This is a genomic window from Photobacterium sp. Hal280 (assembly GCF_037162255.1).
Classification (GTDB): Bacteria; Pseudomonadota; Gammaproteobacteria; order Enterobacterales; family Vibrionaceae; genus Photobacterium.
In genome coordinates, this window is sequence record NZ_JARLUO010000002.1 from 1 (window position 1) to 57,671 (window position 57,671).

Sequence of the window (57,671 nt, forward strand, 5' to 3'; positions counted from 1 at the left end):
GTTGGCTTGTCGTGGACAGGGCGGCCATTCTAACGAATCAAACAAAGTAGTCAAACAATTTTTTATTTGCTTTCTTTGTGCCGCCTTTCATCAAAACCGAACTGATGTTTTCATCCGTTCCCGTCTTGGTGAGGCGGCATTATAGAGACTTGGAAAAGACTGACAACCCTTTTCTTAATAAAAAATGTTTAACCGGTCATAATTTCAGCTAATGTAAAAATATGCGCCTTAAGTCAACATTATACGATCAATACATTCACTTTCTGGTAATCGTAAAACTATGCACGTACTATTATTGTGATTAATTTGTTAAATAAATCGCCTTCTAACTTTTCAATCGATGACACTGTAGCTTGCCTATGAAATTTTCCAACTCACACACTATGATCATTGCGCTGATAACTCTTATTGGTGCCATCATATTTAGCTTCATTTCTTCTACCGCTGCGATAGCCTTCGCACTGGGCGCCGTCTTATCCGGATTTGCCAATCATTACCTGAACACGAATCAGGATGAAAATATGATGGGCGATGAAAATCAGAGCAGCAAAACGCTCTATGTCGGAAACCTTCCCTATCGTGCGAACGAAAGTGAAGTCAAAGATTTATTCTCAGAGTACGGTGAGGTCTTTGCTGTTCGCCTGATGAAAGATAAGCGAACAGGTAAAAGGCGTGGTTTCGGCTTTGTGGTCATGAGCAGTAAAGATGCTGACTACGCCGTCAGCAAACTGAATGAGAAAGAATTTGGTCAGCGTACATTAAAAGTACGTGAAGCCAACGATCCTAAGAATGAGGATAGTTCAGACTGATCACCTGACTCAGGTTCATGGCCCGTAAGCTGTGATTTAATGTCATAACATTGGTGCTCGCGCCAGAATGGTAGGTCAAGTTCTGCCGTTGCGGTGACCTTTGATTGGCCATGCCTCCTAACAGTGAATTGACCCGGCTAGCGATCGCGCTACCGGAGTCAATCACATTCGTGGCCTGGACAAACACCTGACTAATTTCATCTTTGATTAGCGGAAAGTGAGTACATCCGAGTACAACCGTATCGATTGCTGTGTGGAACCAAGGCTGCAATATCCCGGTCAATTCGTCCAGATCGACCTGAGCTCCCCGTAATTTCATCTCAGCCATTTCAACCAAACGCGTGTTGCCCAGCAAATGGACCTCGCAATCTGAGGCAAACTCCTGAATCAACGCCTGAGTATACTGGCGTTTAACCGTCGCCGGTGTCGCTAACACGCCCAGGCATTTCGTTTGACTCAGTAATGCTGCGGGCTTGATAGCAGGTACAACCCCGACCACAGGCAAACTCAGTGCAGCCCGCAGAGGTGGCAAGACAATCGTGCTGGCGGTATTGCAAGCTATCACCACCAGATCCGCGTGATGCTTTGTGGCCAGAGACGACACAATGTGCAGGGTCCGCTCGACCAATACCGACTCGTCCAGTTCGCCATAAGGAAATGCCGCATCATCAAAGGCGTAGATGTATTGATACTGCGGCAACTGGCGGTATATCTCCTGATAGACGGACAGACCGCCCACACCAGAATCAAAAATAAGGATGGTTTTCACAACGTCTTTCTGACTGCTCCAAGATAGAAGCTCTCATCATACTGGCTGACAGGCAAAAGCCAACTATCGCACATCAGTTTACTGTCAGTCTGGTACTGAGATCCGATAGCGAAGATGATGAAACCGGCCTTGAGTGTCTATATGCAACGGTTCAATCGCCAACGGCCCTGAAAAACATGGGGCATCAACCACCAGAGTATGAAATTCGCCGTCTTCCCCGCAAGGGTCCACCTCGTCAGGCAATCGTGCGAGTAATGAGTGATTAAACCATTGACCACAGAACTCACCACTGAGCTGAGTGGTATCCACTGTGGTCAAAACCGTTTTTATCCCCCGTTGCAGCATTTCCTCGGCCAGCAGCTGGCTGTCCTCACCCAGCAAAGGCAAGACACATTGCCAGCCGGCCGGCTCGATATAACTGCGACGATAAGCTTCAATACCATTGCAGAACATATCGCCAAATGCCACGGCTTCAACGGCCAATCCGCTATTGCGAATGGCTGCCACCACCAGCGACTGGTACACGTCATTCGGAGGAAACACGTCAGGCAGCGGTATCTCAACCAAGGGGAGCCCTGTCAGCCGGGCCTGTGCCCGTACCACAGCGATTGGTGTTGCCTGAAACGGCACCTCGGTCCCCACGTAGGTGGTAAACAGCCCCACGACGTCATAGTCCGGGCTTTCTAATAAACGTAATAGTGTCAGGGTTGAGTCTTTACCGGATGACCAACTGACGATGACTTTCTTCGGTTTCATTGCCACCTCACGAAAAAGCCGCCCGGAGGCGGCTGAGGGAGAAGCTTAGGCTCAAAGCTGGTAGCTTACAGTTAAGTAATATGCACGTTCTGCTGATGGGTAACCAAGTGACGTTTCATATTCTTCATCAAATAAATTTGCTACACGGGCACTTACTGTGACTGATTCGTTAGCATAATAATTAAGCGCTGTGTCGAATAGTGAATATGCCGAAAGATTGATATCACTCGCAGGCCAGGTTCCATAATCAACATCTGGACGCTTTCCAACATAGAGGTAACTTAATGACCAGTCAATTTGCTCAAAACTGATTAAAGCATTCCACTTGTACATCTCTTTTGCACGACGCTGAAGTTGGTTGCCGTCAGCATCTTCAGGATCTTTAAAATCAGCACTGATTTGATGTTGCACAAAGCCAGTATCGAATTCAGACACCAATTCAATACCTTGAATATGTGTCTTCCCGTCTATGTTCTGATAAGCATTAGTCACCAGATGATAATCAATTAAGTTATTAATTTTATAATCGTAGCCAGTAAGAGACCAGAACACATCACTTACAACACCACTGAAACTGACTTCCCAGCTCTCTGATTCTTCGGGTTTAAGATCTTTAGTTCCGTATGCTGGGTCATACTGCTGATAAAGGTTTGGAGCTTTAAATGCTGTTCCGTAAGAGGCTCTTACACCAAACTCGGGAAGGAATTGATATCCACCTGCAAGACTATATGTAAACTCACTACCAAACTCTTCGTTATCATCCACCCGAGAACTTGCTTCAAGACTCAATGCTTCAAATTGCGCAATCGCTGAACCAAAAGCTGCGCCATTAGTTCTATCAAAAGTTTTATTCGCGACTCTGTCAGCATAAGATTCCTTTCGCCAATCGAGCCCCCTGACACAGTGAATACATCATTAAGCATATAGCTATTTATCCACTGCAGATTTTGTTGCTCGAGTTTGTCTTGGGTCCCACCATCTTTTCCTTGGGATTGCTCATAATCCCAAGCTTTTTGTTGTTGCACATTTAATTGTAACTCTGACATCAGGATTTGAGACTGATACTTAGCTCCTACGGTTGCTGAAATATCGTCTTTCTCCGACTCAAAATATCCACGAACGTCATAACTACGATCATATTGATAAACGTTCTCATACGCTCGCAGATTCCCAAAAGCAGACCACTGCTGATTAAAATCATACACATACCCCAAGAGTGCATTGTTACTTTTGAACCCATGGCGATCACCGTCATTAATCCCTGAGACTGGACGAACGTTGTAGCCTTTATCGCTTTCCACCCCTAACGCCAAATTAACCTGACCTTTACCACCTACACTGAAACCAGATGCAACACTAAGCTCTTGATAATCAAGGCTACCCAAACCGCCTTGCGCTTTTGTGTCCTCTTCTCTGGAACGAGCAATAGTAATGATATTAATCACACCTCCAATTGCTTCTGAACCATAAAGTGAAGCACGAGGACCGCGAACGTACTCAATGCGCTGAACATAAGTTAAAGGGATCTGATTAAAATCAACAGCCCCTTTGGCTGCGCGGGAAAAACGAACACCATCAACCAAAACCAGCACTTGATCAGAGTTAGTTCCCCGTACAAATAATGATGCAAGCTGTCCTCGACCACCGTTCTGGTTAATCTGTATCCCAGTTAAACGACGTAATACATCCGGTAAAGACTTTGCCTGCATTTGATCCATATCTTTTCGGGTAACAACCTCCACATCAGCAAGTGTGTTTTTGTCACTCTGCTCAAAACGGTTGGCGGTCACCACCATGGTCTCATCGGTGGTGCTCTGGGCGGAAACGAGCGAGGATTGCAGACACAAAGGTGCCAACGCCACGGCTAAAAGCGTTTTTTTCATTGTCATGGATACCTTAAATCGCGTTGAAATCTGGGCAGTCTCCATACTGCCTGTCTCGCTGGTCGGTCTTCGGACTTGAGAGCATGGTTGAACAACCGCCTAGGACAACGACTTCCCATTTCATCTGGCAGGCATTGCGCTTGCCGATTGAAACAGTGTCTGGCTATCTGCCTTGTGTCTTTCGTTCTCTCTTACCGCTGCGCGTCAGTTACGGATTCTCACCGTATTCCCCCGCCTGCGAACAGGCAAACCAGCGCAGCAGAATGCTAGTTTTACCGGTCGGGATTGTCTAGTTTAGTTTGCTATTAGTCATGACAAATCTATCTGGCCGGCATTTTTCTCCCCCTTTCACTGGACATCAGTCAACAATGCAATAAAATCTGCGCTCTTATTTTGAGCAGTTTTGAGGCAACACCATGGCAGCAACCCCTATCAACCCCGCCACCTACCAAGCACAACTGGACGAAAAGGCCGAGCGTATGCAAGCGCTGTTTGCTGACGTAGACACCCCGGAGTTGGAGGTGTTTGCTTCTCCTGCTCAGCACTACCGCATGCGCGCTGAGTTCCGTGTCTGGCATGAAGGGGAAGACCTGTATTACATCATGTTCAATCAGGAAACCCGCGAGAAATACCGTGTCGATCAGTTCCCGCAAGCCAGCCGTCTGATCAATGATTTGATGCCGTTGTTGGTTGATGCCATGAAGCCAAACCGTGCACTGCGCCATAAGCTGTTTCAGGTCGATTTCCTGTCTACACTGAGCGGAGAAATTCTGGTTTCCCTGCTGTATCACCGTCAACTGAATGAAGAGTGGGTCGCAGAAGCCAAAGCCCTGAAGCAAAGACTGAATGATGAAGGATTTAACCTCAACCTGATTGGCCGCGCCCGGAAACAAAAAATCGTGCTGGATCAGGACTATGTGATTGAGAAGCTGACGGTTCACGATCAAACACTGACCTATCAGCAGGTCGAAAACAGTTTTACCCAGCCAAACGGTGAAGTGGCGCAAAAGATGCTGGAGTGGGCGGTCGACTGTACCCAGGACAGCGAAGGTGATCTGCTGGAGCTGTATTGCGGCAACGGCAACTTCTCGCTGGCACTGGCAAAGAATTTTGACCGTGTGCTGGCCACCGAACTGGCCAAGCCGTCGGTGGAGTCGGCACAGTACAACATTGCGGCGAATAAGATCGATAACGTGCAGATCATCCGTATGTCTGCTGAAGAGTTTACTCAGGCGATGGAAGGACAACGTGAGTTCCGACGCCTGAAAGACAACAACATTGATCTCAGCAGCTACAACTGCAACACCATTTTTGTTGACCCGCCCCGCTCAGGCATGGACGAGGGTACCTGCCGCATGGTTCAGGGCTATGAGCGGATTGTCTATATCTCCTGTAACCCGGACACCTTAAAAGCCAACCTGGAGATTCTGGGTCACACCCATCGCATTACCCGGTTTGCACTGTTTGATCAGTTTCCTTACACCCACCACATGGAAGCAGGGGTGATGCTGGAGCGCAAATAATCCCGTGCGAAAGCGGCAAAAACGAAAAAGGCGCCTGAGGCGCCTTTTCTGTCTTTCATGCTGAGAGATTATGCATCATCCTGAGATTTCGATTTCGGCTTCATCACACCCATGCGGTAAGCAACCCACAGCAGCAGCGCCAAACAGATCATCAACGGCAGGAAGTTAGAGCCCATATCCGGCGCCTGCGCACGCAGAAAAGCAGAATAACCAAAGGCGCCGACCAGAAACAGCGCAAAGGCAATGACTGGGGTCCCTTCCGCCATCGGGCGGGTCAGGTAGTCCTGATACATACAATACACAGTCATCACAAAAGCAATCACCGGAAAAATAGAAAAAGCGACGGCACTGGAGGTAAATACTGCCAGCGTGGCGTTACCGCACAGTCCGGCTAACAGTGACAGGATTAAGGTCTTGCGTTCTGCTTTAACTTGTTGCTTGTCCATATCTTCACCAACATACTCAATTAAGGTTTATGCGCCAGCGTGTTGCGCTCACGCTCTTTACGATACCAGTAAGCTCCCTTGGCTATCATTCGCAGTTGCATGATTAAGCGCTCTGCATGTTCTGCCCGCGACTGACTGTCCAGATCCAGAGCATCGGCTCCAGAGCTGAATACCAAAGTCACTAATGCTTCAGCCTGAATATAAGCTTCTTCGTGCCGGCTCCCGCCTTTGGCTTCCAGATACTCAGTCAGTTCCGCCACGAAGTGCTGAATTTCTCTCGCCACAGCAGCCCGGAATGCCGGCGAGGTGCCGGAGCGTTCCCGTAACAGCAAACGGAATACGTTCGGGCTGCTTTCAATAAATTCCATAAAAGTTTCAACAGACGTGCGAATCACACTGCCTTCTTCGGCAATTCGCTGGCGAGCCTGACGCATCAGCTGGCGAAGCAGTAAGCCACCTTCATCAACCAATGTTAGTCCAAGTTCATCCATATCTTTGAAGTGACGATAAAAAGATGTGGGCGCGATACCAGCTTCGCGCGCAACTTCGCGCAAACTGAGATTGGAAAAACTGCGCTCAGCACTGAGCTGGTTAAAGGCTGCGTTAATCAGTGAACGCCGGGTTTTTTCTTTTTGTTGGGCCCTGATCCCCATGGGTTCCTGCTTCTGTTCAGTTGCCAGTTTGAGTCTCACTATACCCGCTTTCAGCCACTTGATCAGCGTCAATCCACACTTAGCCGGTGGGAATACTAACGGCCCTGTACAGTGGAAGCAAAATCACAAATGTCATTTTCCCTGTCGGCTCACAAACTGCTGCCTGTCAGAGATAAAAATGGGGGTTTCTGCTGCCACAACGTGATCCTACGCGCTCTATCGGGGAGTCGAGATTTTCCCTTCGTTAGGAAAACGTTACACTCCGCACCACAGAAACAATCGGATAAATTAAGGCGGCCCATGAGCACTCAACACCCCACGACTCCTTCTCACTTTGATGTGATTATTATCGGCAGCGGACCCGGAGGCGAAGGGGCCGCCATGGGACTGACCAAAGCGGGTTTCAGCGTCGCTATCATTGAACGCGAAAGCCGTGTCGGCGGCGGCTGTACCCATTGGGGCACGATTCCGTCGAAAGCACTGCGCCATGCGGTCAGCCGGATTATCGAATTCAATAAAAACCCGCTCTACAGCAAGAACACCACCACACTGCACAGCACCTTCAGCCAGATTCTTGGACACGCGCAGACCGTGGTCAGTAAGCAAACGAGAATGCGTCAGGGCTTTTACGATCGCAACAGTTGCCCCATCATTGCCGGTGAAGCCAGTTTTGTCGATAAACACACCATACGTGTTCGTAATCACGACGGCAGCCATGACACCTATACCGCCGACAAGTTCGTGATTGCCACCGGCTCACGCCCTTACCAGCCCAAAGATGTCGACTTCACCCACCAGCGCATCTACGACAGTGACTCCGTTCTGCGTCTGCAGCACGACCCGCGCCACATTATTATTTATGGGGCCGGGGTGATCGGCAGTGAATATGCCTCTATCTTCCGCGGTCTGGGGGTCAAAGTTGACCTCATCAACACCCGCCAGCGCCTGCTGGAATTTCTTGATAACGAGATCTCCGACTCGCTGTCGTACCACCTGTGGAACAACGGCGTCCTGATCCGCAACGGTGAGACCTACAGCAAGATTGAAGGCACAGAAGACGGCGTGATCCTGCATCTGGAATCCGGCAAGAAAATGAAAGCCGACTGCCTGCTGTACGCCAACGGCCGGACAGGGAACACAGATCGCCTCAATCTGGAGGTGGTTGGGCTGACACCGGACTCACGCGGCCAGCTCTCCGTGGACCAGAACTACTGTACCGAGGCTGACAACATTTATGCGGTCGGAGATGTGATTGGCTACCCGAGCCTGGCGAGCGCCGCCTATGACCAGGGCCGCTTTGTGGCGCAGGCCATTGCAACCGGACAGGCGCAGGGCCAACTGATCGATCATATCCCAACCGGTATCTACACCATTCCGGAAATCAGCTCTGTGGGTAAAACCGAGCAACAGCTGACCGCGGAAAAGGTCCCTTATGAGGTGGGACGGGCGCAGTTCAAACACCTGGCCCGGGCACAAATCGCCGGTACCGATGTCGGCAGCCTGAAGATACTGTTCCACCGTGAAAGCAAAGAGATCTTAGGGATCCACTGCTTCGGTGAACGGGCGTCAGAGATCATTCATATCGGTCAGGCGATCATGGAGCAGAAAAACGGCGGTAACAGCATCGATTACTTCGTCAATACCACCTTTAACTACCCGACCATGGCTGAAGCCTACCGGGTGGCAGCACTGAATGGACTGAACCGTCTGTTTTGAAAGCACCACTCCACGGCCGATGCTGTGGAGCGCTACACCCCTAAAGAAAACGGCGCTCTCGGCGCCGTTTTTACGATTGGGACTTTTGCGAACAGGACTTTGCTTAGCGGCGGTTCCCGCGATACGCCGGCGATGGATTGAGTACCATGTGACGGTTGATATCTTTAAACAGCAGGTAACGGAAACGACCCGGACCACCGGCATAACACGCCTGCGGGCAGAAGGCGCGCAGCCACATATAATCACCGGCTTCCACTTCCACCCAGTCCTGATTTAAATGATAAACCGCTTTACCTTCCAGTACGTACAGACCATGTTCCATCACATGCGTCTCATCAAACGGAATGATCCCACCGGGTTGGAAAGTCACGATGTTCACTTGCATGTCGTGACGCATATCTGCCGAATCAACAAAGCGGGTTGTGGCCCAGGCATCGTTGGTGTCGGGCATCGGCGTTGGTTCGATGTCATTCTCGTTGGTGACAAAGGCGTCAGGCACCTCAATGCCCTCAACAAATTCATAGGCCTTGCGGATCCAGTGAAAACGGACCGGCGCGTCGCCATTGTTCTTGAGACTCCACTGGGCTGATGGCGGCAGATAGGCGTAACCGCCGGTTTCCATCTGATATTGTTCGCCTTCGAGCGTCAGGGTCATCTCGCCTTCGACCACAAACAGCACGCCTTCCGCACCCGCATCCAGTTCGGGTTTGTCGCTACCGCCCTGAGGGGAGACTTCCATGATGTAGTGAGAAAAAGTTTCAGAAAAACCACTCATGGGCCGGGCAATCACCCACAGCCGGGTATTGTCCCAGAACGGCAGGAAACTGGTGACGATATCGCTCATCACACCCTTTGGGATGATGGCATAGGCTTCGGTAAACACCGCGCGGTCAGAGAGAATCTGGGTTTGCGGTGGCAGACCACCGGTGGGGGCATAATAAGTATTCCTGGCCATTACAGATGTCCTTTCATGTATCGCAGTCTGACTGCGCCAATGGATAAGCAGCGTCTTGACGAGGCTGCTGTTTCAATTCTGAATTGAGTTGATTGTAGATCAGGGCAATTTGATTTATAAATTAAATAACTCAATGCCAAGTAGTGGAATACCCACTGACAACAGATTATGAATCACAACAAGACCTTAGATCCTGTCCTGCTGCGCAGCTTTGTCGCCGTGGTCGACTCCGGCAGCTTTACCCGGGCCGCCGACAGTACTCACCTCACTCAGTCGACGGTCAGCCAGCAGGTCCGCAAACTGGAGTCCCAGCTCGGCTGCGAACTGCTGCACCGCAAAGGCCGCTACGTCACGGCCACGCTGGAAGGCGAGCGGGTCCTCAATTATGCCCGCCGCATTCTGCAATTAATGAGCGAAGCGGTTGTGCAGACCAGTGTCAGCGCCGAACAGCAAAAAATCCGGCTGGGTGTACCGGAGGACTTCGCGACCCACGCCATTATGCCCACGCTGCATGCGTTCTCGACCGAGTTTCCGGGTATCCGGCTGGAAGTGAAAAGTGGTTTATGCAGCGACATCTGGCGAAAATTTCAGAGTAACGAGCTGGACCTGGCACTGGTCAAACAACGCCAGGGCAGTCTGCCGGGTTTAGCCAGCTGGCCGGAACCCTTATGCTGGATTGATAGCTTACACAGCAACAACCTCGACAGGCAGCCGGTGCCTCTGGTGTCTTTTCCGATTGGCGGTCTGTATCGCAATGAAATGGCCCACACCTTTGACAGTCTGGGCAGAAGCTGGCGTTTGGCCTACGTCAGTACCAGCCTGTCGGGTGTGTGCTGTGCCGTCGAGGCCGGTCTGGGGATTTCGCTGCTGCCCAGAAGGCTGGTGACCGAGCATCACAGAATTCTGGATGAAAATGACGGGCTGCCGCCGGTGCAGGATATGGAAGTGACTCTGCATACCCAGGAGAAGCTGTCGGCACTGAGTAAAACGCTGGCAGAGCGACTCATCAACACCTGCGATCGCATCTTTGAACATGACGTCTGATGCCGGATTTGACCAGGCGGCTGGAAACGCACCCTGGCCTCTGTCTGAAAAGAGGCCAGCGCAATGTATTAACGGGCTTCCATCATCCGGTTGTCCGGGGTCAGGATCTCTGCCCAGGGCAGGCTTTCATCACCCAGCGTAATAAAATTCGGGTTCTCCAGCGTATGACGCTCATTGTATGACAGGGGAGTCAGGTGAGTATTGAGAATGCGTCCGCCCGCCTCTTCCACAATGCACTGTGTCGCCGCTGTGTCCCACTCGCCAGTCGGCCCCAAACGCAGGTAACAATCGACCGCCCCTTCCGCAACCAGGCAGGATTTCAGAGCTGCTGACCCCAACGGGACTAAGTCGTAATTCAGTGCCGGATCCAGCCGGTTGGTAATCGCCCGGATATCCTGGCGGCGGCTGATAGCCACCGCTATCGATCGAGTCGGCCCTTCGTGCTTGTGGGTCGAGATAGAAACCGTTTCGCCGTCAGGGGTAATTTTCCAGGCCCCCTGCTGGCGGCTGGCATAGTAAACAACGCCTGACACTGGCGCATACACCACGCCCATCACAGGGTGATTGTTCTCAACCAGGGCGATGATTGTGGCAAAATCGCCACTGCCGGCGATGAACTCTTGCGTCCCGTCGAGCGGATCGACCAACCAGTAACGATCCCACTGCTGGCGCTCTTCCAGCGGAATGGCGGCATCTTCTTCAGACAACACAGGAATATCCGGTGTCAGTTCGGTTAATCTTTCCAGTACCAGCTTATGCGCGGCCAGATCCGCACTGGTCACGGGCGTATTGTCAGTCTTAATCTGTTTTTCAAACTGACCGCGCTGATAAATATCAAGGATCACCTGCCCCGATTCCCGGGCAATTTCTATCACGGATGGAATTAGCGTCGACAGCTCCATCTCACACTCCTGCTAAGATAAGTACTTCAAGGCCAGGAACAAAGCGGTGATGCTTCTGGCTTCAGCAAAATCAAGATGGCTCAATAATTCTTCGGCCTGCGACAATGGCCAGCGCACAATATCCAGCGGCTCAGGTTCATCGCCGATCAGTTTTTCGGGAAATAAATCCTGCGCGAGAAACAGCGTCATCCTGCTGGAAAAATAAGAAGGCGCCAGTACGACCTCTTTCAGTGGCACTAACTGCCTGGCACCAAAACCAATTTCTTCTTTCATTTCCCGGTTGGCCGCCTGGTCGGGCGTTTCACCATGGTCGATCAAGCCTTTGGGAAAGCCGAGTTCATAGCGATCCGTACCCGCCGAGTACTCACGCACCAGCAAAAGATCACCCTCGGCCGTCACAGGCACCACCATCACAGCATGACGCCCGCTGGGTTTCATACGCTCATAGGTGCGGGTCTCACCGTTACTGAAACGGAGATCAAGAGACTCGATTTTAAACAGGCGGGATTGCGCCACCACCTCAGTTGCCAGAATTGTTGGTTTCTTATTCTCCGCCATCGTATTTCCCTGTCACTTGCTCTGTCTGCTATTAAATGGCATGGCGGTCATGAAATAAAGGAAAAATGCGCATTCAGACAGATTTGATTTTCCTCAACCCGCCAGTCCATGCGTCGCTGCACAGCCACAGACTTACAAGCGACCTGTATATCGAATCGGATAACGGCCATTCGCATCCGGGTTGCCCAGCCATTTCAGCTGTTCCTGTAACCCGGATGGCAGCTCGGCCCCCGGCTTAAACCAGCCGTTCAGATTATAGCGCTGATCTGTCGTTAAGCCCGCTTGCCATTCGCTGCTGACCTGGGCCGAGCTCTGATTGGCATTCGCCGCCAGTTGCCCGTCATTACAGCTCACTTCCGCCAGGACCTGACCGGGATCGACCTCACCCAGCGGGGTGCCTATGCGGGCTCCGCTCCACACCAGTGCGCCGTCCAGCGACTGGCAGTATGGCACCGCAAACCGGTAGTCACGCACCGTGAGTTCCAAGTTACCTCCCAGATTCAATGGTACCGGCAGACGCGCATACTGAATGGCCTGCTGGGCAGGCAGAGACAGCAGCAAGTTCTGCGCATACGGGCCGCTGAGATCTGCGCCCACCAAACCTCGCCCTCTCAGCCCCAGATCACTGCCCTGACCGAGTCGCACCGCAAATTCGGCATTGGCACTCAGCAGCTTCCACGGACTGAGCTCCCAGTAAACCTGACCCAAATTCCACTGCTGCCACCGTACCTGGATCGCTGTCCCCTGCCAGGGGGTGCCGCTGATACCGGTCACCGACAGACCGGGCACCTTAGGCACGTACTGCCACACCCAGCTTGCCGGCAAATGCACCACCAGGCTGACCATCAGGGCCAGCGCGAAACTCAGCCCTAAAAAGATTTTGTACCTCACGCTTAGCCTCGTCCCAGCTGTAAACGGTTCACTTCGACCAGCCCCGCCTGATTGGTTTTTGATACATCCAGAAACTGTGCCTCAATGCCGTGTTCCTCTCGCAGAAAAGCCAGCCAGTTCACTAACGTGTTAAACGGCAAAGGTTGTACCCACACTTGAACGGCGTCTTCACGGGGCTGCATTCGGATCAGTTCAATCCGAAAGCGGCGCGTGGTTTCATTGACGACCTGATTCAGCCCCTGCGGGCTGACACTGCCGGTGGCACCGGTTTTCGCCCGCAAAGCGGTAATATCGTCGGCCTTCTCGCTGACCCAGCTCAATAGCTGACGCTCGGTCTGCAGATTTTGCTCGGCCGATGCCGCCCGTTGTGCCATCGGCTGCCAGATCCCCCAGTAGAGCACAGCAATCACCAAGGCGATTGCGCCACCGATCACCAGGCGCTGCTCACGCGCGCTTAATGCTTTAAACCACTGATTCACGAACGTCTCCTCAGCACCAGCGCACCACTGACCTGTTGTCCGTCACGGTTCAACTGGCCCTGCTCCACTTCAAACCCTTCCACCAGCAAAACCCTGAGCTGTTCGAAATGCTGGAATTCACCCGCCACCGCCTGCAACCTCAGTTCATGGCGGTTGTGGTCGTATTTCAGATTCTGCACTGAGATCTGCGGCACTTTCAGTAACGCCGGACGCAGCTCAATCAGCCAGGGCAATACCCCCTGACCTGATTCCGCGCCACCCAGACGGGACAACTCCTGATTCATCTGGCGTTTCAGGTAACTGCTGGTGGGAATATTATTAAATTGCGGCAGGACCTGACGAAAAATACGCTCACTCTCTGTTTTATAGGCCAGTGCCTGATTTTCCATGCCCTGCACACGCACCACATATTCTGCCACCAAAACACCCAGCACCAGTACAGCGGCAATCCCCACTTTCCGCCAGGGCTTCAGCGCCTTATGCCAGGTCGGTTGCAGTTTATAGGGGCCAGACAGCAAATTGACTTTGGTATCATCAGCCCCTTTCGCCAGCAAAGCCATCACCAGCTCTGGCGCTTCGGCCTGCCAGTGTCCCGGCATGCCGGATGGCGCTGGGGTGAAATGACGAATTCGGTGCTGACTGACCGAGTCTTCCGCGTCATCCGTCAACGCCTCGGCAGCCGTTTGCGCATCGGCGCTCTGCGCTTCAGGGGATTCCTCTTCCATGACCTGACTGATTAATGGCACCTGCTGTGCCATCATCCAGCTCGCCAGCCATTCGGTGTCGGCGCAAATTCCCTGAGTCGCCGACTGGCGCAACAGCCACTGACCATCAATTTCGGCGGCGCTGTAGCTATTGTCAAAAGCGGGCAAACAGAGACAGTCAGGAATGATTTTTCGTACGGCCAGCCCGGCATCGTCACATAACGACAACCAGTGCTGCATCCGCTGGTGTCCAACAACAGCAACATCCGCCTTATCGGCTTCCCGCTTCAGCAAATGAATGTGCAGGTCATCAACATCCTGAGCCAGCTCTTCTTCCAGCAGATACGGCAGTACCTGTGCCAGTTGACGCCCGGACCCTGATGGAATCGATACCTGGCTCAACAGCACATCGCTGCCTGATACCAGCAGATACACAGGCCGGTTTTCCCCGTATGCCGCCAGATCGCCCAGCTGACCCGTGTCAGCCAGATCACCCGAGGCAATCACTTCCTGTTGCTGTGGCGACCAGACCAGCCAATGTACCGGCCCGTCAGGACGGCTACTCAGCCTTATCGTCAGAAACTCGCTCACTCATTCCTCCATAACGGCGACGTACCACAGTCACCTTGTTCTCCCCGTCTCGTTTGAGCAGGGCTAATATTCGCAATCGCGCGCGATCCACTGTTACTTCTGCATCGAGCTCAAAAAAATCACTTTTTACGGCCAGGTAAGATTTCGCCTGCTTGCGCGCCGCTTCAGTCAGCCGGTTAACGGCCCCTTCGGCCAAAAAGGCATCCACATCCTGCCAGCCATCATAAGGGCGGTTTTCGATCAGCTGACGGGCATCCTCCAGACTCAATTCCGGGCTAAACACGCCGACCAGCAGGGCCGCCTGAGCGGGCTGGATCGTATTGACATTGATCAGCAGATCGGTCGACGGCAACGCACAGAGCAACGGACGCGCCTGCTGGTACATGGTGGCACTCACGCCATTCACCGCGCGGAACTCGGTCACATCGGCCATCAGGTTTCTGGGGGCAGGTACGCCGGTGAAAAACCCTCATAGCTGCTGTCACCTGCACCGTAGGCGCTGTACACCGCTTCGTCGGGATCGACATACTCCCACACTGAATCAGCCGCCACTTCCGCTTCATAGCTTTCCGCGCCCGCTTCCTCCAGCAGGGCCTGCAGAAAACGGACCCGGAACGGCTTCTGACTGCGATCCTGCTCAGGCGCCTGACCCGACAAGGCATTCAGGTTATAGCACGCCTGCAGATCATAAATATTTCCCTGTACTTCGCCATTATCCAGCGGATAGCTCTGGCCTTCGGTTGCCCAGACCTGGCTTAAATTCACCGTATCGCTGTCTGCCAGGCTCTGTTCTATCGCCACTTTCGCCAGCTGCTCCATCCCCTGGCTGTACCAGTAGGCCTGCTGGTTAAAAACCTGATTCTCAACCCGATAAAAATTCAGCTGCAGCCGATCTGTCATCTGAACCGCCAGCAAGGTCATCATGGCTAGCAGCAGCAGGGCGACAATCAGGGCCACCCCTTGCTGTTTGGCGGGGGACTGTCTCATGAGGCGGTGTCCTCATCCTGCTTTTCTGTGTTGGGTAACACCGATTCCGGCAGCATATACACACGCTCTATCTTGCCCAGATCATCCAGTGTCAGGGTGACTGCAATGCCCTTGGGCAATCGCGTGTTATCTGACCAGGCATCCTGCCAGCCTTGCTCGCCGTAGTAACGGAATGACAAAGCCGTCACCCCCTCCAGCACCTGACGCACCAGAGGCTCAGTCCCCACCACAGTGTCGGGGTAGCGAAACCACACCCGCTCCAGTGTATCGTCAATAATGCGGTAGCCCACCCGGAGGATCTCACTGCGGGGAAACATTTGCTGCGGATTCTGCCAGCCATCGCGGGTAAAAATAATGCCGTGACTGGCAGAGTCGAGCAGGTATTCGCCACTCTGTAATAACGGACCACCCTCATTGTTGCCCTGCTGCCTGACCTGACGCCCGACAATCTGACGGAAATCATTGTCCAACATCAGCATGGCCCGCTGAATTTCCTGTAATCTCTGGTTATGCTCCCGCGACTGTTCATCGCTGCGCTGCACCCCATTCATGACCTGGTAGGCCGACAGGCTGAACATCGCAAACACTGCAATCGCCACCAGCACTTCAAGCAGTGTAAATCCCGCATGCCGTGATAATGGCTGACGTTGTTCAGTTCTCAATGTAAGTCCTTAAGGTCGCCACCCTGTCTTTCAGCGCTTCATCGGTCGCAACAACAATATCCAGCGCTCGAAGGTAGCCATCAGCTGTGGCAGTGCTTTTGATTGACCAATACCACTCCCGCCCGGCGAGCTCAGATTTGCCTTTTTTCTCAGCAGTCAGCCGTTCACCGGCAATGCGGATACGGGCCAGCTCATTATCCGCCACCATGGTGGCAAAGGTTTTCTGCTCCAGATAGCCCATGGCGTTGATGTGCTGTCCGACCGCCTTCATCACACTCAAGGCGGCCGTGGCAAAAATAGCCATGGCAACCAGCACTTCCAGTAACGTGAAGCCCGTTTGAGAAGATACTGTCCGCCGGGAACTCATTGGCCTGTCTCCTCCCGGGTGACTCCCGGTTCCAGCAGGTGCAGCTGGCCGACTTCATCAGCTTCGACTGTCCAGACATCGCCTTCTCCGCTGGCATCAAACGACACAGTAAAAGGCGTATACTCACCACTGGACATCACGATGATCTGCGGTGGTTTGGCTTTGTTATCTTCTTCACTGGCAAACAGGTCCTCGTCAAACAGCGAACCGGGTTCGAACAAACGATCCTCGTCCTGCCAGGCGTCACTGCCAACCTTGACTTCCATGCCGAGCGTATCGGGCAAAGTGACTTCACTGAAGTAACGTGAATCCTTGAGGGGTTGCCAGCCTTTCGGGTCCAGTTCAAAAAACTGGTAGCCCTGCCGGTTAATCCGGACACCGTAATCACGGCCATTGAGCATGGCATCTTCACCCAGCAGTTGCACCAGATAATAAAATCGCTGAGATTCTTCCTTCAGCACCTCATTTTTAGGCGTCGGCAGGGTCATCACAACGGCGACGGCGCTGGTGGCTAACAGCACCAGCACCAACATCAGTTCAATCAGCGTAAATCCGCCAGCGGCACGTTTCATCACTTGAATTAACGGTAATCCAGCATATTCCAATTACCGATATCGGTATTGACTTCTTCGCCGCCTTCCTGACCGTCAGCACCCAGGCTGAAGACATCTACCGGGCCATGCTCGCCAGGCATCACGTAGTTATAGTCGTTGCCCCAAGGGTCTTTCGGCAGACGCTTGATATAACCACCATTACGGTAATTACGGGGCTCAGGACTTGACGAAGGCGCAGTCACCAGCGCTTCCAGGCCTTGATCTGTCGTTGGATAAACACTGTTATCCAGCTTATACATATCCAATGCCTGCTCCAGTGCACCAATATCGGTCACGACTTTCTGCTGATCGGCCTTTTCTTTATTACCCAGCAAATTCGGAACGACCAGACTGGCCAGGACGCCCAGAATCACGATAACCACCATGACTTCCAGCAGGGTAAAACCGCGTTGTTGACGTTGCATTAACACACCTCCAAAAGGAAAAACTACATGCCCACCATGTTATTCAGGGCAATGATTGGCATCAGAGTCGCGATGACGATAAACATCACCACTCCAGCCATTACTACAATCAAAAGGGGTTCAAACACCCCCAGTGCCATATTGACCAGAGATTCGAAATCTCTGTCCTGATTATCGGCCGCCCGGGTCAGCATCTGCTCCAGCTCGCCGCTACGCTCACCACTGGCTATCATGTGGAGCATCATAGGCGGAAACAGCTTCGTTTGTTCCAGTGAGACGCGAAGACTGGCGCCTTCCCTGACCTTATCGGCCGCCTCTAGGATTTCCTGATTCACCCAGGTATTGGTCATGACCTGAGAGGCGACCTTCATGCCATCCAGCAAAGGGATGGCACTGGAAGTACAAATCGACAGCGTGCGGGCGAAACGGGATGTGTTCAGGCCACGCGCCACTTTGCCAATCACCGGGACCCTCATCATTCGCCTGTCCCAGCGCAGCCGCAGATCCGGACGACGCAACGCCATCCGGATCCCCGTAATCAGCAGGATGATGGCCAGCACGACGGCCAGTCCCCAGTGCTGAACAAAATTACTGGCGGCCAGCAATACCTGGGTGATCTGCGGTAATTCCTGCCCCATGTGGACAAACTGATCGACAATTTTCGGCACCACAGTGGCCAGCAAAAAGGCCACCACAGACACGGCGACCAGCGTCAGCATGGTCGGGTAAATCAGCGCTTGCTGCAGCTTACTGCGCATTTTCTGACGATTTTCTGTGTAGTCGGCCAGACGGTTGAGCACGGTATCGAGATGGCCGGATTTTTCCCCGGCCGAAACCATGGCCCGAAACAGCTGATCAAAAATATGCGGGAATTCTGCCATGCTGTCGGCCAGGGTGTAGCCTTCGACCACTCTTGAGCGCACCGCCAGCATCATGTTTTTCAGACGGACTTTCTCACTCTGCTCAGCCACCGCGCGCAGGCACTCTTCTAATGGCATCCCCGCCTGAACCAAGGTCGCCAGCTGGCGGGTCAGCAGGGACAGCTCATTGGTGCTGATCCCGCGGCGAAATGCAATCCGCCCGCCGGCTTTGCGCTTTTCACGCTCATGACTCTGGCTGACTTCAACCGGGATCAATCCCTGCTCGCGCAGTTGCTGACGAATCTGACGGGCAGTGTCGGCTTCCATGACGCCTTTTTTCTGGCGTCCTTTGGTATCCAGCGCCTTATATTCAAATGCTGCCATCAGCCCTCCCTGGTCACTCGCATTACTTCTTCAAGCGTGGTGATCCCCTGGCGGACTTTGGCGAGGCCATCATCGCGGATACTCGGAGTGTGCTGGCGGATCACTTTCTCTATCGCCTGCTCGCCGGCATCGGCATGGATCAACTCCTGTACCTGTTCGTCCACCAGCAGCAGTTCGTGAATCCCGGTCCGGCCACGATAGCCTTTGTGATTACAATGCTCGCAACCGACGGCATGATAAAGGGTCAAGGGCTCATATTCCGGTACATCAAACAGCTTTTTCTGTTCACTGTCAGCCTGATAGGGATCGCGGCAATGGGGACACAACGTCCGTACCAGACGTTGCGCCAGTACCCCGAGCAAAGAGGAAGAAACCAGGAAAGGCTCGATGCCCATATCGCGTAAACGGGTCACCGCACCAATCGCGGTGTTGGTGTGCAGCGTCGACATCACCATGTGACCGGTCAGGGAGGCCTGCACCGCAATCGAGGCGGTTTCCAGGTCACGGATCTCACCGACCATCACCACATCCGGGTCCTGACGCAGAATCGCCCGCAGCCCGCGGGCAAAGGTCATGTCGACTTTGGTATTCACCTGCGTCTGACCGATGCCATCAATATCAAATTCAATCGGATCTTCGACCGTCAGGATGTTGCGCTCATGACTGTTCAGCTCCTGCAGGCCGGCATATAAGGTGGTCGATTTACCCGAACCGGTCGGGCCTGTCACCAGGATGATGCCGTGCGGACGGGCAATCAGGTACTGGAAACTTTTATGAATACGGGGCGTCATACCCAGGCTGTGTAAATCCAGTCGGGTCGCATTTTTATCCAGCAAACGCAAAACGACACGCTCGCCGTGCGAGGACGGCATGGTTGACACCCGCACGTCCACCGCCCGGCCCCCGATGCGCAAAGAAATACGGCCATCCTGAGGCACTCGTTTCTCGGCAATGTCCAGCCGGGCCATGACTTTGATCCGCGAGACCAGAAGCGGCGCCAGCTTACGGCTCGGTGTCAGCACCTCACGCAGCACGCCATCGACACGAAAGCGAATCGATAAGGTTTTCTCAAAGGTTTCGATATGGATATCCGAAGCCCCTTCCTTGATCGCTTCGGCCAGCATGGCGTTGATCAGCTTGATGATTGGCGCGTCATCTTCCGATTCCAGCAGATCTTCGGTTTGCGGCAACTCTTCAGCCAGCGAGAAAAAATCATCGCTGTCAGAGCCCAGATCTTCCATCAGCTGACGCGCTTCCGACGAATCACGCTGATAGGCATCCGTCAATCTTTGTTCAAAAGCATGCGGTTCCAGCGCTTCAACGCGGAAACTGCGGCCGGACACCCGGCGCACTTCCGCCAGCACCACGGCTTTTAACGGGCCTTCATGATAGAGCACCCTGCCATATTCACCCGTCTCAAGCACCACTTTATGACGCTTGGCGAAAGAAAACGGCAAACGGAACTGCACCAGATCAGCCGGGCGCAGCGTGTCCATCACTTCTCCTCCAGACGGGAGACAAATGCCCGTACTTCAGGGGGCAGAGAAATGTCTTCGCCATATCTCGGCAAGACCGGGGTTCTGGTTTCCGGCATCAGACGCAGGCCTTCATCGGCCTTATACAGCTGCTCTGCCCGGATATAGTTGTACTTACGCTGGGTAATCCCGTCGGCCGTGACGCCATCCCGGATAATGGTCGGCTTGATGAATACCATCAGGTTGGTTCTGCCCTTGCTGGTATTGTTGGATTTAAACAGGTGGCCCAGGATAGGGATATCGCCAAGAATCGGGATCTTGGATTCATTTTCGTTGGTCTCATCCTGGATCAGACCGCCCAGGGCAATCATCTGGCCGTCCTGAATCAGCACTGAGGTCGTGAGTTGTCGCTTGGAGAAACGCACGTCAACCGCGCCGTTGGCGCCCAGTACGTTCGACACTTCCTGCTCAATCTTGAGCTGCACAGAGTCCCCTTCGTTAATTTGCGGGGTCACTTTGAGCTTGATACCCACTTCTTTCCGTTCCACGGTCTGGAAAGGGTTATCGTTATTGGAGCTGGCCGTTGAGCCGGTGACGACCGGCACTTCCTCACCGACAATAAACGAGGCTTCGCCGTTGTCCATCACGGTAATACTGGGCGAGGACAGGATATTGGATTCACGGTCTGTGGCCACCGCATTGACCAGCATAGTCCAGTCCCCCATGATCAGGCCCAGTACCGCGCCATTAGCACCGGACAGTACCTGACCCAGTGTCGAGAAATCGCCGCTTTCGGTCACTTCCACGTCAACCAGGTTGTTATTGTTGTCAAAGCGCTGCTCGGTTCGGGTAGTGTCCTTTGCTTCTTCAAGTCCAATCAGATACTGGCCGACCGGGACATTGGAGTTGTTAAACTGCACGATCCCGTTTTCTTTCGAGCCGTACTGAATACCGAAGTTAATCCCGGCCCCTTCAGACAACTCAACAATCATCGCCTCAATCAGCACCTGGGCGCGGCGGATATCGAGCTGGGCGATAATGTTTTCCAGCGCGCGCATGATATCCGGCGGCGCCGTCAGGATCAGGGCATTGGTGTCGGCATGCGCAGCTATCATGACGTCATTTTTCTTTGCTGCTGCCGCAGCCTGACCATTGCCCTGCTTTTCGGCCTGAAGGTTATCGGATACCCCTTTGAGCACATCAACCAGCTCTTCGGCGTTGGCGTATTTGAGATACACGACACGGTTGTTACCCGAACTCGCCATTTCTTTATCCAGCTGTCGGATCAGGCGCTTCAGGCGCTCACGTACTTTCGGATCGCCAGACAGCAGCACAGAGTTTGTGCGTTCATCCGCGACTAATTTCGGCTGCAGGAACTCAGGCGTCGACTTGGCATCGGCAGACTTGTTGAGGGCATCGACAATCCGCACCATCTCAGCGGCAGAGGCATTATTGAGCTCAACCACGTCGATCTCTTTATCCCCGGCACGGTCAACCCGCTCAATGATATCCGCCAGGCGGTTTACGACAGCCGCACGGCCGGTGATCATGATGATGTTCGCCGGGTCGTAGTGCACCACGTTACCCGCGCCGGCGTTATCGTTGAGCTGACGCAACAGAGGAGACAGTTCCCTGACGGAGACATTGCGTACCGCCACCACCCGGGTCACCACTTCGTCCCCCTGCGCCTGGGTTTTGCTGTCAACGACAGGAATAGAAGAAATTTTTGCGTCTTTGTCACGGATCACTTTCAGTATGCCGTTTTCCATCTCGACGACGGCAAACCCGTACACTTCCAGCACATTGAGGAAAAACTGGTAATACTGTTCATCGTTCAGCAGATCATAGCTGCGCACATTCACCTGCCCTCTGACCGAGGGATCCACAATAATTGTCTTTTGCAGATTACGCCCAACAATGTTGATAAACTCTTGAATATCAGTTCCTTTGAAACTGGCGCTGAATTCACTTGCCATCAGGGGAGTCGACAGCAAGCTGGCCGCCAGCCACAGGGTGCCCTTACCCATCCATTTTTTCACAAAAAACTCCTGCGTATGTACGCAATGTATTCGTGCTGCTATTGCAGCTCTATCAATATGTCATGTAGCTGCCCGTCCCGCTCAACTGTTAATGTCAGCTCAGTGGCAGAGGACAGCTCAGTCCACAACCGTGCCATCACGGCCGGGTCTTTCAAATCATTGCCGTTCAGGCTCACTGCCAGATCTTCCGGCTGCAGCCCAACGGCATCAAAAAGCACACGGTTTTTCCCTGGATTCACCCGATAACCTATCAGTTCATCATCCTGCTTTACCTGAGATAAACGAATGTATGAAAAGAGGTTTTGCGGCTTCTCCATGATCTCTTGTTTTATCTGCGCCAGATCGTCACCGGCGCCCTCAGACTCGGCAGCATCAGGCTGCACTGTCGGCTCGGGTGCCTGCCGTGCAGCTGGCGCAGTCGAAGGAGCAGACACCTGAGACCCATTCTGGCCAAACTTTTGTCCATCCAGCATCAGGGTCTCATCGCGCCCGTTGTTACGGATAATGACCCGATCCACAAACACTCCCTGTAAGGTCGCGCGCGTGCCGTCAATGGCTTCATTCAACCCATAGGTATTCTGCTTACCCCGGTTGGTGATCACCGCCAGACTGGTTTGCGGGTTGTTGCTCGCCACCACCCCAACCAGTGTCAGGTTCAGTTTCGTCTCTGGCGCATCCTGTTTGACCGGTTGCTGAGGAATCGCTTTAGGGGCATCCGCCCGATAACGGCCGAACAGCTCCAGCGTCAGTAATTCAGAGACTTGCAGCCCCTGCTGATTGGTTCCGCCAGACTTGATGCTGGGTGCCTGCCAGGCCGGTGGCGCTTCCACTGGCTGCAATGCCGACCACACAAGACGCCCCAGCATCCAGGCCAGAACAACCACCAGACACCAGGTCACGATACGGGTCAGAGACTGCATTGAGGGCATACGTTTTCCCGCCACTGCCTGACGCCAGTGCATTGTTACCCTAGCTACATCCATTTGCTGTTTTCTGCCTCATGACTCTTTGTAATCAATAATATGACAAGAAAAGCCCGGATTGAGTTCCAGTTATTTCAAGCGGATATTTGCTTGCTGCAATTCCGACGCTCATCTTGTTGCATGACAGGTTAATATAGCAAACCCACTCACCGAAAAAATACTACTCATTTAGCAGTGTGTTATTTCGTGTGAGGAAATTCCCATTCATTGTTGAATTTGCGATCCGGCATCACCATTTAATAACTACTGTATACCTGCAACGCTGACTTTTTGTGCAACGAAACAAGATCTGAAACTCACTTTGCATGACCGCAACACCACACCCGGTGAATGCATAGTGTCAGATCGAGCCAAAACGTATGGTATTTTTCCCTGGCTTTTCGGGTCGTTAGCCTGAATGTAACACAGGTGATCTGTGGCCAATCCGGATGACCCTCACTTTTGCTCAAAGTCAATCGGGCAGGTAAACAGCCGATGCAGCTGACGCGGCATTTCCATTGTGATATTTTTAGCGCCCGTTTGGGTAAGGAGCCTGTTTTATGAGTCGGCAACCCTCCGAATCCGAGACAACAGAAGTGCGTTTGGACAAATGGCTGTGGGCTGCCCGTTTTTACAAAACCCGCTCGATCGCGCGAAACATGATCGACGGCGGAAAAGTGCACTATAACGGCCAGCGGTCCAAACCCAGTAAGCTTGTCGAGCTCGGAGCCGAAATCAAACTTCGGCAGGGTAATGAGGAAAAAACAGTCACTGTCCTCAAAGTGTCCGGGACACGCCGGGGCGCACCAGAAGCCCAAACCCTTTATCAGGAAACGGCAGCCAGCCTGACGCAACGCGAGCAACAGGCACAGATGCGCAAGCTCAATTCGCACAATCCGCACCCGGACAAGCGTCCGGATAAAAAGCAGCGACGCGATATACTTAAGTTTAAAAGCAATCACTGACAGTGAGTGCCGGAGAAAACCAAATCATGACCAGCGATAATCTTTACCGTTACCTGTTTGACGATGTGTCTGTTCGCGGTGAACTCGTTCAGCTCACCGACACCTACCAGCACATTATTGCCAGCAAGGACTACCCTGCGCCTTTGCAAACACTGCTGGGCGAATTGCTGGTGGCCACCAGCCTGCTGACTGCCACGCTGAAATTCGAGGGCTCCATCACGGTACAACTGCAAGGTGACGGTCCTGTGAAACTGGCGGTGATTAATGGCGATCACAACCAGCAGATGCGCGGTGTCGCACGTTGGGACGGCGAACTGGCGGCGGACGGCAACATCCACGATCTGATGGGCAAAGGCCATATGATCATTACCATCACGCCAAATCAGGGTGAACGCTATCAGGGCGTGGTCGGTCTGGAAGGCGACACGCTGGCTGCGTGTCTGGAAAGCTACTTTGCCAACTCAGAGCAATTGGCGACCCGAATCTGGCTGCGCACCGGTGAGGCCGGCGGCCAGGCGAAAGCCGCAGGGATGCTGCTGCAGATCCTGCCAGATGGTAAAGGCGATGCCAGTGACTTTGAGCACCTGGAACAGCTGACAGAGACAGTGAAGAATGAAGAGCTGTTCGGTCTGCCTGCTCAGGACGTGTTATACCGCCTGTACCATCAGGAAAAAGTGAAACTCTTCGATCCGCAACCGGTGATTTTCCACTGCGGCTGCTCCCGCGAGCGCAGCGCCGGTGCCATTAAACTGCTGGATCGTCATGAAGTCGAACGTATTTTGCATGAAGAAGGCAAAGTCTCTCTGCATTGTGACTACTGTGGTACCCGCTACGATTTCGACAGTTTTGATATCACCAGTCTGTTCGAAACCGGCTCAGAAGCCGATGATTCGCAGCTTCATTAATTTTCAGCCATTATTAAGACTGAAAGTAAATTACATAAGCCAGCTACATGCTGGCTTTTTTTTAACTCCCCCACACTTTTATGCTGCATTCTGAAATGCAAGCACAGCTTATTCATGCTTAATTGGCAAGGAATATTAATCACTTACACTGGCACAAACCTTTCCAGACAGGGTAAAATTAGGTTAGGTACAGATAAAAATACTAGTAAGTAACCTTATTTTGTAAGTGGTTACTATAAAAGTTACCTCCCTGTACGCAGGGTCAAAAAAGACAGCCTAACTACCTCTTACCCCCCAAGGAGTCGCTAATGACAGTCATGCACGCCGAAGATGAAAAGGTCAACCAACAGCTGGATTTGTCTCAGTACGGTATCCATCACGTAAAAGAAGTCCTTCGTAATCCTTCCTACGAAGTGCTTTTTGAGGAAGAAACCAAACCCGGTCTGGAAGGTTATGAAAAAGGCGTAGTGACGGAGCTGGGCGCTGTCTCTGTGGACACAGGCATCTTTACCGGTCGTTCTCCCAAAGATAAGTACATCGTCAAAGACGACACCACCCGCGACACCCTGTGGTGGTCAGATCAAGGCAGCAATGACAACAAGCCGCTCAGTGCAGAAGTCTGGAGCGATCTGAAAGCCCTGGTCGCCAATCAGCTCTCCGGCAAACGGCTGTTTGTGGTCGACGGTTACTGTGGCGCCAACCCGGACACCCGCCTGTGTATTCGGGTGATCACTGAAGTGGCCTGGCAGGCACACTTTGTGAAGAACATGTTCATCCGCCCGAGCGACCAAGAACTGGCCACTTTCAAACCCGACTTTGTGGTCATGAACGGTGCCAAATGCACCAATGACCAGTGGCAGCAGCACGGGATGCACTCTGAAAACTTCACCGTGTTCAACCTGACCGAGCGCATGCAGCTGATCGGGGGGACCTGGTACGGCGGCGAGATGAAGAAAGGTATGTTCTCGATGATGAACTACTTCCTGCCGCTGCAGGACATTGCTTCGATGCACTGTTCGGCCAATCAGGGCGAAAATGGCGATGTCGCTGTATTCTTTGGTCTGTCCGGCACAGGTAAAACCACGCTGTCGACCGATCCGAAGCGCAAGCTGATTGGTGATGACGAGCATGGCTGGGATGACAACGGTGTCTTCAACTTCGAAGGGGGCTGCTACGCCAAAACCATCAAGTTGTCGAAAGAAGCCGAACCGGATATCTATCAGGCGATTCGTCGTGATGCTCTTCTGGAAAACGTCACGGTTCGTTCTGACGGCACCATAGATTTTGACGACGGCTCTAAAACCGAAAACACCCGGGTGTCCTACCCGCTGTACCACATCGAAAACATAGTAAAACCGGTCTCCCGCGGTGGTCATGCCAACAAGGTGATTTTCCTGTCAGCCGACGCTTTCGGTGTACTGCCACCTGTCTCCAAGCTGACGCCTGAGCAAACCAAGTATCACTTCCTGTCCGGTTTCACCGCAAAACTGGCCGGTACTGAGCGTGGCATCACAGAGCCAACCCCGACCTTCTCGGCCTGTTTTGGTAATGCCTTCCTGAGCCTGCACCCGACTAAATATGCGGAAGTGCTGGTCAAACGCATGGAAGCCGCAGGTGCGGAAGCCTATCTGGTCAACACCGGCTGGAACGGCACCGGCAAACGTATCTCGATTCAAGATACCCGCGCCATTATTGATGCCATTCTCGACGGCTCGATTGAAAACGCGGAGACCAAGCAGGTGCCAATCTTTAACCTGACGGTGCCAACCGCCTTGCCGGGCGTGAATCCTGCGATTCTGGATCCGCGCGACACGTATGGCAGCGAAGCGGAATGGGAAGCCAAAGCCATCGATCTGGCCAAGCTGTTCATTCACAACTTCGAAAAATACACAGATAACGAACAAGGCGCGGCACTGGTCGCTGCTGGTCCACAACTGGACTAATCGACATCTGAAAGATCTAAGCCCTGCGCTGCAGGGCTTTTTTGTCTCTGAAGCAAGCGCACACCCACACGACTTCTTTCATGAAACGCTAAATCAACAACAAAATTCAGCCGCATTCCTTGCCAAGTAACCGTATTTCCTTCACTCTTTTTACACCGGCCTGACCATGCCTTTTTCTCAAGACTTTCATCACCGCCCGATTGCCCGGCAGCGGCCTAAACCTGGTTGGGCGGCTGATATGGAGTTCGGCATGCGTTTCTTCGCTAAAATACTGGCTACCCTGATGATTCTGCTGCTGATGGCAGCCACCATCGTTGTCATCCTGCTGCATACCCGCCACAGCGCCGCGCTGGTGAACACCTTTTTGAAGGGAGCCGGCTATGAAGGGGCCCAGGTGGCCGGGGTACAGTATTCACTGCACAGCGATCCGCTTCATGTCCGTCTGCTCCAGCCCCGCTGGCATCAACACAATGCGCCCGCCCTGGCCGCTGAGCAGCTTGATCTCTGGCTGTCACCGGCTTCTTTCTATCAGCGGGGCTGGCATTTTGACAGCTTGTTGATCCAAGGCGTTCATCTCGACCGGCTACCGGCCATCGGGCTGGAAAACGGGCGGCTCAAGGCCCGCCGTCTGGCTGTGACCAAACTGACACTGTCTGTGCCCGGACTGCAGCTCAACAACGCCCGCCTCGAACTCGACAACTGGCAAAACCGCGCGCAAGGCTGGGGAGACTTCAACGGTGACTTCCGCCTGTCGGCCGAGCAGGCCAGCTGGCACAATCAGACACTGCAGCAGGTGCTTATTGACGGGGAACGCGATGCCAGAACCTGGACTGTGTATGGTTTGTCATTGAGCTGGCAAGGTGCCCGCTTCCACGGCCAGGCCGAATATCAGACTGACGAGCACAAGCTAATCATCCACCAGCTCACCGCCAATGGCCTGAAGATCGACCAAGATTTCCCGCTCCAAACCTTATTGGATTTGAGCGCACAGGCACGCGATTCAGGACTACGCCTTGATCTGCGCCGTTTGGATATCCTCGACAGCAGCCTGGAACACGAAGCATACAGTGCCAACCATGCCAATCTGGCGCTGGAAAACTGGCACTGGCCCGGCACGCTGTGGCAACAGCAGGATGCCCGTCTGTCGCTGGGGGCCGATACGCTGCGCTGGCATGACCTGCTGCTGGACTCTCCCCTGACTGAGCTGCACTTCACCCCGGAGCAGATCAGCCTGAACGGTTTTTCGGCCCGGATGCTTGAAGGCTACCTGCGCGCTGAAGCCACCCTGACGCCTGAAGCCATGTTGCTGCATCAGCTGGAACTCAAGGGTATTCGCTGGGTACTGCCCGAAGCGATCCAGGCCTGGCTGATGCACGACAGCGCCCCGCAGACACCTTGGCAGGCGCAAGTCGATCAGTGGTGGCGCCAGCTGGAATCGCTGACCGTGGATCAGCTTTCTGTCGGCTACAGTCAGCTGACCGGCACCTATGCGCCGCTGCCTTTTCAGATCAGCGATATCAATCTGGACGGTACCGGACTGGTATTGCTGCGTCAGGGACAACCCGGACTGTGGCAGGGTGAACTCAATGCCGGCGCCGGCTTCACCCATATCCGTCAAATCACCATTCACGATCCGCTGCTGACCATGAACAGCCAGGCCGGACACTGGCAAATCACGCGGTTAAACCTGCCGATTGAAGCCGGTCTGTTAGAAGGCAGCGCCGACATCCGGCTCAGCGAAGCGGGCTGGCCCTGGACACTGTCTCTGACCGGCGACAGCCTGCCGTCGCAGATGCTGAGTCACTGGTTAGGACTGCCGCTCCCGTTGCAGGGAAAGATGGATCTCAGCGCCCAGGCAAGTGGTCTGGGGCAGTTTCACCGCGGGCTGGCTTACAGTTTGGATGGCCACCTCAATGCGGCCTTCCGCCAGCAGTCCCTGACCCAAAGCGAAGCCGCGCTGCTGCAGAGCTGGCAGAGTGGTGCAACACTGGCCGTTACTCCGCTCAGCACAGGTCAGCCCCCAGCCCAGTTGCCGGTCACACTGAGTCCGCTCAAGCTGCGGGCGGATCGCGGGCGCATTACCCTGCAGCCGCTGACCCTGCAGGGCCAGCAGTTAAAGGCGGAGCTGGAGGGAGAATGGGATCTGGCGACCCCGGCAGGGCGTGACATTGAGCTCAAGGCCAGCGATGGCTGCCAGCAGCTCAGCAAGCGCTGGCACAACCATCAGCAGGACATGTCAGTCTTGTCTTGCGAGCGAAACAGCATATAGGTTCCGGTGAAGGTCGCCGCATGGGATTCATCACTGAACACCTGCACTTCCACCACCATACGCCCTTTACGGCCATTGGCGATCCGGTCCAGATCGCCGGTGAGGGTTTCCACGCCCGCGACGGCGCGAGGGCGCGATTTGACTGGCGCAGAATAACGAATATGACTGTCAACCAGCATGATATCGGCTTCTAGCTGACGCTCTTTCAGCAACATCCAGAGAAATCCCCAGCCGGCCAGCGTCGCCATGGTAAAAATACTGCCGGCAAACATAGTCGCCCTCGGGTTGAGGTTGGCGTTCAGTACCGCACTGACTTCAAACCGGTAACCTGTGTACTGGCTGATTTTGACGCCCATTTTTTCACTGATCGGAATATGAGACTGCCAGACATCCTGCAGCTCCTGGCACCAGTCCGGATGGCGCACCACTTCGGTTAACGGATCCAGGTATTTCAGCATCTGCTGATGACGAACCGGGCCGCGTTCCTCGCTCAATTCCCCCTGATTGGCAAAGCCGTTGATCTGATAAAAGCGGATGGCTTCCTCGCGGGCATTACAGACCAGCCGCTTGGCCCCTTCCTGCCGGGCCAGCGATTCCAGCGCCATCAGCAGCAAGCCGCCCATGCCTTTATTGCGGTAATTGGGATCAACCGCCATATAGCGGATCTGACCGTCATTTTCCGGCGTCATATACAACCGGCCAATCGCCACCGGCTGGCCGTCATCATCGACGATCATCCGGTGGCAACTCAGGGCGTCATAGGCATCGCGTTCTGATCCTGCCGGCATATGCCAGGGCTGGCGCAACATTCGCCAGCGAAAGTCAAAATAGCGGGCCAGTTCCGCCTCAGTTTGCGGGGTGATCAATCGAAACATAACGTCCTTCTCCAGTCATTCAATTCCATTTGCGCGCTCACACGCTCCGCCTGCTGGTCTGCTTTGCTGCGCAAACAGCCGCGGTTATTCAGATAACCATCCTGTTCACGCTATAGCATGAAGGCTAGCACTGCAGCCAGAAAGTGACAGGACCATCATTAAGAAGTGCCACTTTCATATCAGCGGCAAAGATACCCGTTTCGGTACGGGTCGCGCTTTCCTGGCAGGCTGCCACAAAATAGTCGTACAAGCGCTCGGCATCTGTCGGGTGGGCCCCGGTCGAAAAACTGGGCCGCATACCACTATTGGTATCGGCGGCCAGCGTGAACTGCGAGACCACCAGCACACTGCCTCCGGCCTGCTGGACATTGAGATTCATTTTACCGGCCTCATCCTCAAACACCCGGTAGCCCAGCACTTTATCGCGCAGCCGGCGGGCTTTGGCTTCATCGTCACCTTTTTCTACCCCGAGTAAAACCAGTAACCCTTTGCCAATGGCGCCGGTCACTTTGCCATCGACGGTGACACTGGCTTCACTCACGCGTTGTATCAGCGCAATCATTTTGTATCCTTGTACGTCTTCACGGTATTTTGTTGTTCTGCGGTTTGCTCACCACGGGTGGCCTGCACTCCCGGATGCTCGGTGTCCACCGAGGCCAGAGGCTGTTTTTCACCTTCAGCGGAGCCATGCGGTGTTTTTGCCCGCTGGCGCCAATGCTGCTCTTCACACAAGCTGGCGGTGATTTCAGCGCCCAGCAACACAATACACCAGCACAGGTACACCCACACAAATAAAATCGGCACCACCGCCAGTGCACCGTATATCAGCTGGTAAGACGGGAAATTGGTGATATAAAGTGCAAAAACTTTCTTGCTCAGCTCAAACAGCGCACTGGCGATCAGAGCACCGATCAGCGCATTACGCAACCGGACTTTGGTGTTAGGCACCAGCATATACAGGCCCAGAAAGGCCAGGGTCGACATCAGAACAGGCAGGCCGCGCAACAGTTGCTGGACAAAACCGTTCACGGTTTCGCTGCCCAGGATATTCAGCGAAGCCAGGTAAGAGCTAATCGCCAGGCTGGAGCCGACCAGAATCGGGCCTAAGGTCAGCACCATCCAGTAAATCGAAAAGGAGATCACCACACGGCGGTGCTGGCGAACCCGGAAAATATAATTCAATGACTTATCAATGGCGGATATCAGCAGAATGGCAACCACAAACAGGGCCCCGATCCCCACAGCCGTCATTTTGCCGGCGTTAGCCACAAACTGATTGAGGTAGTTTTGCACCACATCCCCGGCGGTCGGCACAAAATTCTCAAACACGAAAGCCTGCAACTGATCCCCCAAAGAGGCAAAGACAGGAAAGCTCGACAGTGCTGACAGCACCACAGTGATCATGGGCACCAGCGACAGCAGCGTCACATAGGCCATAGAGCCGGCCGTCACCGTCAGGCGATCATGATCGATGCGGCGGTACAAATACTGCACAAATTGCCAAAGTTCTGTGACCGCCTGGCGCAAACCCGGCCTGGACGTTATTTTCATATCAGCCATATTGAATTAATCTTTGTTGTTTACCATTTAACGATGAAACGACTCTACTCGCGACAGAGTTAACCTCAGCCCTTTCAAATATGCTGCATTCTGGTTCTGAACAGCCGTGTCATGGATATTGGGGTATCTCAACAACATAGTGCGTCCGGATGGGAATAACAACCAGCCCGGTCGCCAGCCAGGAGCTTTTATGCCATATGCTTTTGCCCTGATACTGAGCCTGACACTGCTGTCAGGTTGCCAGAGCGCCTACTATTCTGCCATGGAATCAGTCGGTGTTCATAAACGCGATATCATGGTCGACCGTGTTGAAGACGCCACTGAGGCGCAGAAAGACGCCCAGGAACAGTTTACCTCAGCGCTGGCCGCTTTACAGTCACTGACCCGCTTTGAAGGCGGTACGCTGGAAGAAACCTATAACCGGGTGAATGCGCAGTATGAAGCCAGTGCCGATGCCGCCGAGAAGGTCAGCGACCGCATCGCGGCAATTGAAAATGTCTCACAAGCCTTGTTCGAGGAATGGCAGGAAGAACTGAGCCTGTATTCCAGCGCTGCACTGCGTCGCGACAGCGAAGCCAAACTCAAAGCCACCCGCGCCTCTTACGGCAAGATGATTGCTGCCATGCACAGGGCGGAAGGCAAAATGGCACCAGTGCTGGATACGTTGCGGGATAACAGCCTGTACCTGAAGCACAACCTCAATGCTGCGGCCATCGGCTCGCTGCAAGGCGAGTTTCGCTCGCTTGAACGCGATATCCAGCGGGCGATCAGCGATATGCGCGCCGCTATCAGTGAGTCTGAGCGCTTTGTCGCCCAGCTGAACCGCGGTTAATCTGGTGTCGGCCTGAATCAAAAAATCCCCCGCCGGCTGAACCGGAACGGGGGATTTTTTGATTCATCGGCGCCAGCAAGGCTGGCGCACGATTTAAACCTTACTTCGAACCACGGCTCGCACGCTTACGATCCGTTTCGGTCAGCAGTTTCTTACGAATACGGATGCTTTCCGGGGTCACTTCCACCAGCTCATCGTCATCGATGAATTCCAGCGCCTGCTCCAGGGTGTATTTAATTGGCGTGGTCAGCACCTGCGCATCATCGGTGCCTGATGCACGGACGTTGGTCAGCTGCTTGCCTTTCAGGGCGTTGACCGTCAGGTCGTTGTCACGGCTGTGAATACCGATCACCATGCCTTCATATACTTCGACACCGTGACCAATAAACAGACGACCACGCTCCTGCAGGTTGAACAGGGCGTTGGTCAGCGCTTTACCCGCGGCGTTTGCAATCAGCACACCGTTAACGCGCTGGCCGATCTCACCACCTTTGTGCGGGCCGTAATGGTCAAACGTGTGGTAAATCAGACCAGAACCTGAAGTCAGGGTCATGAACTCAGTCTGGAAACCGATCAGGCCACGAGAAGGCATCACGAAGTCCATACGCACACGGCCTTTACCGTCTGGTGCCATGTCTTTCAGCTCACCTTTACGCAGGCCGATTTTCTCCATGATACCGCCCTGGTGCTCTTCCATCACATCGATGGTCACAGTTTCAAACGGTTCCATCAGCTGGCCGTTTTCTTCTTTGATGATCACTTCAGGACGCGATACCGCCAGCTCGAAACCTTCACGGCGCATGTTTTCGATCAGAATCGACAGGTGAAGTTCACCACGGCCTGACACGCGGAATTTGTCCGGGTCTTCCGTTTCTTCAACGCGCAGTGCGACGTTGTGAACCAGCTCTTTCTGCAGACGCTCCAGAATGTTACGGGAAGTTACGAACTTACCTTCTTTACCGGCAAACGGTGAGGTGTTCACCTGGAAGGTCATGGTGACGGTCGGCTCATCCACGCTCAGGGCTGGCAGTGCTTCAACCGCGTTCTGATCACAGATGGTGTCAGAGATTTTCAGCTCACCCAGACCGGTGATCGCGATGATGTCGCCGGCAGTGGCACGCTCGATGTCGTGACGCTCCAGACCCAGGTAGCCCATGACAGTACCGACTTTACCGTTGCGGGTTTTGCCGTCTGCACCAATAATGGTCACTTGCTGGTTTGGTTTCACCGAACCGCGGGTCACACGGGCAACACCGATCACACCAACATATGAGCTGTAGTCCAGCTGAGAGATTTGCATCTGCAGCGGGCCGTCAATGTCGACCGCTGGTGGCGCGACATTGTCCACGATCGCCTGGAACAGCGGCTCCATGTTCTCGCCAGTCTCGCCTTCTTCACGCGTCGCCCAGCCATTCAGTGCTGAAGCGTAAACCACCTGGAAGTCCAGCTGATCGTCAGACGCACCCAGATTGTCAAACAGGTCGAACACCTGATCCATCACCCAGTCAGGACGCGCGCCCGGACGGTCGATTTTGTTGATCACAACAATCGGCTTCAGGCCGTGAGCGAACGCTTTTTGCGTTACGAAACGGGTTTGCGGCATCGGGCCGTCTACCGCGTCAACGATCAGCAGTACAGAATCCACCATCGACATAATACGCTCTACTTCACCACCGAAGTCGGCGTGTCCCGGGGTGTCCACGATATTGATGCGGTAATCATTCCAGTTGATGGCGGTGTTTTTCGCCAGGATGGTAATGCCACGCTCTTTTTCGATATCGTTGGAGTCCATCACGCGTTCTTCAACGCCGCCACGGGAGTCCAAGGTACCTGATTGCTGCAGCAGTTTATCAACCAGGGTGGTTTTACCGTGGTCTACGTGCGCAATGATTGCGATATTACGTAATTTATCGATCTGTGGATTAGACATGGATTTGGCATTCACTCAGATGTTGCGGCCCCCTGAAAAACAGGCAGCCACTGATTAAAAAAACGGCTCATAATCTACCAGATTTTACGTCAAAACCCAGCAAATATGTGATTTATATCATCACGTCGGAACGAAACTGACAGCAAGCACAAGAATAAAGCGTAAAAAACCAAGAAAAACAGTCAATTAAAAACAAAGCTTCGCAACGGGCTTTTTTTGGTGCACTCAAGTGAACGCAATCCGCCGCGCAGACGATTGACAATTGATCAGCGTGGGCTAAATATAGCCGATGTCTTTGCATTCGGGTGAAACGGAGTGACAAAGAGGGAGATAAACCCCAAATGCACCATTATGGTGCGTAAATTCACCATATCAGTGCAACGAAGCCCATGATTTTTTGCACAGAGCGCCATAACAGGGCGTAAATATGGCAATTTTGGGGATTTAAAAAGTTGGCATGGATTTCGCAATATTCTTGGTATCGGAACACATGCTTGTTCCTTTCCAAAATTTTTTGCGGCCAGTTGCCCAAATCTAACACCGGAGGTTACTTAAGATGTCAGTAGAAAACGTACTCGCGTTGATCCAGGAAAACGAAGTTAAATTTGTTGACCTACGCTTTACCGATACCAAAGGTAAAGAGCAACACATCTCTATCCCCGCTCACCAGATTGACGCAGACTTCTTCGAAGACGGTAAGATGTTTGATGGTTCTTCGGTCGCTGGCTGGAAAGGAATCAACGAATCCGACATGGTGATGATGCCAGATGCATCGACCGCTGTGCTGGACCCATTTACCGAAGATGCCACGCTGAACATTCGCTGTGACATCCTTGAGCCTGCCACCATGCAAGGCTATGACCGTGACCCGCGCTCGATTGCTAAGCGCGCAGAAGAATACATGCGCAGCACCGGCATCGCAGACACAGTGCTGGTTGGTCCTGAGCCTGAATTCTTCCTGTTCGACGACGTGAAGTTCGCCACCGATATGTCCGGTTCTTTCTTCAAGATTGACGACATCGAAGCGGCCTGGAACACAGGTTCTACCGTCGAAGGCGGTAACAAAGGTCACCGTCCGGGCGTGAAAGGCGGCTACTTCCCGGTTGCACCGGTTGACTCATCACAAGATATCCGTTCTGCCATGTGTCTGATCATGGAAGAAATGGGTCTGGTTGTTGAAGCGCACCACCACGAAGTGGCGACTGCAGGTCAGAACGAAATCGCGACCCGTTTCAACACCCTGACCTCTAAAGCGGATGAAATCCAGATCTACAAGTATGTCGTTCATAACGTTGCACATGCTTTCGGCAAAACAGCGACTTTCATGCCGAAGCCACTGGTTGGCGATAACGGCAGCGGTATGCACGTGCACCAGTCTCTGGCTAAAGACGGTCAGAACCTGTTTGCAGGCGACAAATACGGCGGCCTGTCTGAAATGGCACTGTACTACATTGGCGGTATCATCAAGCACGCTCGCGCGATCAATGCGTTCGCGAACCCGTCAACCAACTCGTACAAGCGTCTGGTTCCTGGATTCGAAGCCCCTGTGATGCTGGCGTACTCAGCGCGTAACCGCTCTGCGTCTATCCGTATCCCAGTGGTACCAAGCCCGAAAGCACGCCGTATCGAAGCGCGCTTCCCGGATCCGGCAGCGAACCCGTACCTGGCATTTGCCTGCTTGCTGATGGCTGGTCTTGACGGTATCAAGAACAAGATCCACCCGGGCGAAGCGATGGACAAAGACCTGTATGATCTGCCAGCAGAAGAAGCGGCAGAGATTCCAAAAGTGGCCGAGTCACTGGAGATCGCACTGAAAGCACTGGATGAGGACCGTGAGTTCTTGACCGCTGGTGGTGTATTCTCTGACGATTTCATCGATTCTTACATCGCCCTGAAATCGAAAGATGTTGAGCGCATCAACATGGCAACTCACCCACTGGAATTCGACCTGTACTACTCAGTATAAGTCTGCCCCAGAGATTTACGGTTCAAGGCCTGCGCATGCAGGCCTTTTCTTTATCGGGCTCACCAAGGCAGGGCAAAGGTTCTCAGCCCCCGGCTGACAGCCCCAGGTTGGCGCAATCCCTTTCACCAAAACGGCTCATCCCGTTTCCCGCTGCCGGTACTCCTTCCTGACTCACTGAGGTTAACGGACCAGAAAAGACGGCAAGGTTATTGCATTGTTCTTCAGAGTTCACCGTCTGTATACGTTGCCAGGAGTCAGTCTCAAAGCGGTTGCTGTCACCCATCGCCTAAAAAGGCTGGACTCTCTTACTTTGTACTGCACAAGTGATAAAAGACGGGCTACACTGTAATGCACCAAAATAGTGCAATGCACCAGAGGTGTTTGCTCCGCAAGCGGGCACACTGGCTATAACCACAAGGATGAGACTGTGACTGCCGCTTTTACGCCATTGATCCTGAACAACCTGGTCACTGCAGTGATACTGCTCGATGAGCAGCTGAAAATTCGCTATGTCAATCCGGCCGCAGAGCAATTGATGTCCTGCAGCCAGCGGCGATTGCTGGGCTGCCGCTTTCCGGAGCTGCTCCAGCACAGCTCGCTCGATCTGGGCCTGATTCAGTCGACCGTACAAAGTGGACAGGGCCTGACCGACGGCGAAGTGACTCTGGTGATTGATGGCCGCCACCACACTCTGGAAATCAATGCCAGCCCGGTCAGCTGGCAGAAAGAGGTGCTGATCCTGCTGGAGCTCAAACCGATTGACCAGCAAAGACGTATCAGCCAGGAAATCAGCCAGCACGCTCAGCAGCAAGCCGCCAAAGAGCTGGTCCGCGGGCTGGCCCATGAGATCAAAAACCCGCTGGGGGGATTGCGCGGGGCCGCGCAATTGCTGGAAAAAGCCCTGCCCGATCCCAGCTATACCGAGTACACCCAGATGATCATTGAACAGGCCGACCGGCTGCGAAATCTGGTCGACCGCCTGTTAGGGCCTCAAAAACCCGGGATCAGAACGGTCGGCAATATCCATGTGGTACTGGAGAAAGTGCGCCAGCTGGTGTCGCTGGATCACCGAGAGCAACAGCTGCGCATCCAGCGGGATTATGACCCCAGCCTGCCGGATTTCAGCATGGATCCGGAACAGCTGGAGCAAGCCATTCTGAATATTGTAAGTAATGCCGCCCTGGCGCTGAGCCAGCAGCCGGTGGAAGGGTTAATCACCCTGCAGACACGCACCGCGCACCAGGCACTGATTCACGGTCAGCGACACAGAATCGCGGCCAAGATTGACATCATAGACAACGGGCCCGGCATTCCGGCCGATATCCAGGACACCCTGTTTTATCCCATGGTCACGGGCCGCGAAGGCGGTAACGGGCTCGGCCTGTCCATCGCCCAGAATTTAATCGACCAGCACCACGGCAAAATTGAAGTGTCGAGCTGGCCGGGACAGACAACATTTTCCATTTATCTACCGATTCAAACCACAGAATAACAAAGCAGCCGGCACGCCCGGCATGCACACAAAGGACACAACGGAGGGCATGCGATGAGCAAAGGACTAATCTGGGTTGTCGACGATGACAGCTCCATACGCTGGGTACTGGAGCGCACCCTGAATGCAGCCGGACTGCGCTGCGAAACCTTCGCCGATGCCGACAGCGTCGTAGAAGCACTGGAGCGCAGCGTACCGGATGTGCTGGTGTCTGATATCCGGATGCCGGGCACGGATGGCCTGACACTGCTGCGCAACCTGCATCATGATTACCCCACCCTGCCGGTGATTATCATGACGGCACACTCGGATCTGGATGCGGCCGTGAACGCCTATCAGGAAGGGGCGTTTGAATACCTGCCCAAACCCTTTGATATTGACGAGGCCGTGAGCCTGGTGGAGCGGGCGGTCACTCACAGCCAGGAGCAAAAGCGCCAGCAGCAGCCGGAAGAAATCACCAAGCAGGCCCCGGAGATCATCGGCGAAGCACCGGCGATGCAGGAAGTGTTTCGCGCCATCGGCCGTCTGTCCCGTTCGTCGATTTCTGTGCTGATCAATGGCGAATCCGGCACAGGTAAAGAGCTGGTGGCCCAGGCGCTGCACCGCCACAGCCCGAGACGGGAGAGCGAATTTATCGCGCTCAACATGGCGGCCATTCCCAAAGATCTGATTGAATCTGAACTGTTTGGCCATGAAAAAGGCGCGTTTACCGGCGCCAACAACATCCGCCAGGGACGTTTTGAACAGGCCAATGGCGGCACCCTGTTTCTGGATGAAATCGGCGACATGCCACTGGATATCCAGACCCGCCTGCTGCGGGTCTTGGCTGACGGTCAGTTCTACCGCGTTGGCGGCCATTCTCCCATCAATGTCGATGTCCGCATCATCGCGGCGACCCATCAGAATCTGGAACGCCTGGTAGCCAAAGGGGATTTCCGGGAAGACCTGTTCCACCGCCTGAATGTCATCCGGGTCCATCTGCCTGCCCTGAAAGATCGCCGGCAGGATATTCCCCAGCTGACCCGTCACTTCTTAAAGCGGGCCTCCGATGAACTGGGGGTGGAGATTAAGTCTCTGCACCCGGACACAGAAACCCTGCTCACCAGCCTGGCCTGGCCGGGTAATGTCCGCCAGCTGGAAAATACCTGTCGCTGGCTGACCGTGATGGCCAGCGGTAACGAAATCCTGCCGTCGGATCTGCCGCCGGAACTGACCGCAGTCGACAGCCAGCCGAAAGGCGACGGCAGCGAACCGCACTGGCAACAATCGCTGCAGCACTGGGCCCGCCAGGCATTGCAGCAGGGCAACCAGAATCTGCTGGGCGAAGCCATGCCGGAATTTGAACGCATTCTGCTCGATACCGCTCTGGAATTTACCCATGGCCACAAGCAGGAAGCCGCCAAGCTGCTCGGCTGGGGACGCAATACCCTGACCCGCAAACTCAAAGAGCTGAACATGGCCAGTGACTGATCTTCTGCCCACTGCGGGCCTGCAGGATTGGTGTTTTTTTCAACAGCGGAAGTAAACATCAGCCCGATCTTGATGATCGGGCCGGATCCTCGCCCTGAGTGTAATGATTGTCTTGATATCTTTGCTTATACTGAGGCTACAGTTTTTCCGGGATACCATGATCATGATTAGCAAACACCTGCCACTGACCGATTTGCACCGTCACCTGGACGGCAACATCCGTATTCAGACCATTCTTGAGCTGGGCCAGCAGTTTGGCATGGCATTGCCTGCCAACGACCTGGAGTCGCTGCGTCCGCACGTTCAGATCGTTGAGGCTGAGCCCAGTCTGGTCGCTTTCCTGTCCAAGCTGGACTGGGGCGTCGCAGTACTGGGTGATCTGGAGGCCTGCCGCCGTGTCGCCTACGAGAATGTCGAAGACGCCCTGAACGCCCAGATTGACTATGCTGAGCTGCGCTTTTCACCCTATTACATGGCAATGAAGCACCAGTTACCCGTTGCCGGGGTGGTCGAAGCCGTTGTGGACGGTGTGCGTGCCGGTTGCCGTGACTTCGGCATCAAAGCCAACCTGATCGGTATCATGAGCCGGACTTTCGGCACCCAGGCCTGCCAGCAGGAACTGGACGCCCTGCTGAGCCAGAAAGACCACCTTGTTGCCGTTGATCTGGCCGGCGATGAACTGGGCCAGCCTGGCGACCAGTTTGTCGGCCACTTCAAGCAGGTTCGCGATGCCGGTCTGCAGGTCACAGTGCATGCCGGTGAAGCCGCAGGCCCGGAAAGCATGTGGCAAGCGATTCAGGAGCTGGGCGCGGTGCGTATCGGCCACGGCGTCAAAGCGGTGGAAGACGCACGTCTGATGGATTATCTGGCTGAGCACAAGATCGGGATTGAATCCTGCCTGACCTCAAATATCCAGACCAGCACAGTGGCCAGCCTGGCCGGTCACCCGATCAAGCAGTTTCTCGATCACGGCATTCTGGCCTGCCTGAATACCGATGACCCGGCGGTGGAAGGCATTGAGCTGCCTTACGAATACGAGATCGCTGCCCCGCAGGCGGGTCTGACTCCGGCGCAAATCCGACAGGCACAAATCAATGGCCTGGAGCTGGCTTTCCTGTCTGACAGCGAGAAGAACGTCCTGCGTGAGATGGCGGCCCAGCGTTAATTCCGCTATCGTCCGCGCAACAAAAACGCCCCGCTGGTGATCGCCAGCGGGGCGTTTTTCTTTGCTGAGCGCGATCCGCGCCAAGGTCAGATCACCCGCGAGAATTGCTGCTGACGGGCACGCTGACGCAGATAGACATCAAAGCACATGCAGATATTGCGGATCAGCAATCGGCCTTTGGCTGCCACCTCAATCCGCTCATCGGTGACACGCACCAGATCGTCATCAATAAAGGTCTGCAGCAATGACAGGTCTTCGGAAAAATAGTCGGTAAACCCGATGCCATACCGCTGCTCAATTTCCGTTATCGACAACTCAAACTGGCAAATCAGAGTTTTAATCACTTCCCGTCGCAGCAGATCATCCGCGGTCAGGTTCACCCCTTTCCACAACGCATGCTGCTGCGATTCAATGTCGGCATAGTAAGCCTTGAGATCTTTCTGGTTCTGAGCATAACTGTCGCCGATCATCGAAATGGCGGACACCCCGAGCCCCAGCAGATCGCAATCGCCCTGGGTGGTATACCCCTGAAAATTGCGGTGCAACTTGCCTTGGCGCTGGGCAACCGCCAGTTCGTCTTCCGGCAGGGCAAAATGGTCCATGCCGATAAACTGATAGCCGGCCCCGGTCAGGGTCTCAATCGTGCTGTGCAGCATTGCCAGCTTTTCAGACGGAGTCGGTAAATCGGCATCTTTAATTTTTCGCTGGGCAGCAAACAATGACGGCATGTGGGCATAGTTAAACACAGACAAGCGCCCCGGTTTCATCGCCAGCACCTGCTCCAGCGTGTTGACGAAACGGGCATTGTTCTGCTTCGGTAAGCCGTAGATCAGATCCAGATTGGTCGAGCGGAAACCCAATTCCCGGGCACGATGGACCAAAGCTTCAATAAAATCGCTGTCCTGTTCGCGGTTGACCAGTTGCTGAACTTCTTTATCGAAATCCTGCACGCCGATACTCAGGCGGTTAAAGCCTTCTTCGCGCAGATGATCCAGCACATCCAGCGCCATCCGGCGCGGGTCAACTTCGATACTGATTTCCGCATCCGGTAACAAAGTGAAGGAGGCGCGCAGCTGGGTCATCAGCCGGGTGATTTGCGACTTGGTCAGAAAGGTGGGCGTCCCGCCGCCCAGATGCAGCTGACTGACAGCCCGGCCACGCATCAGTGCCGCACGCTGACGAATTTCAATGTCCAGGGCCGCCAGATAGATGTCGGCCTTGTGTGCATGCCGGGTTATGACCTTATTACAGCCACAGTAATAACAGAGGGTGTGGCAGAACGGAATGTGGATATAGAGCGATAAACGGCGATCGGGATAGCGCTGACAGGCGGCGGTAAAATCCACCGCGGTAAAATCGGGCTGAAATTCCAGTGCCGTCGGATAGGAGGTATAACGGGGGCCTGAATAATTATATTTTTCGATCAGTGCCTGATCCCAAATCATGGCTTGCTCTGTCATCGCGGCGTTACCTCGCTGGCGCTCTACCAAGTCAATCCGCCAAGCTAGCATGAGGCCGCCGCCCGATGATTGATCGATAACAAAAACCGATCCGATTTTTGCTGCCACCAACAAAAAACCCAGTGGCAAGCCACTGGGTTTATCGTTTCACTCGCAGGCTCTGAGTCAGGCCTTTTTGCGCCAGGATCTGAGTCAGTTCCGACTGTATCGCATCAAACAGCCGTGATTCGGCTTTCATGCGCCGCAGATCGTCCTTCATCCGCTCCTGCTTGGCCAGGGCTTTGCGTTCATCGCCACGCGGCATCTCTTCAACCACTTTATACAGCTCGAACAAAGCCGGATACTGAGCGGAAAAGTTGACGCTGCGCTCGGCCTGCAACACTGTCATCAGCTTGTACAGACGAATCGCAATTTCCGACATGTCACACTGCTCCTGCCGTCCGGCTTCGGCAATGATGTAGACACTTTCCAGAATATTGCGATTGCGCTGCGCAATCGCCTCGCTCTGTTGCAGCTCCGCGCGGGCGATAAATGCCTTATGGCGTTGCTTCTGTATGTACAGCTGATAGAGCAGATAGCCGGCATAGGCCGCCAGGGCCACAACAATCAGGCTTCCTGCCACAAACAACCAGAGTTTCAGATCCTGCAAGGCTTACTCCTTATCGAAATCGTCCCAACGGGTATTTTCAAAGTCATCGAGCAGATCTTCTTCGCTGCGGGCATCCCCGGCGGCGATTTGATCCTCAGCATCATCCTGATCGTCGTCGTACAGACCCAGCTGTTTCATTAACTGCTCAATACGATCCAGTTTCTGGTCAACCTGCTTCTGCAGGCCGGCACCCAGTTTTTCACCGGCATCGAGACGGTCCAACAACGCCATCAGCTGCGGATCATTCTCCAGCATGGCCAGTTCCTGCTCGGCACTCATGCGACGCGCCTGCTTGGTTGGCTTCGGCTCGACAATCAGTGGCACCGGCTTTTTGCTGCCGTGGCGAGGATCTTTCGCCTGTCCCTGACGGTGCGCATTCTGAGCATCCGCATCTGAATGACGGCTGCCTGCTTTCAAGCCTTTACGCTTACGGGCTTTCTGACGGGCACGGCCATCCAGATCTTGCTGGCTGACACTCTTTTCTACAAACTGCGCCGGGCCTTCAGAGCCAGGTTTACGGCCTCTTTTCTTACGGGTCATGACTGATTTTTCCTCAGCATAATTACATCGTTTCCAATAAATTCCACCGCCAGACCATCTCGTTGTGCCAGAAAACGGAACGTCTCTTGGCTGAAAAAGCTGACGTGGGTGGGATCATTCTTGTAATGCCAGCGGCTGAACGCCTCGGCATCGGTTGCCAGCTTCGTCATCAATCCCAGCCAGCCGCCCGGCTTGACCAATGACAGCAGCAACTGCCATTCACGGGCCGGGGTATAAAAATGTTCAATCGCCTCGGTACAGGTGACAAAGTCATACTGAGAGGCCAGTGCACCTGTATCCGGGGCAAAATACGGATCATACACAGCGACCTGATGTCCCTGCTCACGAAACATGCTTGCCAGAGCAGGTCCAGGGCCGCAGCCGAAATCCAGGCCATCCAGCGGCCCTGGCGGCAAACGCGCGCTCAGCGGTGCGGCCAGCCGGCTGAGGAAACGACGATACCCTTCATCTTCAACATGGTTTTCATGCTGATCGTAGACCGCTTTTTCCTGCTCAGGTGTCAAATGCGAGGCCGGATCCGCAAACACCAGACTGCAGGCCCGACATTGAAAATAGGCCCGCCGATTGTCTTGATGATAAACCTGAATGGCTGCGCTGTCGCATAAGGTACAAACCGTCATCAGCATCTCCTTGAGCCAGGCTTTCCGGCGCGGTCAAAATCAAGCCGCGTATGATAGCAGACCTGCGACGATTGAGAAACGGACAGCGCGGTGAATCCCAGCCAGTAAAAAAGGCAGCCTGAGCTGCCTTTATTACACTGCGAAGCTTGCGATACTGAGTGTATGATCAGTGAAGACCACCAACGTACTGTGACAAGGCGTCGATTTCCTTATCACTCAGTTTCGCTGCGACTGAACGCATCATCGCGTTCATGTCGTTGCTACGCTGGCCTTCGCGGAACATGGTCAACTGTTTCTTGATGTATTCCGCAGGCTGCCCGGAAATATCCGGGAAACCAGACAGGCTGGTGCCATTACCCCGCGGACCGTGACACGCCGTACAGGCCGCAATGCCACGGTCGGCATCACCCACACGGTAGAGCTGCTGACCGATTTCGATCGAACTCTCGGTTGTGGTGCCTTCAATCGCAGGCAGGGAACTGAAGTAAGCCGCCAGATCCGCCATGTCTTGTTCAGACAATGGCATCGCCATGCCGCCCATCACAGGATCATTACGCCCTTGTTCACCACCAGTCGTCATCGCCAGCTTGAATTCCTTCAGCTGCTTCTCCAGATAACGTGGGTGCTGACCCGCAAGGTTGGGGTATTGTCCTGTGATACCTTTTCCATCAGCGCCATGGCATGCTGCACATGTCGCTGCTTTTGCTTTTCCAGCTTCAACATCTCCCTGGGCCCAGCTTGTGCAACTGGCAAGAAGTGTAAATATCAATGCTAATTTCTTCATGACATTCCGTTTATAATTATTGAGCTTCCAGTACCACAAGTATTGCTTAGCAACATGGTATACAATGCACCACTAACCAAGCAGGGTTAGTGGTACATTTTACACACTTTCGCATAAAAGTAATTAGTCGACGACCAGAAGACTTGACGGAGTTAACAGTGAATTCCCCTCTCAACTACAGACAAACCCATTTTATTACCAGTGCTCCGGACATCCGCCACCTTCCTTTGGATAAAGGCGTTGAGATTGCATTTGCTGGCCGATCGAATGCCGGTAAATCAAGTGCTTTAAATCGTCTGACTGATCAGAAAAGTCTGGCACGGACCTCAAAAACCCCAGGTCGCACCCAGTTGATCAACATGTTTGAAGTCAGAACCGGCTGTAACCTGATTGACCTGCCAGGCTACGGCTATGCTCAGGTACCGCTTGAGATGAAGAAGAAGTGGCAGGCCGCACTGGGTGAATACCTGCAAAAACGCGAATGTCTGCAGGGACTGGTGGTACTCATGGATATCCGCCACCCGATGAAAGATCTCGACCAGCAAATGATTTACTGGGCGGTGGAAAGCCAACTGCCGGTACTGGTGCTGCTGACCAAAGCCGACAAACTCAAAAGCGGTGCCCGTAAAGCCCAGCTGCTGAAAATTCGCGAAGCCGCGCTGGCCTTTGGTGGCGATGTGGAAGTCGAGAATTTTTCTGCCCTCAAAGGCATCGGGGTTGATCAAGTCCGCCGCAAACTCGATATCTGGTTTGCCCCGGAACTGGCCCGTCAGCAGGCGTTGCTGGAAGCAGAGAATCCTGAACAGGACGGTATGGCGCCGGACGCAGAATAAGCTCAGTCAGTATGCCTGATCGCCCGATCAGGCATCAACCCGCCGTTTTTCTCACTTTCGTGCCAATCAGACCGTTGACGAACGCCAGATAAAAATGTCCCCACCGGAACGATGGGGCAACGGGAGAGAAATAGGAGGTTTTTATATTTGTTCAGAAAGGATTAATGATTTAACCAGCCAACGCAAGTTTTTTATACGAAATCTGGACATTTTTTCCCCTCTGATTCCTGATTTTCCATAGCTCCCCTCCGGTATAACATTCACTTTTGCCCGACTCAGCCCAAAAGCCCGCTCAATTGTTTCATTCTGCAAATTAAGTCAGTTTGGGTGAATCTCGCCTCTTCATTTTGGAACTTTATTACAGAAACATGGCAAAATGACAAAAAAAAAGCCACCCAAAAGACGGGTGGCCGGATCATGGATCAGTCGGCTGGCAATGTCTTCGCTCAGCCCGACAAATATGAACAAGAAGCAGGCTGCATTATAAACGCCTCATGAATATTATTAAAGTAATTACTCTAATTTTTATTCCTCAAGGCTTCGCCCGGGTCATCCGCAATATAGGGAACGCCGGGCTGACGCGTCAGATTCGCTGCGATTCCTGGCCAAGATGCACAGAGTGTCAGCAAATATTGTCAGCAAAGGGAGAATTTATACCAAAGATGGTGAGCAACAGTCGGGGGATGAAGGCGGGTAATCACTTGGCTGGCGACAAATAAAAACGCCCTGGCCAAATGACCAGGGCGGCTAAAAAAAGCCAAATCCAATAACGTGAAACAAAAGGTCTGAAAGATAGAACATCTTACCTCTGTACCCTACGCCGCTAACTGTATATCAAGTGTGCAGAGAAAAAAGCCCTTTCCGTAGTTTTTTTCATACAAGACGTAATTAAATTATACAAAAATTTGATAAACCCTGATTCAGGTTGAAAAAAACCGGCCTGCGGGCCGGTTTTTGACGACTTTATTACATGTTTACCAGTGCACGCTGAGAGGAATTAATGCGCCTGGTCCCAGTTGTCACCACTGCCTGCATCCGCGATAAGTGGCACATCCAGCTCGGCAGCGGCTTCCATCAGCTCGCAAACCGACTTCGCCACACTTTCCAGCTCTGATTCTTTCACTTCAAACACCAGTTCATCGTGTACCTGCATCAGCAGACGGACACGGTCGCTGTCTTGTGTCTGGATCCAGTGATCGACAGCCACCATGGCACGTTTGATGATATCCGCCGCCGTGCCCTGCATCGGGGCATTGATCGCCGCCCGCTCCGCCGCTTTGCGGCGAATGGCGTTACGCGATTTGATATCCGGCAGATAAAGACGACGGCCAAACAGGGTTTCTACATACCCTTGCTCGCTGGCCTGGGTACGGGTGCTTTCCATATATTCCAGTACGCCCGGGTAGCGCTCAAAATACACATTCATGTATTGCTGCGCCTCGTTCCGGCCCATCCCCAGCTGTTTTGCCAGACCAAAGGCACTCATGCCGTATATCAAACCAAAGTTAATGGCTTTGGCACGACGGCGCTGTTCGCTGGTGACGTCTTCGATCGGCAGACCGAGGATCTCGGCCGCGGTCGCGGCGTGAATATCTTTGCCGTGGCGGAAGGCATCAAGCAGCGCTTTGTCACCGGACAGATGGGCCATGATCCTCAGCTCAATCTGAGAGTAGTCGACCGCCAGAATCTTGTAGCCTGGCGGTGCGATAAAGGCCTGGCGGATCCGACGCCCTTGTTCGTTGCGAATCGGAATGTTCTGCAGGTTCGGATCGGTCGACGACAGACGCCCCGTTGCCGCGACCGCTTGATGGTATGACGTATGTACCCGTTTGGTCTCCGGGTTAATCATACGCGGCAGCTTGTCGGTATAAGTCGATTTGAGTTTCGCCAGTCCGCGGTGCTCCAGCAGCAGCTTCGGCAGCGGATAATCCAATGCCAGCTCCTGCAACACTTCTTCATTGGTCGATGGAGTACCGGAAGGGGTTTTCTTGACCACAGGCAAACCCATTTTCTCAAACAGGATCGCCTGCAGCTGTTTGGGCGAGCTGAGATTAAACTCCTCACCGGCCACGTCGTAAGCTTTGGCCTGGATCTCATCTAACCGCACCGCAATTTCCTGCGACTGTGCAGTCAGCAAACTGGCATCGAGCAGCACACCCGTGCGCTCCATGCGAGACAGCACAGGCACCAGCGGCATTTCGATCTCATCCAGCACGCTTTTCAGTTTGGGATCCGCATTGAGCTTGCCGATCAGCAGGTGATGCAGCCGCAGGGTGATATCCGCATCTTCTGCGGCATAAGGGCCGGCCTGTTCCAGATCGATCTGGTTGAAGGTCAGCTGTTTCTTCCCTTTGCCGGCAATGTCTTCGAAACTGATGGTTTTGTGTTCCAGATAACGCAGCGACAGGCTGTCCATATCATGGCGGCCCACCACACTGTTGTACACATACGACTCCAGCATGGTATCGAAGCGTATGCCCTGCATGGTCACCCCATAGCGCGCCAGCACGCTGGCATCATATTTGAGGTTCTGGCCCACTTTGGCCTGCGCCGGATCTTCCAGCAAAGGTTTCAGCTGGGCGATCACCCAGTCGCGGTCCAGCTGCGACGGCGCATCCAGATAATCATGGGCCACAGGCACATAAGCCGCTTTGCCTTCTTCAGCCGCAAATGACAAGCCGACCAGATTAGCGACCATGTAATCGAGGTTGTCCGTTTCGGTATCAAAGGCAAAGACATCCGATTGTTTGAGTATCTCCAGCCACTCAGTGAAACGGGCTTCGTCCAGCACCACTTCATAGCCGCTGCGGTCAATCACCGGGGCCGGGGCCGACGATTGCGTCGGCTCACTGTCTTGGGTCGCAATGGTGGCGGCGCCATCCGCGACTATGCGGCCATCACTGCCGTCGAGCATTTCTGCCAGCCAGCGACGAAATTGCAGTTTGCCGAACAGTCGGGTCAGCTCATCAATATCCGGGGTGCCTTTTTGCAGCTCCTGCGGACTGAACTCAAGCGCAACATCCAGCTTGATGGTGGCCAGCTCATAGGACATCATTGCCGCTTCGCGGTTCTCTTCCAGTTTTTTGGCCATGGTTTTCGAGCCACGAAAACCCAGCGCTGCAATCGCATCCAGGTTGTCATACAGATCTTTCAGGCCGCCAATCCCGGTCAGCAAGGCGGTGGCTGTCTTGTCACCCACACCAGGCACACCGGGAATGTTGTCGACCTTGTCTCCCATCAGGGCCAGATAATCAATGATCAGTTCCGGACCGATACCAAACTTTTCCCGGACTCCGTCCGGATCCATCACCACACCCGTCATGGTGTTGATCAGGGTAACGTTCTCATCCACCAGCTGCGCCATGTCTTTATCGCCGGTACTGATCAGCACAGGCATCCCGGCCTGGGAAGCCTGACGAGCCAGCGTGCCGATGACATCATCAGCCTCGACCCCGGGTTCGCAAATCAGCGGCAGGCCCATGGCTTTGATGATGGCGTGTAAAGGTTCTATCTGGGCACGCAAATCATCCGGCATCGGCGGGCGATGCGCTTTATACTCGGGATAGAGCTCATCGCGGAAGGTCTTGCCTTTGGCATCAAAGACAACGGCAATGTGTTCCGTCGCAAATTGACGCAGCATGCTACGCAACATATTTACCACGCCATACACAGCCCCGGTTGGTTCACCATCTGAGTTAGTGAAATTGGGTGAAGCATGATAGGCACGATAAAGATACGAGGAACCATCGATCAGGATCAGTGGATTTTCTGGAATAGTTGCCATAATGGATTGTCTGTATCTGGAAGATAAAAGGATCAGGGTCTTAGGATGCCATGAGATGTGCCGAGTGTTAACAGAAGTTTTTCCCTTCCTGGATCACTCCGCCTGTGGATAAGTTTGTGAGTTTTTGGAATAAGCCTGATGATCTTTTTTTGAATAACTTGAGAAACACGATTTAAATTACATAAAAATCATTAACTTAAAATATATAACCAAAAGTAACCCTTGATCCTGTAAAGATCATCAAGTGTGGAAAAAGTTATCAGATGGCGGTGTAATCGGTCAAAGCGATGCCAAATTCCCCAAGGTTGAACAAAAAGGAGGCCAAGATGAAAAAGGTTGCAGTGATATTAAGCGGTTCCGGTGTCTTTGACGGCAGCGAGATCCATGAAGCTGTGCTGGCACTGTACGCCATCGAGCAGGCCGGTGCCAGCTGGCACTGTTTCGCCCCGAACGTGGATCAACACCATGTGATTAACCATATGACCGGCGAGCCGATGGATGAAACCCGCAATGTGCTGATCGAAGCCTCGCGCATTGCCCGGGGCCAGATCCAGGATGTGGCGGAACTCAGCGCACGAGACTTCGATGCCCTGCTGCTGCCGGGCGGCTTCGGTGCAGCCAAAAACCTGTCAGACTTCGCCATCAAAGGTGCATCCTGCCAGATCCACCCGGAAGTCAAGCGTGCCTGCCAGGAATTTGCCCGGGCGCAGAAACCGGCGGCTTATCTGTGCATTGCCCCGGTATTGATCCCCAGATTTATGGCAAGGGCGCAAAAGGCACCATAGGCGATGAGAAAGAGGTGGCCAGTGCATTTCGCGCCATGGGCGGCGATCATATTGACTGCCCTGTCGATGAGTTTGTGCTGGATCAGGAGCGCTGTCTGTTAAGCACGCCGGCTTACATGCTGGCAGGCTCAATCTCAGAAGCGGCCAGCGGGATCAACAAGCTGGTGCAGCAACTGGTCAAAATGGCCTGAAAAAGAAAAAGCGGCGCTTGATACAAGCGCCGCTCAGCAGAAGTAGTCATTGTCTTTAGCCCTACACCAAAAACCTGACCAAGCTGTATTACTGGAAGCAATGTGAGCAATGTCGTGCCTTCATACGGAAACTATTACTGCTTACTTCCCGCTGAGTGCGAGTTAATAATAACCATTCTCATTACCTTTGCAAGCGTTAATTGATAATAATTTTCATTCATCAATAAATTCAAGGCCTTCGCCAGCTTATGACTTGTCTTACCCGTCTTCTGACAGAGAAAAAGAAAAAGCGGTGCTTGAAAACAAGCACCGCTAAGCAAAAGTCGACAGCATATTCAGCCCTACACTCAATATCTGCCTTCGCTAAAGTACACTGGAAGCAATGTGAGCAATGTCGTGCCATCAGACCAGAAACGCCTTGCTGTTCGTTTCTCGCTGAAAGCAAGTTAATAATAACCATTCTCATTTATTGATCAAGCATTATTTGCGAATAGTTTTTATTTACTTTCTTGATCCCAGCTTTTCACGAAATGCAGGCGGTAATCCTGGATGCCGTCTTTCTTCTCCATATGCTCTATCTGGTAGCCGTTTCTCAGTAACAGTCTCAGCATCGAAGGGTAACGATTACGGGATTTGACTCTCAGCTCCAGATAGCCCTGCGCTTTGACCCAGGCTTCCTGAGTGTTCATCAGCGCCTGAGCCACCCCGTTGTGACGCACTTCTGCCACCACGCCGCCAAGCCAGCTGTAATAACAGGTTTCCGACAGGCTATAGCCAATTTTCACCCCCACCAGTTCACCCTCGATTTCCGCCACCAGAATCAAAGGGCAACGCCCGCGCACCCGGGTGGCCAGGCTGTGCTCTGTCTCAGGGTGATCGAATTCTTTAATTCTGGCCAGCACGCTGGCTGCCTCAGCCAGACTGGCTTCTCGTATGTTCATCACAGCTCCCACACTCAGTTGCGGCCCACAAAAAAGCCGGCGCTTGCCGGCTTTGAGTTTATGACAGCCCCTGCGAGGGCTCAAGCTGAGGTCGCAGACCGGTCAGCCGTTTCACCAGATAATTGAGCAGTACGCCGTACATAGGCACAAACAGGCCCAGGCTGATGATCAATTTGACGCCATAATCCACCAGGGCAATTTCCACCCAGTGCTCGGCCATAAAGGCATCCGGGCTCTGGTAAAAGGCGATGGCGAAGAAAGCAATGGTATCAATCGCATTACCGAATACCGTCGAGCAAGTGGGCGCTATCCACCATTGCTTGCACTGGCGCAGGCGGTTAAACACAGACACATCCAGGATCTGTCCCAGCAGATAGGCCATAAAGCTGGCAATCGCGATCCGGGCCACAAAGAGATTCAACTCACCCAGCGGCGCGAGCCCCTGAAAAGCGCCCTGATAGAAAACCACAGAGAGGAGATAAGATACCGCCAGGGCCGGCAGCATCACCCGGGTAATGATCTGACGCGCCATGCTGGCCCCGTAAATCCGGACCGTCAGATCGGTGGCCAGAAAAATAAACGGGAAGGTAAAAGCGCCCCAGGTGGTATGGACACCAAACAGGGTAAAGGGGATCTGAACCAGATAGTTGCTGGAGGCAATGATCACCAGGTGGAACAAGACCAGAATCCACAGAGCCTGGCGCTGCTGGGCGGGCGAGAAAGGAGAAGTCGTCATCAACAGACCTTTTTGTCAAATGGGGGCGAGGGAACCCAAACACATCAACAGCACATTTTATGTCCAGTGCTGTTACCAAAGGCGCTGATTATACAGTAACCAATCCGACTGCCAAGACACCACAGGGGATGGCAAACGTTTGCAGTTAAAATTTGATTACCGAGTCAACTTTTCGAGCCAGCTTGCCAGAAAGGCCAGGGTGTCACTGTCATCCCGGCTGAGTAATTCCAGCCACATCGCCGTACTGTAATGCTCGCCTTTCAGCATCATCCGGCAACCTTCAAAATCGATCAGCCAGATATGTAAATCGGCATTGGCCTCTTTTTCTACCACACTCGCCCCCAGTACATTAACCAGTGCCTGCGCGACATCGGCAAAGCTGTCGTAGTCAAAATCCGGGGTCAGCAAATGCAAACAACCCTGTGCCAGGTCGAACTCGCGAACGCCAAAACGGATGTCAGTCGGATTAATCATTGGGTGTCATTCCAGTCTCCGGCGCTGCCGGGCAGTGATGGTGTAAGTAAGTGTGTATTAACGTATCAAAGCATAAGCAAGGCATAGCAATGGGCGGGGATTCGTGGTCTTATCGCCCGGTTGCCTTGACGGCCAGGAGGCCTAGCCGGGTAACACTGTGGTGATGAATTGCATTCTCACCCCAATACGCAAGCTGTTTTGTAGTACACAAAATCTCGATTTTGTATCTGCTACACTCTCTGCCGGATAATCCAGGATTGTCCGGTATTTTTTTGCCTTCGGCCCGGTTAATACTCAGCGGCAGCCAGCAAATGCTCTTCGATCACCGATAAAAACACCTTGCCGTATTTTTCCAGCTTCCGCTGACCGACACCGTTGACGGCCAGCAATTCACCTTCAGAGGTCGGTAAACGCTCGGCCATTTCCATCAGGCTGGCATCATTGAAGACCACATAGGGCGGCAGCGATTCGTCGTCGGCAATCGCTTTCCGTACCATCCGCAGTTTGGAAAACAGTTTCTTGTCGTACTGGCGTTTGAGCCGGTTATCCTGACGGTTGTTGCCACGCGTGCTGCTGTCAATCCGCGGCACCGCCAGCTGCAGGCTGCTCTCTCCGCGCAGCACTGCGCGCGCCTTTTCGGTCAGCTGCAGGGTGGAGCTGTTGACGATGTTCTGAGTCAGGAAGCCGCGGTGGATCAGCTGGCGCACAATACTGACCCAGAATTCATGGCTGTGCTCGCGGCCAATACCGTAGGTACTGAGCTTGTCATGCCCCTGCTCCCGGACTTTGGCATTTTGCAGGCCGCGCAGGACATCAACCACATGGTGGACTCCAAAGCGCTGATTCACCCGGTAGACACAGGACAGCGCCTTCTGCGCCATTTCCAGTGCCTCAAAATGCTGCGGCGGATCAATACAGATATCGCAGTTACCGCAGGCGTGCTCACTGTGCTCGCCAAAATAATGCAGCAGCACCTGGCGGCGACAGGTCTGTGCCTCGGCAAACGCCCCCATGGCATTGAGCTTGTGACTTTCAACCTGCTTTTGCGGGCCTTCCTCTTTTTCATCCAGACAGCGGCGCAGCCAGGCCAGATCGGCCGGGTCATAAAACATCACGGCTTCGGCGGGCAGACCATCTCGCCCGGCACGGCCGGTTTCCTGATAATAGGATTCGATATTGCGCGGAATATCAAAATGGACCACGAAACGGACATTGGGTTTGTTGATCCCCATCCCGAAGGCGACCGTGGCGGCGACCACCTGAATGTCATCGCGCTGGAACCCTTCCTGCACCCGGATCCGCTCGTCGTGGTCCAGCCCGGCATGATAAGCCGCCGCGCGTATCCCCTGCTCGGTGAGCTTCTCGGCCACCTGTTCCACTTTCTTGCGGCTGTTACAGTAAATAATGCCGCTCTGGCCGCGAACGCTGGCTAAAAAGCGCACCAGTTGCGCCATCGGCTTGTACTTTTCCTGCAGGGTATAGCGAATATTGGGACGGTCAAAACTGCCCAGATGGGTAAAAGGCGCATCCAGTGCCAGCCGGTTCATGATGTCCTGCCGGGTGGTATCGTCGGCTGTGGCGGTGAGGGCAATCACAGGCATGGCGGGGAAGTGCTGCTTGAGCATGCCCAGGGACGCATACTCAGGCCGAAAATCATGCCCCCACTGGGAAATGCAGTGCGCTTCATCCACGGCCAGCAGGCTGACCGGCAAGCCACTGAGCCGGTCAATAAAATCGCGGCTCACCACCCGTTCCGGCGACACGTACACCAGCTTGAGCGTGCCGTCTGCCATCCCCTGCCAGGTCGACTGTATCGCCTCCGCGGACATGGTCGAATTGAGGCACCCGGCTGCCACGCCATTGGCCTGCAGCTGGTCAACCTGATCTTTCATCAGTGAAATCAGCGGGGAGATCACCAGCGTCAGCCCTTCGCGCATCAGGGCCGGGATCTGATAACAGAGCGACTTGCCGCCCCCGGTCGGTAAGATCACCAGGCAATCACGGCCGGACGCCACAGCCTCGATCACTGCCTGCTGGCCGGGCCGGAAAGACTGGTAGCCAAACACCTGCTGCAGAATCTGCTCGCTGTTGGCGGATGGAACGGCACGGCTGAGATCAGGGGTTGAGGCGGACATGACTTCACTCTTGATGAACACAGCCGGCTATTCTATACCATTCAGATCCCGGATGGGAGCGCCAGCCTCACGGTAACCGGACCAGCAAAAGAAGTCGCTGGTCAATTAGTTCTGGCTGGCATTATACTGCCCGTTCGGGCATATCTAGCAAAATGCCCATACCTTCCTCTCAATATTGACCATAACGTACTGGAATAGCATGGACGAGCAAGCAAAAACGACCCAACGCGGGGTCATACTGGCTATTGCCGCCTACACCATGTGGGGCATTGCACCGATTTATTTTAAGATGCTGCAAAGCGTCAGTCCTCTGGAAATCCTCAGCCACCGCATTCTCTGGTCTTTCCTTTTTCTGGCGGGATTAATCTTTCTTGGCAAGGGCTGGGGCAAAGTCCGTCAGGTCCTCAAACAGCCCAGAGTCCTGCTGATGCTGCTGGCCAGCTCGGTCATCATCGGGGCCAACTGGCTGATCTTTATCTGGGCAGTGAACAGCAACTATATGCTGGATGCCAGCCTGGGCTATTTCATCAATCCGCTGCTCAATGTGCTGCTGGGCATGGTGTTTCTGGGCGAGCGGCTGCGTCCGCTGCAATGGCTGGCGGTTGCACTGGCCGCCGGCGGCGTGCTGGTACAGTTAATCCATTTCGGCTCCCTGCCCTGGGTCGCCCTGGTGCTGGCGGCCAGTTTTGGTGTCTACGGCCTGCTGCGCAAAAAGGTCAATCTGGATGCCCAGACCGGCCTGTTCATGGAAACCAGCATCCTGCTGCCACTGGCGCTGGGCTATGTGTTGCTGTTCGCCAGCAGCCCGACCTCGGACTGGACGCTGAACAGCCTGGACACCAACCTGCTGCTGATGGCGGCAGGGATCGTCACCACACTGCCCTTGCTGTGCTTTACCGGCGCGGCCACCAAGCTCAAACTGTCGACCTTGGGCTTTTTCCAGTACATCGGCCCCAGCCTGATGTTTCTGCTGGCCGTCGCCGTGTACGGTGAGCAATTCAGTGCCGACAAGAGCCTGACATTTGCCTGCATCTGGGTTGCGCTGGTGCTGTTCAGCTACGATGGCATCAAGGGTCACCGCCAGAGCCGCAAGAAAGCCCAAATCGCCTGACGCTGCCCGCCCGCTTGCCATGTCACACACAGATTGCTCACACCCGTGGGCAATCTGTGTTAAAAACACCTACTCTTATTGACTGATTCCAAACCATTTTCAGAAGGATAAGCCATGAAAAGGACGTCCCTTGCGCTGGCTCTGACCTGCGCCTTGCTCTCCGCCTCTGCCTACAGTGAACAAGCCACCGATCTCATCGCCCCGGAAGGGGCCACGGGCTTTCAGCGTAACGCGCAGGTCACAGGTAAAGCGTGGATGATCGCCACCGCCAACCCGTATGCCAGTGATGCCGGGGCCGCGATGCTGGCCAAAGGCGGCAATGCCATTGATGCCATGATTGCCGCGCAGCTGGTGCTGGGGCTGACCGAACCGCAATCCTCCGGTCTGGGAGGGGGCGCATTTCTGGTCTACTGGGACAGTCAAAAAGAAGCCCTGACCACCTTCGACGGCCGTGAAACGGCCCCGGCCGAAGTCACGCCGCAGCTGTTCCAGGATGAAAACGGCAAGCCTTTAGCTTTCTACGATGCTGTGGTCGGTGGCCGCTCTGTCGGCACCCCAGGCACAGTCAAACTGATGTGGCATACCCACCAGCGTTTGGGCAAATTGGCCTGGAAAGATCTGTTTGAACCCGCCATTACCTTGGCCCGTGACGGCTTTACCATCAGCCCGCGACTGGCGCAATTAGTGCAGGAAGACAGCGAACGCCTGCAGCGCTGGCCGACCACCAAAGCGTACTTCTTCCCCAACGGGCAGGCGCTGAAAGCCGGCGATACACTCAAGAACCCCGCTTATTCCGATACCCTGCAGCAAATTGCTGAACGCGGCGCCAGCGCGTTTTATCACGGTGAGATTGCCAAAGACATCGTCAAAACCGTGCGCAACGCCGAAGGGAATCCCGGGGTGCTCAACACCATGGATCTGGCCACCTATCAGGTCAAAGAACGTCCGGCGGTCTGCGCGCCGTATCGCCAGTATGACGTGTGCGGTATGGGTCCACCCAGTTCCGGGGCGCTGACGCTGGGTCAGATCCTGGGGATGCTGAGTCACTTCCCGATGAAAGAGCTGGGACCGCAAAAAGCACTGAGCTGGCATTTGATTGGCGATGCATCCCGTCTGGCCTTTGCTGACCGCGGCCGCTATATGGCAGACAGTGATTATGTCCCGATGCCGACCGAGGGACTGTTAGACAAAGATTACCTCAGCCAGCGGGCCGGCCTGCTGAAAAGCAGCCAGGCGTTGCCAGAAGTCAGCGCAGGCCTGCCGCCCTGGTCACATGCTGTGAATTACGGTCAGGATAATGCGCTGGAGCTGCCCTCCACCAGCCATCTGGTGATTGTCGATAAAGACAGGAACGTATTGTCGATGACCACCACGATTGAGAACGGGTTTGGTTCCCGTCTGATGGTGCGCGGTTTCCTGCTCAACAATGAACTGACCGACTTTTCATTCAGCACCCACGACCATGGCATCCCGATTGCCAACCGGGTCGAACCCGGCAAACGTCCACGCTCGTCTATGGCGCCGACCATCGTGCTGAAAGACAACCAGCCGGTCGTGGCCATCGGTTCACCGGGCGGCAGCCAGATCATCGGCTATGTCGCCAAAACCCTGATCGCTCACCTCGACTGGGGATTGAGCCTGCAGCAGGCGATCGATCTGCCCAACATGAACAATCGCTTCGGCCCGTTCGAACTCGAGCAGGGCACCAGTGCTGAGCACTGGGCACCGGAGCTGGAAAAGCTGGGCTTTGAGGTTCAGATCAAGCCGCTCAACTCAGGTGTTCAGGCGATCGGCCTGTTCCG

At 54.0% G+C, this 57,671-nt stretch carries 49 protein-coding genes, 3 pseudogenes and 1 riboswitch (1 of these 53 running past the window's edge); of the genes and pseudogenes, 17 read left to right on the forward strand and 35 right to left on the reverse strand.

The window, feature by feature from the left end; genetic code table 11:
- Positions 1-359: 359 nt before the first annotated feature.
- Positions 360-809, forward strand: coding sequence for an RNA recognition motif domain-containing protein (locus tag P4S53_RS06885; protein ID WP_337112159.1), 450 nt, complete (start codon positions 360-362; stop codon positions 807-809).
- On the opposite strand, the gene murI is transcribed toward P4S53_RS06885, so the two are convergent.
- The 3 genes and pseudogenes from murI to btuB all read right to left on the reverse strand — a co-directional run bounded on the left by murI (position 784) and on the right by btuB (position 4,217).
- The gene (murI, locus tag P4S53_RS06890) at positions 784-1,578 is read right to left on the reverse strand and encodes a glutamate racemase (RefSeq protein ID WP_337112082.1); all 795 of its coding nucleotides are present in this window, start codon (positions 1,576-1,578) and stop codon (positions 784-786) included. The genes P4S53_RS06885 and murI overlap by 26 nt on opposite strands.
- An 84-nt stretch (positions 1,579-1,662) precedes the next feature.
- Positions 1,663-2,334, reverse strand: a complete 672-nt coding sequence (locus P4S53_RS06895; protein ID WP_337112083.1) for an ATPase — start codon at positions 2,332-2,334, stop codon at positions 1,663-1,665.
- A gap of 51 nt (positions 2,335-2,385) precedes the next feature.
- Positions 2,386-4,217: pseudogene (btuB, locus tag P4S53_RS06900) on the reverse strand (TonB-dependent vitamin B12 receptor).
- Between the two features lie 43 nt (positions 4,218-4,260).
- Positions 4,261-4,487: riboswitch (cobalamin riboswitch) on the reverse strand.
- 146 nt (positions 4,488-4,633) lie between these two features.
- Here btuB and trmA point away from each other — a divergent pair.
- Positions 4,634-5,740 (forward strand): tRNA (uridine(54)-C5)-methyltransferase TrmA, encoded by a 1,107-nt coding sequence (gene trmA / locus P4S53_RS06905; RefSeq protein WP_337112084.1) that lies wholly within the window; start codon positions 4,634-4,636, stop codon positions 5,738-5,740.
- 68 nt (positions 5,741-5,808) lie between these two features.
- On the opposite strand, the gene P4S53_RS06910 is transcribed toward trmA, so the two are convergent.
- Together P4S53_RS06910 and fabR are read right to left on the reverse strand one after the other, a co-directional pair.
- Complete coding sequence (locus P4S53_RS06910; RefSeq protein ID WP_337112085.1) at positions 5,809-6,186, reverse strand: YijD family membrane protein; 378 nt, start codon at positions 6,184-6,186, stop codon at positions 5,809-5,811.
- 20 nt (positions 6,187-6,206) lie between these two features.
- Complete coding sequence (gene fabR / locus P4S53_RS06915) at positions 6,207-6,839, reverse strand: HTH-type transcriptional repressor FabR (protein WP_027251541.1); 633 nt, start codon at positions 6,837-6,839, stop codon at positions 6,207-6,209.
- 300 nt (positions 6,840-7,139) lie between these two features.
- Here fabR and sthA point away from each other — a divergent pair, with 300 nt between their 5' ends.
- Positions 7,140-8,555, forward strand: coding sequence for a Si-specific NAD(P)(+) transhydrogenase (sthA, locus tag P4S53_RS06920; RefSeq protein WP_337112086.1), 1,416 nt, complete (start codon positions 7,140-7,142; stop codon positions 8,553-8,555).
- A gap of 103 nt (positions 8,556-8,658) precedes the next feature.
- On the opposite strand, the gene P4S53_RS06925 is transcribed toward sthA, so the two are convergent.
- The gene (locus P4S53_RS06925) at positions 8,659-9,510 is read right to left on the reverse strand and encodes a bifunctional allantoicase/(S)-ureidoglycine aminohydrolase (protein WP_337112087.1); all 852 of its coding nucleotides are present in this window, start codon (positions 9,508-9,510) and stop codon (positions 8,659-8,661) included.
- Between the two features lie 168 nt (positions 9,511-9,678).
- On the opposite strand from P4S53_RS06925, the gene P4S53_RS06930 reads away from it, so the two are divergent.
- On the forward strand, positions 9,679-10,554 hold the full coding sequence (locus P4S53_RS06930; protein ID WP_337112088.1) for a LysR substrate-binding domain-containing protein: 876 nt from the start codon (positions 9,679-9,681) through the stop codon (positions 10,552-10,554).
- A gap of 68 nt (positions 10,555-10,622) precedes the next feature.
- Here the strand turns inward: P4S53_RS06930 and cysQ are convergent, their stop codons facing one another.
- The 14 genes and pseudogenes from cysQ to gspC form a co-directional block, all read right to left on the reverse strand.
- On the reverse strand, positions 10,623-11,456 hold the full coding sequence (gene cysQ / locus P4S53_RS06935) for a 3'(2'),5'-bisphosphate nucleotidase CysQ (RefSeq protein ID WP_337112089.1): 834 nt from the start codon (positions 11,454-11,456) through the stop codon (positions 10,623-10,625).
- Positions 11,457-11,468: 12 nt separating this feature from the next.
- The gene (nudE, locus tag P4S53_RS06940; protein ID WP_337112090.1) at positions 11,469-12,014 is read right to left on the reverse strand and encodes an ADP compounds hydrolase NudE; all 546 of its coding nucleotides are present in this window, start codon (positions 12,012-12,014) and stop codon (positions 11,469-11,471) included.
- A gap of 132 nt (positions 12,015-12,146) precedes the next feature.
- Positions 12,147-12,905: a type II secretion system protein N gene (locus P4S53_RS06945; protein WP_337112091.1), complete on the reverse strand. Its 759-nt coding sequence runs from the start codon at positions 12,903-12,905 to the stop codon at positions 12,147-12,149.
- Between the two features lie 2 nt (positions 12,906-12,907).
- On the reverse strand, positions 12,908-13,384 hold the full coding sequence (locus P4S53_RS06950; RefSeq protein WP_337112092.1) for a type II secretion system protein M: 477 nt from the start codon (positions 13,382-13,384) through the stop codon (positions 12,908-12,910).
- A complete protein-coding gene (gene gspL / locus P4S53_RS06955) occupies positions 13,381-14,679 on the reverse strand; it encodes a type II secretion system protein GspL (protein ID WP_337112093.1) in 1,299 nt (432 codons plus the stop codon). Before gspL ends, P4S53_RS06950 begins: the two co-directional genes overlap by 4 nt.
- A pseudogene (gene gspK, locus P4S53_RS06960) lies at positions 14,648-15,666 on the reverse strand (type II secretion system minor pseudopilin GspK). Before gspK ends, gspL begins: the two are co-directional and overlap by 32 nt.
- Positions 15,663-16,328: a type II secretion system minor pseudopilin GspJ gene (gene gspJ / locus P4S53_RS06965; RefSeq protein ID WP_337112094.1), complete on the reverse strand. Its 666-nt coding sequence runs from the start codon at positions 16,326-16,328 to the stop codon at positions 15,663-15,665. Before gspJ ends, gspK begins: the two are co-directional and overlap by 4 nt.
- Positions 16,318-16,695: a type II secretion system minor pseudopilin GspI gene (gene gspI / locus P4S53_RS06970; protein ID WP_337112095.1), complete on the reverse strand. Its 378-nt coding sequence runs from the start codon at positions 16,693-16,695 to the stop codon at positions 16,318-16,320. Before gspI ends, gspJ begins: the two co-directional genes overlap by 11 nt.
- Entirely contained in the window at positions 16,692-17,267 is a 576-nt protein-coding gene (gene gspH, locus P4S53_RS06975; RefSeq protein ID WP_337112096.1) for a type II secretion system minor pseudopilin GspH, read from the reverse strand. The genes gspI and gspH overlap by 4 nt, the downstream gene beginning before the upstream one ends.
- 8 nt (positions 17,268-17,275) lie before the next feature.
- Complete coding sequence (gspG, locus tag P4S53_RS06980; RefSeq protein ID WP_120510053.1) at positions 17,276-17,713, reverse strand: type II secretion system major pseudopilin GspG; 438 nt, start codon at positions 17,711-17,713, stop codon at positions 17,276-17,278.
- 23 nt (positions 17,714-17,736) lie between these two features.
- Positions 17,737-18,957: a type II secretion system inner membrane protein GspF gene (gspF, locus tag P4S53_RS06985; RefSeq protein ID WP_337112097.1), complete on the reverse strand. Its 1,221-nt coding sequence runs from the start codon at positions 18,955-18,957 to the stop codon at positions 17,737-17,739.
- Positions 18,957-20,453 carry a type II secretion system ATPase GspE gene (gspE, locus tag P4S53_RS06990; RefSeq protein WP_337112098.1) on the reverse strand — a complete coding sequence of 499 codons (1,497 nt, stop codon included), beginning with the start codon at positions 20,451-20,453 and terminating at the stop codon, positions 18,957-18,959. Before gspE ends, gspF begins: the two co-directional genes overlap by 1 nt.
- Positions 20,453-22,471 (reverse strand): type II secretion system secretin GspD, encoded by a 2,019-nt coding sequence (gspD, locus tag P4S53_RS06995; RefSeq protein WP_337112099.1) that lies wholly within the window; start codon positions 22,469-22,471, stop codon positions 20,453-20,455. Before gspD ends, gspE begins: the two co-directional genes overlap by 1 nt.
- Positions 22,472-22,509: 38 nt before the next feature.
- Positions 22,510-23,400 carry a type II secretion system protein GspC gene (gene gspC, locus P4S53_RS07000; RefSeq protein WP_337112100.1) on the reverse strand — a complete coding sequence of 297 codons (891 nt, stop codon included), beginning with the start codon at positions 23,398-23,400 and terminating at the stop codon, positions 22,510-22,512.
- 593 nt (positions 23,401-23,993) lie between these two features.
- Here gspC and hslR point away from each other — a divergent pair.
- The 4 genes from hslR (at position 23,994) to P4S53_RS07020 (ending at position 29,515) form a co-directional block, all read left to right on the forward strand.
- Positions 23,994-24,398, forward strand: coding sequence for a ribosome-associated heat shock protein Hsp15 (hslR, locus tag P4S53_RS07005; RefSeq protein ID WP_337112101.1), 405 nt, complete (start codon positions 23,994-23,996; stop codon positions 24,396-24,398).
- Between the two features lie 26 nt (positions 24,399-24,424).
- Positions 24,425-25,303, forward strand: coding sequence for an Hsp33 family molecular chaperone HslO (gene hslO, locus P4S53_RS07010; RefSeq protein WP_337112102.1), 879 nt, complete (start codon positions 24,425-24,427; stop codon positions 25,301-25,303).
- Between the two features lie 308 nt (positions 25,304-25,611).
- Positions 25,612-27,246: a phosphoenolpyruvate carboxykinase (ATP) gene (gene pckA / locus P4S53_RS07015; RefSeq protein ID WP_337112103.1), complete on the forward strand. Its 1,635-nt coding sequence runs from the start codon at positions 25,612-25,614 to the stop codon at positions 27,244-27,246.
- Between the two features lie 166 nt (positions 27,247-27,412).
- The gene (locus P4S53_RS07020; protein WP_337112104.1) at positions 27,413-29,515 is read left to right on the forward strand and encodes an AsmA family protein; all 2,103 of its coding nucleotides are present in this window, start codon (positions 27,413-27,415) and stop codon (positions 29,513-29,515) included.
- On the opposite strand, the gene P4S53_RS07025 is transcribed toward P4S53_RS07020, so the two are convergent.
- The 3 genes from P4S53_RS07025 to P4S53_RS07035 form a co-directional block, all read right to left on the reverse strand.
- Positions 29,470-30,390: a bifunctional GNAT family N-acetyltransferase/hotdog fold thioesterase gene (locus tag P4S53_RS07025; protein WP_120510060.1), complete on the reverse strand. Its 921-nt coding sequence runs from the start codon at positions 30,388-30,390 to the stop codon at positions 29,470-29,472. The genes P4S53_RS07020 and P4S53_RS07025 overlap by 46 nt on opposite strands.
- 124 nt (positions 30,391-30,514) lie before the next feature.
- Complete coding sequence (gene dtd / locus P4S53_RS07030; RefSeq protein ID WP_337112105.1) at positions 30,515-30,952, reverse strand: D-aminoacyl-tRNA deacylase; 438 nt, start codon at positions 30,950-30,952, stop codon at positions 30,515-30,517.
- Positions 30,949-31,950: a virulence factor BrkB family protein gene (locus tag P4S53_RS07035; RefSeq protein WP_337112106.1), complete on the reverse strand. Its 1,002-nt coding sequence runs from the start codon at positions 31,948-31,950 to the stop codon at positions 30,949-30,951. Before P4S53_RS07035 ends, dtd begins: the two co-directional genes overlap by 4 nt.
- A gap of 190 nt (positions 31,951-32,140) precedes the next feature.
- Between P4S53_RS07035 and P4S53_RS07040 the strand changes: the two genes are divergently transcribed.
- The gene (locus tag P4S53_RS07040) at positions 32,141-32,782 is read left to right on the forward strand and encodes a DUF2959 domain-containing protein (RefSeq protein ID WP_337112107.1); all 642 of its coding nucleotides are present in this window, start codon (positions 32,141-32,143) and stop codon (positions 32,780-32,782) included.
- A gap of 100 nt (positions 32,783-32,882) precedes the next feature.
- On the opposite strand, the gene typA is transcribed toward P4S53_RS07040, so the two are convergent.
- Positions 32,883-34,712 carry a translational GTPase TypA gene (typA, locus tag P4S53_RS07045; RefSeq protein WP_337112108.1) on the reverse strand — a complete coding sequence of 610 codons (1,830 nt, stop codon included), beginning with the start codon at positions 34,710-34,712 and terminating at the stop codon, positions 32,883-32,885.
- Positions 34,713-35,268: 556 nt separating this feature from the next.
- On the opposite strand from typA, the gene glnA reads away from it, so the two are divergent.
- From glnA to add, 4 genes are all read left to right on the forward strand, one after another.
- Complete coding sequence (gene glnA, locus P4S53_RS07050) at positions 35,269-36,678, forward strand: glutamate--ammonia ligase (RefSeq protein WP_027251514.1); 1,410 nt, start codon at positions 35,269-35,271, stop codon at positions 36,676-36,678.
- Between the two features lie 427 nt (positions 36,679-37,105).
- Positions 37,106-38,170 carry a nitrogen regulation protein NR(II) gene (glnL, locus tag P4S53_RS07055; RefSeq protein ID WP_337112109.1) on the forward strand — a complete coding sequence of 355 codons (1,065 nt, stop codon included), beginning with the start codon at positions 37,106-37,108 and terminating at the stop codon, positions 38,168-38,170.
- 54 nt (positions 38,171-38,224) lie between these two features.
- Complete coding sequence (gene glnG / locus P4S53_RS07060; protein WP_161446827.1) at positions 38,225-39,640, forward strand: nitrogen regulation protein NR(I); 1,416 nt, start codon at positions 38,225-38,227, stop codon at positions 39,638-39,640.
- A gap of 163 nt (positions 39,641-39,803) precedes the next feature.
- A complete protein-coding gene (gene add / locus P4S53_RS07065) occupies positions 39,804-40,805 on the forward strand; it encodes an adenosine deaminase (protein ID WP_337112110.1) in 1,002 nt (333 codons plus the stop codon).
- Positions 40,806-40,891: 86 nt separating this feature from the next.
- On the opposite strand, the gene hemN is transcribed toward add, so the two are convergent.
- The 5 genes from hemN to P4S53_RS07090 form a co-directional block, all read right to left on the reverse strand.
- A complete protein-coding gene (gene hemN, locus P4S53_RS07070; RefSeq protein WP_337112160.1) occupies positions 40,892-42,265 on the reverse strand; it encodes an oxygen-independent coproporphyrinogen III oxidase in 1,374 nt (457 codons plus the stop codon).
- A 139-nt stretch (positions 42,266-42,404) separates the two neighbouring features.
- Positions 42,405-42,914 (reverse strand): DUF2489 domain-containing protein, encoded by a 510-nt coding sequence (locus tag P4S53_RS07075; RefSeq protein ID WP_337112111.1) that lies wholly within the window; start codon positions 42,912-42,914, stop codon positions 42,405-42,407.
- A 3-nt stretch (positions 42,915-42,917) separates the two neighbouring features.
- Positions 42,918-43,454 carry a Der GTPase-activating protein YihI gene (gene yihI, locus P4S53_RS07080; RefSeq protein ID WP_337112112.1) on the reverse strand — a complete coding sequence of 179 codons (537 nt, stop codon included), beginning with the start codon at positions 43,452-43,454 and terminating at the stop codon, positions 42,918-42,920.
- Entirely contained in the window at positions 43,451-44,095 is a 645-nt protein-coding gene (locus tag P4S53_RS07085; protein ID WP_337112113.1) for a class I SAM-dependent methyltransferase, read from the reverse strand. The genes yihI and P4S53_RS07085 overlap by 4 nt, the downstream gene beginning before the upstream one ends.
- A gap of 166 nt (positions 44,096-44,261) precedes the next feature.
- Positions 44,262-44,879, reverse strand: coding sequence for a c-type cytochrome (locus tag P4S53_RS07090; RefSeq protein ID WP_027251506.1), 618 nt, complete (start codon positions 44,877-44,879; stop codon positions 44,262-44,264).
- A gap of 158 nt (positions 44,880-45,037) precedes the next feature.
- On the opposite strand from P4S53_RS07090, the gene yihA reads away from it, so the two are divergent.
- Entirely contained in the window at positions 45,038-45,712 is a 675-nt protein-coding gene (gene yihA / locus P4S53_RS07095) for a ribosome biogenesis GTP-binding protein YihA/YsxC (RefSeq protein ID WP_337112114.1), read from the forward strand.
- 747 nt (positions 45,713-46,459) lie between these two features.
- Here the strand turns inward: yihA and P4S53_RS22615 are convergent.
- Together P4S53_RS22615 and polA are read right to left on the reverse strand one after the other, a co-directional pair.
- Positions 46,460-46,513: a hypothetical protein gene (locus tag P4S53_RS22615; protein ID WP_442957015.1), complete on the reverse strand. Its 54-nt coding sequence runs from the start codon at positions 46,511-46,513 to the stop codon at positions 46,460-46,462.
- A 196-nt stretch (positions 46,514-46,709) separates the two neighbouring features.
- The gene (gene polA, locus P4S53_RS07100; RefSeq protein ID WP_337112115.1) at positions 46,710-49,496 is read right to left on the reverse strand and encodes a DNA polymerase I; all 2,787 of its coding nucleotides are present in this window, start codon (positions 49,494-49,496) and stop codon (positions 46,710-46,712) included.
- A 326-nt stretch (positions 49,497-49,822) separates the two neighbouring features.
- Between polA and elbB the strand changes: the two are divergent.
- Positions 49,823-50,472: pseudogene (gene elbB, locus P4S53_RS07105) on the forward strand (isoprenoid biosynthesis glyoxalase ElbB).
- Positions 50,473-50,969: 497 nt separating this feature from the next.
- Here the strand turns inward: elbB and P4S53_RS07110 are convergent.
- The 4 genes from P4S53_RS07110 to recQ form a co-directional block, all read right to left on the reverse strand.
- Positions 50,970-51,413, reverse strand: coding sequence for a GNAT family N-acetyltransferase (locus P4S53_RS07110; protein ID WP_337112116.1), 444 nt, complete (start codon positions 51,411-51,413; stop codon positions 50,970-50,972).
- A 58-nt stretch (positions 51,414-51,471) separates the two neighbouring features.
- Positions 51,472-52,149 (reverse strand): 7-cyano-7-deazaguanine/7-aminomethyl-7-deazaguanine transporter, encoded by a 678-nt coding sequence (locus tag P4S53_RS07115; protein WP_337112117.1) that lies wholly within the window; start codon positions 52,147-52,149, stop codon positions 51,472-51,474.
- A gap of 156 nt (positions 52,150-52,305) precedes the next feature.
- Entirely contained in the window at positions 52,306-52,623 is a 318-nt protein-coding gene (locus tag P4S53_RS07120) for a DUF3630 family protein (RefSeq protein WP_337112118.1), read from the reverse strand.
- Positions 52,624-52,910: 287 nt separating this feature from the next.
- On the reverse strand, positions 52,911-54,758 hold the full coding sequence (gene recQ, locus P4S53_RS07125; protein ID WP_337112119.1) for an ATP-dependent DNA helicase RecQ: 1,848 nt from the start codon (positions 54,756-54,758) through the stop codon (positions 52,911-52,913).
- 199 nt (positions 54,759-54,957) lie between these two features.
- Here recQ and rarD point away from each other — a divergent pair, with 199 nt between their 5' ends.
- Both rarD and ggt read left to right on the forward strand, forming a co-directional pair.
- Positions 54,958-55,869: an EamA family transporter RarD gene (gene rarD / locus P4S53_RS07130; RefSeq protein ID WP_337112120.1), complete on the forward strand. Its 912-nt coding sequence runs from the start codon at positions 54,958-54,960 to the stop codon at positions 55,867-55,869.
- A 114-nt stretch (positions 55,870-55,983) separates the two neighbouring features.
- On the forward strand, positions 55,984-57,671 hold the 5' portion of the coding sequence (gene ggt / locus P4S53_RS07135; RefSeq protein WP_337112121.1) for a gamma-glutamyltransferase. The gene runs 58 nt beyond the window's last position; the window shows 1,688 of its 1,746 coding nt (coding positions 1-1,688); it begins with the start codon at positions 55,984-55,986; its stop codon lies off the right edge, out of view.

Bases quoted from the DNA above. Each gene is read 5' to 3' on its own strand.
- gspC (WP_337112100.1), bottom strand. From the start codon at position 23,400: ATGCCCTCAATGCAGTCTCTGACCCGTATCGTGACCTGGTGTCTGGTG.
- typA (WP_337112108.1), bottom strand. From the start codon at position 34,712: ATGTCTAATCCACAGATCGATAAATTACGTAATATCGCAATCATTGCG.
- P4S53_RS06885 (WP_337112159.1), top strand. From the start codon at position 360: ATGAAATTTTCCAACTCACACACTATGATCATTGCGCTGATAACTCTT.
- recQ (WP_337112119.1), bottom strand. From the start codon at position 54,758: ATGTCCGCCTCAACCCCTGATCTCAGCCGTGCCGTTCCATCCGCCAAC.
- nudE (WP_337112090.1), bottom strand. From the start codon at position 12,014: ATGGCGGAGAATAAGAAACCAACAATTCTGGCAACTGAGGTGGTGGCG.
- P4S53_RS06930 (WP_337112088.1), top strand. From the start codon at position 9,679: ATGAATCACAACAAGACCTTAGATCCTGTCCTGCTGCGCAGCTTTGTC.
- P4S53_RS07110 (WP_337112116.1), bottom strand. From the start codon at position 51,413: ATGAACATACGAGAAGCCAGTCTGGCTGAGGCAGCCAGCGTGCTGGCC.
- glnA (WP_027251514.1), top strand. From the start codon at position 35,269: ATGTCAGTAGAAAACGTACTCGCGTTGATCCAGGAAAACGAAGTTAAA.
- P4S53_RS07020 (WP_337112104.1), top strand. From the start codon at position 27,413: ATGCCTTTTTCTCAAGACTTTCATCACCGCCCGATTGCCCGGCAGCGG.
- P4S53_RS06895 (WP_337112083.1), bottom strand. From the start codon at position 2,334: ATGAAACCGAAGAAAGTCATCGTCAGTTGGTCATCCGGTAAAGACTCA.
- sthA (WP_337112086.1), top strand. From the start codon at position 7,140: ATGAGCACTCAACACCCCACGACTCCTTCTCACTTTGATGTGATTATT.
- pckA (WP_337112103.1), top strand. From the start codon at position 25,612: ATGACAGTCATGCACGCCGAAGATGAAAAGGTCAACCAACAGCTGGAT.
- rarD (WP_337112120.1), top strand. From the start codon at position 54,958: ATGGACGAGCAAGCAAAAACGACCCAACGCGGGGTCATACTGGCTATT.
- P4S53_RS07040 (WP_337112107.1), top strand. From the start codon at position 32,141: ATGCCATATGCTTTTGCCCTGATACTGAGCCTGACACTGCTGTCAGGT.
- add (WP_337112110.1), top strand. From the start codon at position 39,804: ATGATTAGCAAACACCTGCCACTGACCGATTTGCACCGTCACCTGGAC.
- glnG (WP_161446827.1), top strand. From the start codon at position 38,225: ATGAGCAAAGGACTAATCTGGGTTGTCGACGATGACAGCTCCATACGC.
- hslR (WP_337112101.1), top strand. From the start codon at position 23,994: ATGAGTCGGCAACCCTCCGAATCCGAGACAACAGAAGTGCGTTTGGAC.
- gspE (WP_337112098.1), bottom strand. From the start codon at position 20,453: ATGGACACGCTGCGCCCGGCTGATCTGGTGCAGTTCCGTTTGCCGTTT.
- hslO (WP_337112102.1), top strand. From the start codon at position 24,425: ATGACCAGCGATAATCTTTACCGTTACCTGTTTGACGATGTGTCTGTT.
- dtd (WP_337112105.1), bottom strand. From the start codon at position 30,952: ATGATTGCGCTGATACAACGCGTGAGTGAAGCCAGTGTCACCGTCGAT.
- P4S53_RS07035 (WP_337112106.1), bottom strand. From the start codon at position 31,950: ATGGCTGATATGAAAATAACGTCCAGGCCGGGTTTGCGCCAGGCGGTC.
- cysQ (WP_337112089.1), bottom strand. From the start codon at position 11,456: ATGGAGCTGTCGACGCTAATTCCATCCGTGATAGAAATTGCCCGGGAA.
- fabR (WP_027251541.1), bottom strand. From the start codon at position 6,839: ATGGGGATCAGGGCCCAACAAAAAGAAAAAACCCGGCGTTCACTGATT.
- gspF (WP_337112097.1), bottom strand. From the start codon at position 18,957: ATGGCAGCATTTGAATATAAGGCGCTGGATACCAAAGGACGCCAGAAA.
- trmA (WP_337112084.1), top strand. From the start codon at position 4,634: ATGGCAGCAACCCCTATCAACCCCGCCACCTACCAAGCACAACTGGAC.
- gspI (WP_337112095.1), bottom strand. From the start codon at position 16,695: ATGAGTTCCCGGCGGACAGTATCTTCTCAAACGGGCTTCACGTTACTG.
- P4S53_RS07090 (WP_027251506.1), bottom strand. From the start codon at position 44,879: ATGAAGAAATTAGCATTGATATTTACACTTCTTGCCAGTTGCACAAGC.
- yihI (WP_337112112.1), bottom strand. From the start codon at position 43,454: ATGACCCGTAAGAAAAGAGGCCGTAAACCTGGCTCTGAAGGCCCGGCG.
- P4S53_RS07115 (WP_337112117.1), bottom strand. From the start codon at position 52,149: ATGACGACTTCTCCTTTCTCGCCCGCCCAGCAGCGCCAGGCTCTGTGG.
- P4S53_RS07025 (WP_120510060.1), bottom strand. From the start codon at position 30,390: ATGTTTCGATTGATCACCCCGCAAACTGAGGCGGAACTGGCCCGCTAT.
- gspG (WP_120510053.1), bottom strand. From the start codon at position 17,713: ATGCAACGTCAACAACGCGGTTTTACCCTGCTGGAAGTCATGGTGGTT.
- hemN (WP_337112160.1), bottom strand. From the start codon at position 42,265: ATGACAGAGCAAGCCATGATTTGGGATCAGGCACTGATCGAAAAATAT.
- gspH (WP_337112096.1), bottom strand. From the start codon at position 17,267: ATGAAACGTGCCGCTGGCGGATTTACGCTGATTGAACTGATGTTGGTG.
- polA (WP_337112115.1), bottom strand. From the start codon at position 49,496: ATGGCAACTATTCCAGAAAATCCACTGATCCTGATCGATGGTTCCTCG.
- P4S53_RS06910 (WP_337112085.1), bottom strand. From the start codon at position 6,186: ATGGACAAGCAACAAGTTAAAGCAGAACGCAAGACCTTAATCCTGTCA.
- P4S53_RS06925 (WP_337112087.1), bottom strand. From the start codon at position 9,510: ATGGCCAGGAATACTTATTATGCCCCCACCGGTGGTCTGCCACCGCAA.
- P4S53_RS07120 (WP_337112118.1), bottom strand. From the start codon at position 52,623: ATGATTAATCCGACTGACATCCGTTTTGGCGTTCGCGAGTTCGACCTG.
- P4S53_RS07085 (WP_337112113.1), bottom strand. From the start codon at position 44,095: ATGACGGTTTGTACCTTATGCGACAGCGCAGCCATTCAGGTTTATCAT.